The organism is Limosilactobacillus mucosae DSM 13345, assembly GCF_001436025.1.
Lineage (GTDB): Bacteria > Bacillota > Bacilli > Lactobacillales > Lactobacillaceae > Limosilactobacillus > Limosilactobacillus mucosae.
The window spans coordinates 1-55,059 of record NZ_AZEQ01000010.1; the positions used below are offsets into that span (position 1 = coordinate 1).

Genomic DNA, 55,059 nt, shown 5'->3' on the forward strand with positions numbered 1-55,059 from the left:
ACGGCTTGCTTCTTGGCATTCAGGTCAGCTTGAATGCTTGCCAGAGCGGACTTCGCATTTGCCAGTTCGTTTTGAGCCTGCGTCAAGGCGGCCTTTTCCGTGTCGTATTGTACTTGCGCCTTAGCAACATTAGCCTGCTTAGTCGATACGTCAGCTGAGTAGGAGTCAACGTTAGCCTGAGCGATGGCTTGAGCCGTCTTAGCGTTAGTCAATGCGGCTTGAGCATTAGCCAGAGCTGATTGAGCGTTGGTCAGGTTTTGAGCCGCGGTATTAGCGGCGGCCTGCTTTTCAGCAACATTAGCTTGAGCTTGAGTTACCGCAGATTGAGCGTTGGCCGTAGTCGTCTTGGCACTAGACAGAACACTGTTGGCACTTGCCAGCTTAGCGTTAGCTTGATCCAGCGTCGTCTTCTGAGAAGCCAATTGGGCGGTCAGTGCCTGCTTCTGGTTCGTCAGTTCAGTCAGCTGGTCTGGTACGGCAAAAGCAGTGTTCATCTCTTGTGCATACTTACCATTATTATCAGTAATATGACCGTCCGTAACAGCAATAACATGAACATTACCCATTGAATCAATCATAACACCTAAGGCTTCAGTTGTAGGATTATAAATCGAATTAGTTAAGCCAGCAATGCTTTTAGCGTGACCCCAATCACTTGTTGCTGATTCAGCAGTAATATCTTGAGAAGCATCTTGGAACAGCATACCGGTAATGGCCCCATATAGTTGGCTTTTTAGTTCATCTAAGGATTTAGTAAACGTCATCGGGGAAACGGGATTGCCATCAATCCAGTATCCGCTTTCCGCATCCTCATACATTTGAGGAAGATAATCCTTAAATGCACCATGGGCAAGACCATAATCCGCGGCGACTTCATTAATCGCTTTTGTATCATGCCAACCTTTCACAACAAGATGCCATCCGTCAGCATCGTATGCTTGAGAAATAGACTTTGCAAAATCCAAACTCCCTTGATTGATTGAAAGTGGAATCATACCGAAGCGAGCGCGAATCGGGTTTAACAGTTGAGCAACAAATTGAGTCAATTCTAGTTCTACATCAGTAGACAGCGGTTGGTTAGGTCCAAAGGTAACTTGAATTTGTTGATCGGCCTTATTGGACTTGTATTGATTTTCAGAGATAAGCTTTTCCGCCGCGTCTTCAACGGCCTGACTAGTTGTTGCATTTTGGTTCTTAAAGAAGGCTTGTAAAGCATTTACATATTCATCCGATACCGTAATCGTGTTCATGTTGTCCAGCTTATCCTGCACGTCGCTCAATTGACTGTTCGTCGTGTCGTAGGCACTCTGCGCCGTCTTTTGAGTGGCACTGGCTGAGTCAGCGTTAGCCTGCGCGGTGTTTTGTGCCTTTTGAGCATCAGCCAGAGCAGACTGTTTATTGGTCAAGTCCGTTTGGGCATTAGCCAGTGCTGAGTCAGCGTTGGTCTTGGCATTTTGCGCGTTTTGCACGTCTGAAGTCTTGGCGTTGACCGTTGCTTGAGCCGCATTGGTCTTTTCCTTGGCATCAGCCAGTGCCTTGTCAGCGTTAGCCTTGGCTGTTGAAGAGTTGTTCAAGATATCTTCAGCGTTCTTCAGATTGTCGGAAGCCGCGTCCGTTACCTTTTGCTGATTGTCAACCTTGGCTTGGGCGTCGTCTACAACTTTTTGAGCTGAGTCAGCCTTAGTTTGCGACTCGCTTTGCGCCTTTTGAGCCTCAGTCAGCTTAGCATCAGCGTTGGTCTTAGCGTTTTGAGCGTCAGACAGCGCCTTGTTGGCATCGCTGATCTTTGTCTGATCATTAGCAATCGTGTTGTTTTGCGAAGTGATCGCGCTTTGGTCTTGGCTGACCTTGGCTTGGGCATTGTCAACGGCTTTTTGAGCCTTGCCGGAATCGCTGTTGTTCAAGATATCTTCAGCGTTCTTCAGATTATCGGAAGCCGCGTCCGTTACCTTTTGCTGGTTGTCAACTTTGGCTTGGGTATCGTCTACAACCTTTTGGGCTGAGTCAGCCTTGGCTTGCGACTCGTTTTGTGCCGTTTGTGCATCGGCTACCTTTTGCTGATCATTTGCAAGCGTATTGTTTTGCTGATCAACAGCGGATTGAGCCTTTTCAATGTTTGCTGGCGTTGCTTCATCAGCCAGCTTTTGTGCATCGCTGACCGCGTTTTGTGCTTGGTCAACCGTTGATTGTGCTTGGTTGACGTTTTGCTGATCAGCGTCAACGACCTTTTGTTGATCATTAACGGCTGATTGCGCCTGATTATTGGTATTTTGGGCCTCGGTCAGTTTTTGGTTGGCATCGCTAGCAATCTGACTGGCTGAGTCGGCCTTGCTTTGTGCTTGGTCAACGGCGGATTGAGCCTTTTGAGCTGGCGTTACCGTAGCCGTACTTTGGACCGTTTCGCTGGTTGCAACGGTATCAGCGTGAACGGTTTGTGTCGTGGCAACGGCGCCCGTGGTCAGTGCAGCCACCCCGGCTGCGGTTAAAGCTACTTTTTTCCCCATAAATAACTCCTCGATTCTTGTTCAAAAATTGTATTTCCTAATTGATGATCTCATTATACAATCTTAAATCAATTTGTAAATGATTTTACGGTAAAATCATCGTTTCTTATTCCGCTTCGTCGTCACCCAGGTACTCAATTAAAACGTGCAATAGCTCCGAATCCTTTTTCTGGAGTAACATAATTAACACTTCAGTCACTTTTTCTGAGTATGAATCCAGTTGCGTTTCGTCCTTAGCGTCCTTGATCATATTGACAAGGCGCGCCTGCGTATCCTTAAAGCGCTGTTTGGCAATCGCTACCTGTAGCATCTGCCCAGCCACCGACTTGTGCAGTTCATCATAGTAGTAGGCCAGCTGTTCCGCTGAACGTTCCGACAATAGCGTTGGCTCGTCCATATATTTGTAAATCATGGGCCGTGAGATACTGGTCATCTTCGAGATCGTTGAGATCTGAAAGGAGTGACCGGCTTTTTTCCGGGCCTGATCCAGTACCCACTCGGCCTTTTGCGTCATTGTTAATCCGCTCATCAAGGACCCCTCTTTCTAAAATATATTTCTTACAATTAACACTATTATTATAAACTATTTTACAAGATTAAAAAAGACCAGCCATTAAGACTGGTCTAAGATTTGCTATTATTACTCCTGATCTGCGCGTCGTTCAAACTCTTCAGCGACACGTTCGATCTCAGCAAGGTTATCGGCTTTCAAGCGGTTGAGCCGGTCCGCTTCTTCGCGCTCCTCATCAGGCACGTTATCGCCAACAATCAGGTGTTTATAGTCCATCGCAATACTGTAGATCTCACCGACCTTGACGTCCGCTCCGTCCGGAATAATGGCTTCAAACTTGTTGTCCAGTCCAATAATCTGTACCGTGGCCATCGTGCCGTTAATTGCCTCAATGGTTACCAGATCCAGTGATGGCGTGTTTACGGGAGTGTTCATGCTACTACCTCTCTTTACCTTTTGGCTTGTTAATGTTTTGCTTAGGTGCGAGTGATGGTTTTTTCGCAATACGATTGTAAAACGTCTGGGTAGATTTTGTCGAGGACAAATAGATCCCCTTCATTTTTTCTGGCGACGTCTGCTTCAGCAATTCACGCTCTTCAGGCGTAAATTTAAACGGCGCTTGTTTTTTATTGGTCAAGGCATCGGTCAACTCGTGGCGAGTGATTCGAGCTACCATCCGTACTACCGGCTTGAGCGATTGATCATTTGGATCGGGAATACCGCTTTGCTCTAGCTTCTGACTTAGGACTTTTGAAGGCAGTTCAGCCAGTTCCTTTTGCCGATTATGGTCCTCAACGGTCTTTAAGCGCTGGTAGTCGCCAAGCGTATCGCGTTGCTTTGCCTGCTCCATTAGATTGTCGAGATTATACAGGCGCGTAGACTCCCAAGCCTGCAATGGCTCTTTAGCAAAGCCTTGAACCGTTTGTACTTCATATTTGGACACATTAACGCCTGCCTTGGATAGCTCATAACCCGATACCAATCGTGGCAAGCGGTCAGTCTGCCATTGATCAAATTCAATCACTCGATTTGGATTGTTTTCCAATAGGCGTGATCCCGTGGCATCAATCAGTTTTTCCAATCGTTCGGGAGTCTTGGTCCACTTTTCCAGGATATCAACGGCAAATTCTTTCAAGCGATCGTAGTTTTTCAGCTCTTCGCTGTTGTGGCGTGGATCGCTTGGCACAGCCTCTTTGGCTGCCGGTGCCTTAGGAGCAAACAGATCCAGCTGATCGGAATGGCCAGCTTCGGGCTTGACCGCATCGGTCTTGTTTTGCGCCTGGGCGGTTGGTTGCGGTGCCGCGTCGGCTGACTGTTCGCTTTCCTTAGCAGGCTTCTTTTCATCAGCCTTGGCTTTAGGTTTGGCTTCTGTAGACTTTCCTTCAGCTTCTTCTTGTGGTTCTGGTGCCTCTTTAGCTGCCGGTTGTGACGCTGGCTGTTTTTCTTCAGCTTTTTCCTTTGGCTTGACGGCTTCAGATTTAGCCTCAGCCATCTGCTTTGGTTCCGCCTCTGGTTTCAGATCCAGATCCCTTGTTATATCTTGATTCAAGTCCTTAGCCAGCGTCTCAAACCCAGGCAGTTTGTCAAAGTAGGCTTTTACCTCTTGGTAGGTAGCCATATCAAAGCACCGATACTCCAGGGCATGATAAGACTTGGACGTACCAATCAGGTTTGACTGTAAGCCAGCTTGATGGGTATAAAGTTCAAACGCCCGAGCAAAAACCTCAGTCGGCGTGGTGAAATAACTCTTCTTTTTAGCCAATGGCGTATCTTGGAACTTCTCATCAACGTTGCGCTGGTAGGCTTGCAGAATCTTGCGGAATTCTGGTTGCAGGGACAATGGCTTTTCGCCTGGCTTCAGGTGGCGATCCAGGTAGTGACCATACTCGTGGATAAACGAAGTATAGCCAGCCGAACCGGCATCTTTGGCCATACCTTGATAGATTTCACCTGGCCGCCGGAAATCAACGACCAGCGTGTTCTTAGACGGTACATACATACCCTGCGCCTTGTAGTTGCCCAGCTTACGAAGCCGTAAAATCGGCTTGTCATCGCCAGCTGGCAGAAGCTCAAGCAGGTTCATCATCTCCGGCGACAACTGCTTATATAATTCAAGGTCAACATCATTATCCAGCTCTACTGATGAAAAATATTTTTTCAGCTGCGTCTGATCCATCATCGCTTGCGTTTCTTTGTTGATCTGCTTCTTTTGTTCCCAGGCCCGCGCGTGAGTCTGTTTATCCAGGTCTCGTTCATAGCGCTGTTCAATAACCACGTTGTAGGTGTCATTCAGGTAGTCGTTTAAAAAGCTGATTGCTTGATTTGAGATGCGCGCATCGCGCCAACGGTCCTCTGATAATGAGTGCGTAATCTGCCCCAATGGTGTTTTTTGAACGTAAACACGACGATTCTTGTCATCAAAACGTGGGTCCTGCTCCGTCCGTGCCAGATATTCTTCATGCGTCCAGTCGCCAAATTTCGTAGTCTGAAACCATGAAGGAAATTCTTTCGCATATTGCGGTTTAGCCAGCATTGCCAGTCGTTTACCGACAAGTGCGCGTACCGTGGCTTTTTCCTTATCCGTAGCAAAATCATTGCGTTTGTCAAATTCAGCTAGAACATCATTGTGCAGTTTTGCATAGCCGATTGTCAGATTAGCATTGCCAAGTTTCCAAGAGCCGACACTTGGATCATTTCGAAAATGGTAGCTTTCCCCCTGTTTGGACGTCAAATGGTTGGCCTGATCAATCACAAAGTATTCTGGAGCGCCGTTACCTCGGAAGCCGACTTTATAGATCTCCATATCTTCAGGTGTTGACTTACCTTTTGTATCACGAGCTACCGTATTTTTAATCCGTTCAATATGGTCTTCAACAAAATGTAAATTACTACGCTCTCCCTGCTTATAAACATAGGGATCTCTATCTTCTACATATTCACCGGGAGCTGGGTGCTCTGCATAGTAGGTTAAGATAGCATCTTTATAGTCTTGATCCGACCAGTCGCCGTTTTTAAAGATAAACTGGGCCGTTTTGCGCCACTTGGTAATCAGCGTGTCTTTTTCCGTGAAGCGTAGCGTCGTGCTAGGCGACGAGATACCGTATTTATGCTTCAGCAGGCTGGTCAGCGGATTTGTCAGTTCTTCTGCCATTACTATCACCTCATCGTAATTTGTTGTCTTAACGATAAAGCGAGCTGACGAAATTCAATCTTTGGCCAACTTCGTCCCAAGTTTGGCACGAAGTTAAAAAAGCGCCAGTTGCAGCAATCAACTGACACTCAATATTTGCGATCTGACTTATTTATCTTTAAGTCGTTCCATCAATTCTCGATTCTCGTCAAAGAGCTGTTTGATCATCTCTTCGACCTCATCAGAAACTTTAACAACTTGCTTCAATTATCGCTCACGCCCCTTTTTCTTGGATAAAGAATGCCGATCTTGTTTCTTGGTAGTATATGGGTATTCAGGCTGTTTTACCCACAACACTCTAAAATTAGGTTGCCTTATCAAAGATGAAACCTGTTGTAATAATTTATCAAACGAAAGTCTTGACTCATGGCCGGTAAGCAATCCTGTTGTATTACGGGAAAAATCATCAGCATATTCTAACTTCTTATCTTGTAGGGCTAATTCAATTAATTTACCAACGTTATATTTAGGATCAGCTGAAATTGCTGTTTTCTGATCACCCAAAAATCGTTCACGACGTACAGCAGAGAATAGTTTTGGAAATTTTGACCAGTCATAATCAGTACTATCAAGATACTTATTAATTTGTGATATATCATAAAGATCCCTACTTCGTACTGCTGTTTTCGGAGCATCCGGATATAAACGATCATGAAGATAATCATCAGCAATAGCCATCAGCTTATCAGCCATGGTACGTTCTGGACGTTGGACTAGAACAGAAAAGCTCTTTAGTTCCGGATAGTTTTCGAGTACTTCGCTATATCCCTTTGTTTTTTCTTGAATAAACCTGCCCAAATAGGATTGCACTAGCCGTTTTTCAATTGGAAATGCTGGAGAAAATGTTTCTTCTTCAATCTTCACATAGTCCAACAAAGACGTTTGAGTGAGTTTAACGGGTAGTCTTAATGCGATAACATTCATATTCCGTCTTTCACTGATTCCAAAATTTGAATCTGCTGCTTCAAAATCTAATCCAGTTGCTGTTAAACCTCGTGAAACACTACGATACTTGTCTCTATTGAGCTTACTTTTAGATAGAGAATATTTTTCATTTAAACTAACCGCAATATCAACATCTTCAGAAAAACGTTTAATTATATTATAGGCCTTAGATAATGACGTTCCCCCTTTCATTACTAAATTAGGATCTTCTTTAACAACAGCTTTTAGCGCCATCATCATAAAATAATCTTTTATAATTTCGTCTGGCCACATATCATAGTATCTAGCTGTTCGCTTAACTAATCGGTTGAAAGATGGTTCCTCACTTAAATATTTCATCGTAGAATCCTTTTACCAAAAGTATTTTAATGGATTTTGGGGATAGGCTAAAAATTATCTCTTTAGCCTTTTCAACAGAAAATCCATCACTTAAAGCATACTTCGCCAACCGTTTAACTACATCTTCTGCCGTGTAACCTTCTACTGACAGCATTCCTGGTGTTAAAACTGTATCAACTGCTTGGAGAAAGCGCTTATTTTCTACGGTCACTTTTGTTAGCGCTGGCTTGACCATCAAATCTGCATTACAAATTTTCTTGAATTGTTTTCTACTAACATTGTTAGAAGCGATAGTCTTCATTCGTGATACCTGATCACTCAGGCCTAGATAAAGTAAGAGATCATTTCCATAGTAATATCCGTTATTATCATCGAGATATAGGAAATTTGTCACCTCTTCAGGTCCTGCCATTTCTTCAAGGGGAAAGCCCAAATCATAAGTCCATTGAATAAACTGATAAAGGCCAGCCACGCCAAAGTCAGCCAGCTTGTCTTGTTGTCGCAACCGGCTCAATATTGTCGTCATTTCGGCATCTGATACGCCATATTTGGCCGCCTGAATATTCTTGCGTTGAAACAGGTCGTAACCAAAATTCTTACGGAGACCGGCTTCAACCGTTTGTATTTTGCTGATCGTTTTTAACATTTGGCCTACTCCTTCTTAGTTTGTTATTTCTCGTATCATTTTAATACCAAAAATAACATATTTGCCAATAAAAAGCGCCAACTGGCTAATCCAGTCAACGCTCAAAGTTTTTGGGTATTTATGATTTTTACAACCATGCTTGGTCTATAACTATAATATCACATTAGATATTCAATAGCTATACTGAATATAGCTAATATCTATTTTTGTTAATAAAATAACGCCAACCAGTTATTTGGTCAGCGCTTGGGAGAATATCCATATTAGTGTGTGAAGTTATGGATATGACCTCGGTTTGGTTATTAACCATAATAACACATTCGATATCAAATAGCTATATAAAAGATATCGATAAGATATTTAGCGTTCCTTGGATTTCTTGATAAACGGCTTTAGTTCTGAGATTGGGCGCGGTTTCTCAAGCTTATGAAGCTTGACGTGTTCTGCATTTTCTAAAACCTTTGTGGCCAGTTTCAACCGTTTCTTAGGCGAATTGAGGTTTGGATTACGCAGGTAGTCAACCACTGTATCCATTGCCTGATCCGACTCATATTTTTGTTGAATGGTATTCAGTGCCCGACTGATCACGTCATGTTCTGACAGTACTTGCGGACGGCCATCAATGACTGCTTCAAATTTTGGCGTCAGCCGTTTTTGATCCAGTCGTTCCAATCCCGCCCGTTCCAGCTCCTTGTTCAACTGCTTGTAGTCAAGACTACGAGCCTCAGTATAAACATGTTGAGCGGTAATAAAGTCACTGATCGTCTCGCCTTCAAAGAGAACGCCCATATCAGCATTGCTATCCTCGACCAGCTTTTGATTCTTAACCTTCTCAATCTGTGGATCGTTGTAGAAACCGTCTAGCTGTGAGTGTTGTAAAGTGTGATAGTCATTTAAAAACGAGTCCTCAATTGAATCGCTCCAAGCAACCATATCATAGGTCCCGGCATCATAGCTCCCGTAATTCCCCTGGTCAAGCAACTCTTGCGCTATTTTGTTCAGATTTTTTTCAGTAATCGGAAACTCCAAATTTTCTAACAGCTCTTTGGTCTGAGTCATCAAGAGCTTTTTCGTTACATAATCAGCATTATCTGGTTTTACCTTGGCTACTAAAGTGAGATCTTCTTCAGAGCCTCCCGTTCCAAAAATATATGGAGTTGTAAATAGGGGCGCGTCATTAGGTAGACTTGCTAAGTAGTCGCTGGTCATATGCCCCAGTCGATAGGCTTTCCAATTGTCTGGCAAGCTTGAATCAGCATCATGCGAACCAATAACATACCATTTACCGTTAACCTTTTCCGCGTAGCTCATTCCATCACCTTGCAACAGCTCAGGATCTCTTTCGTCTAGGCGTGGCATTCCGGCCCCTTTCAAATCATCATCTAGGCCTCGATAATCCAGATCACGTATGACTGTACTAATCTCTGAATCGTCATCGCCATACACGGCCAAAATTAGTTTATTGAGTGTCCGGCCATCATTAATGTCAACTACTTTATGTTTATTGTCTTCAATCCGTGAGTCCTTATAAAAGCCGTCCAATTGTGTGTAAAACTTATCAACTACATTGTATTTTAACTGATCAGATATCTCGTTATTGGTATACGAAATATCTGACTCCATCTGATAATGACTGGCCCCAGCCCGTTCAATCATTTCTTTAGCGAGCCATTCTTGATTATGCGTTGTTGCTGGAAAATTGTTCTTTTCCAGTATCTTGGCAGCATCTTTAAGCACCTGATCCTTGGTGATAAAAATATTTTCAAAGTCCCATTGCTCCATATCACTGGCAGAGACCATGTAATTTCTATCAAAGGCAGTGGTACCGTCAGAAACGTATACAGGCACGTCCCCAGCCAGTTCGCTAAAATTATCCAGATCCTTAATCTTGTAGGCAACACTAGCGTAATCCTTAGCCTCAGGATCATCGATCACGTCTCTAGTGCCATGAACGACCCAGTTGTCGTTTTGCTTAACGGCATAGCTACCGCCCCGACCTTCAATTCTTTCTTGTAGTAACTCAGAATTTTTCTCCTTTAGCTGATCAGCAATTTCAGCATTGGTATATTCAATATCCGACTCTATGCCATAGTGACTGGCTCCTGCCCGTTCAATCATCTTTTTGGCAAGCCACTCTTGATTATGCTGGTTCAACGCAAAGCCATTCTTTTCCAGCATCTTTGCAGCATCTTTCAGCACCTGATCCTTAGTAATGAAAACACTCTTTAATTGTCGCTGATCCATATCACGGGCCGAGACCATATGATCTTTGTCAAAAATGTTCGTACCTTGTGAGAAGTCCAGTGAAGATGAGGAAACATATACAGGTACGTCCCCGGCTAGTTCACTGAAGTTATCCAAGTTCTTGATTTTGTAGGTAATGCTATCATGATCGGCTGCATCAGGATCATCAATCACGTCGTATGCGCCATACACCACCCAGTTGTCGTTTTGTTTGATGGCATAGCTATCGCCTCGGCCTTCAACTCTCTCAAAATCATCGTCGATAACGACTTTTTCTTCTTCAACCCGTTCATTTTCGCGCTTGTCACGCAGATGGGCCTGCTCAATCCCTAAGTTCGTGCTGACATAGTAGCTATCTGGCTGATTATCCCATGGCTGACAGGCAATTGACAGGTCAACGTCAAGATACTTGTGTAATCCAGGAACCTCAAACAGATACGGAACGGTAATCGTAAAGTCCTTCATATCATAACGGCTGGCTGGAATCTTGGCCAACCGAGCATCAATCTCGTGGACTAGATGACTATCTTCTAGCGCCAGTTCATAGCGTTTGCCGTCAATTTCAAAAAGGGCCGCGTCCTCAAACTCCACAACCTTTACTTCTGGCTCTTCTGCCATAATCTTCACTCCTTGCAAGTTTTTCTCAAGCTTAGTTGATCTTGGAAAATTTCAATCATCAGCCAACTTCGTCTCACGTTTGGCACGAAGTTGATTTTTAACGGGCCTGACGTTTTGGTGATCTGGTCAGCTGATTGACGCGAGCCTGTTGACGATAGATGATCTTGTTAGCCATGTTTAAGCGTTTAGCCAAGGGTAACTCATGATTTTTTAAGTAATTAAGTACCAGATCGCTATCTTGATCATACGCATACGCGGTTTTGATAATCTGCGCGGCCTGTTCCAAGCGACGGTCTTCAATCAGGTGCGTTTTAGCTTCTGGTAGACCCAATTCTTTGTGAAAACTCTTTAGCGTTGAAAAGCGATACTGCGGACTGAGCGGCTTGCCTTGCAGAACCTCTTGTTTATAGCCCTTGATATAGTTTTCAATCTTAGTTTGCAATTCATCTTGACGATACGAAAGATCGTTGTACTGGTCTCGGCCAATATAGCCCCGGTTGACCTTAAAATTAAGCTCATTGCTGACGACCACCAGCTTGGTCAGATCCAATCCGGCCTGCGGCTTATCATCAGTCGGCAATTTTAAGACCAGCTCCGGAAACTCGCCGGTCAGCTTCGGATTTAAATTACTGCGAAACGGTACAAAATAGGTGTTGTGTTCGTCAGCCACCAAAGTTCCTTCGACATAGGGCCGCTGACTTTTCTTTAAGGCTTCGGCAATTGGCTGTTCGATCACTAGACTATCGTCTTCATTGAAATACTCGTGATCCAACTGCACGATAATTGGACGTTGCATGATGGCTTTTCCTTTCTGTTTATGATATGATTTAACCCGTAAAGAGTTGGGGCTTGATACGGCTATAGCGAACCCACGTTAATCAAAAAAAGGTTAGCCCGTTGCGTGTTACTGGTAATCAGCCCTGCTGTACGTCACGCGTAAAGCCAAAACCTGTAATGCTTATTTTTGATTTAAAGACGTCCATCCGGGCGTCTTTTTTGTTGTCTGCATCTACCCTATTCACTTCTGACTAAAATCAATCTTTGACCAACTTCGTTCCAAACGTGGCACGAAGTAAAAAAAAAAGAACCATCACTCATTGAGCAATGGTTCTCGGCTATTAACGTGATCGGGTTGACTTATGCGTTTTGGTCATCGTTTTAGCTGGCTGTTGTGCCTGACGACCGGTCATAATGCTGGTGGCCATCTCCAAGCGCTTTGTCAATGGCTGTTTCTTGTCATGCAGATAATCCAGGGCCTGCTTGATGCTTTGATCCTGCGCATAGTCGGTCTTTAAGACCTGCGCCGCCCGATCCAGCTTTTGTTGTGCGTATGGATCCGAAAATGGTTCAATCCCCGTTTCTTTTAAGGCATCATTCAATTCTTTGAAATCAACGTCCAGCCGTTGACCAAAGACGGTCTGCATGAAATCTTCAGTCGTTTCGTCAGCATACGACTTACCGCCCGTATCGGTAGGATCGTCAGTCAGAATCTTGTCCTTTACTGCTTCAACCCGTTCATCATGATAGACGGTTTCCTTGGTCTGTTCCAGCTCCGTCAGGCCTTGCCGAACCATCGACTGCAACTGACGTGGCGTATACCGAGGCGTTCGCTGTTCACTTACCAGGTAGTCCGACATTTCCTTAAACATCGATAGGCTGGTACTGATCCCCATTGGGGCATTTTCGTACTGCGGCTTGTACTGGTGCAGATAGTTTAGATATTCTTTGACCATCTCTTTTGGCTGCGTTGGCTGTTTAGGATGCATCTGCTGATAGACAAAGGCCGTTGCCCGAGCATCAGCCAGACTATCATGCGCCTTGCCTGCTCCCCAGTCATGACCATAGAAGGCCGCGGCCTGTTCCAGCTTAAACCAGCGTAACTGCGTCTTGCCATTTTTCAGCTGTACTGGCTCACCAACTGCCTGCGCATACTCAAGCATCAGATCATGGTTTTCCTTGGCTGGATCGATTTTAATCCCGTTGGCCGCTAGGAAGCGATCATCAAAGTGGCGCTGGTTGTAACCGACAATTACGTCCGCTTGGTCAAAAATCTGCTGGACCTTTTCTTGCCAATCCTTGAATTCAGCATGATCCATTGCAATCTCCGGTGTGATACCGTGAACCTTTTCGGCTTCTGGCCATTCATCTTTTTTCGTAGGCTTAAAAAACTTGTTGAACAGTTCATTGCCATCACCATCAACAATTGACAGCTTTAGGATATCGTCTTGATCAGGGTGCAAACCGGTTGTTTCCATATCATAGCCGATCACCTTTAGTCCTGTTTGCTTTTCAAGGTTTTGCTGATCAGCCAGATCTTGTTGAATTTCGGCACTGATTTCCTGATACTTATTGGCAATTCTTTCCTCAAGATCTTCTTCGTACGCCCCAAATGTTTTGACTGAATCCGGCGTCATCTCTTCGGCATCTTTAGCTAGCTGTTTCATCGCCAGCTGTTCAAGTTTACCAGCCTTCGCGGCCTCGAGAACATTATTAAAAACAGTATAAGTAAAATGGCTTTCATTGCTTTCAACTGATGGTACTGCCAAACCAACATCAAACCAGACCTCTTGCGTATCATAATCGACTGCAATGTTGCCCATGTTGTTTAGAGTCAGACCGTATCGATCAGCGACAGAAGCGAACTGCTTGATATAATCTTCTAATGGTTTATTTTCAACGGGGCCATCCAATTTGAAATCTTCAGGATAACGGCTAATGTTAACCGCAATCCCTGCGGCTTTTTCCCCCGTGTGCTCCCAATTCGACTTGTCTAGGATCTCTTCGGCAATTTTATATAGATTGTGGTCAGTAGTTGGGTAACCATTCAGCTGTAAAACGTCTTCAGTTTGTTCCAACAACTCTTGCTTGGTTGTAATAAATCCAACAAAACCGTCAGGAGCCGTAGCTTTGTTCGTAAACGCATAAACTGGTGCGTCATCTGGCAGATCCTTCAGATTACCGGCGAACTTATAGCCCAGATTCTGCTCATCTGGTTCGTCAAACGCATTGTGTGACCCTTGGATCTGCCACTCGCCATCGCGCTTGTAGGCATAACTGCCTGCATATCCTAAGATCCGGTCTTTATCTGGCACCGGTTCATCGTTGATCATTTCCAAAACGTCCATGTAGCGTTCTGCTGAGTCATCGGTGACGTTTTCTAGTGTCAGCTCTTGATTTTGGATTTCTTGTTCAATTTCATCATGGTGTTCGTTCAAGTAGTACTCAATTGTCGGAACAATCGCATCTTCAGTGGTGTTGAAGCCCAGCCATTGATCAAAGGCCGCTAGTTTTTGCTCATCGGTTGCTGATGGATCAGTAATCCAATCCAGATCACCATTAGCAACGCTAAGATCGCCATCTTTGGTGTAGTCGTAAACCCAGTCATGGATAATTGCCCCAGTCAACTTACTGTAAACATCAACCTGTTCGTCATAGGAATTGGCCACTTGATCCCAGTATTGCAGGAATGGCCGTAAGTTTTTAAGTTCTGCCATTTGTTATTATCCGCCTTTCACATTTTTAGATAATCCTACACGCTTCTGATCAAAACCAATCTTTGACCAACTTCGTCCCAAACGTGGCACGAAGTAAATAAAAAGAACCATCACCGTTGAGTAATGGTTCTCAGTTTCTAACGTGATCGATCCTTTTTCTTAGGAACTGAATTAGGACTAAGTTTCTGAACATTAACAGGAGCTTTTTGATAGGTGATCTCTTTAATTTGTTTATCACTCATCAACGGCAAGTATGCCCAACCACGCTCTACTTTGCTTGGCACTTTTTTTGCCAGTCGGTTCATTGCTTGATCAAACTCAGGTGTTTGTAGGTCTCTAAAATCTCGTAGACTATCTAACGTCTCTTTGCTGTAGGGCATCAGTAAATGCACCCGATTATGACTTGGCAAAAACTCGTATCCAGTAATCTCAATGGCTTTATCAGCATTTCGATAGCCTGGTATCTCTGGATTGTTTTGCAGATCAACTACATTGATCAGAATCCCAGGAGTTTCATAGACTTTCTCTGTTCGTACGAGCGGATTTAGTCTATAGCTAAATCGACGGTGGCTAAACCGTGCATACGCTTTAACTTGTTCTGTAAGTGTAGGTGCATCAAACTCATTAAGTGCTGCCCACTCTGCTAATCTATCTTTTGTAAATCCGACTGGATTGACTGGAGTATTTCCGCCATCAAAAATATATTTAGTTTCACTATCAAATTTAACGTTGTTAGTATGCTCTTGGTTCTTTTGATAAACGTCCATAATCCGATCGGCAAGATCCCACCGCTTTTCAACTGGCACTTTAGAATTATCTAGGAATTGGATTGCCTGCTGACTAACGCGATCCTGTACATATTCATTTTTCAAGATTTGCTTAGCTTGTGTAATCTTCTGGTTTAGCTGATTTTGCGTAAACCCTGTTGTCCTTTCTGGCTCATAGACTACTTGGCTAACCTCATCAGCCGTGATTCTCGGCATTTCTAGATCCTCGCCAGACTTTGCTTTTGCAGGCGCCTTCTCGATAGCTTTATCAAAGGCCTTTTGCCAATCATCTTCTTGGAAATCATCAAAATCCTTGAGCATCTCCAGCGTATCTTGACCATAGTGCATCAATATATGCGAGTCGCCTGGCATACCAAATTCACCCATAATTTCAATGGCTTTATCCTCGCCTTCAAAACCTGGTAATTTTTGCCCCTTTAGGTCTACTAGATTAATCAACGTCCAATCGTCTTGGCCAATCTTTTCCAGACGGCGCAATGGTCGTAATTGATATGCGAACTTCATACTAGAATCACTAGTTACCAGTTGCCCAGCCCACGATAAAAATATATCACGAGAGGACATATAAGGACGAAGATCAACACCTTTAAGCCCATTCATCAATTCAACAGCGGTGTAGCCAATTGTATCAACACCATTACTGTAAACGTACTTAGTCTCTTCTGCCATGTTTAACGCTCCTTTGGTTTAGCCTGGACTGGCTGGTTTATCGTCCGTTGCTGATTTTTCATTTGATACAATTGCCGATTAGCCGTCCGGTTGATCTTGCTGGCCAGCCCCATGGACTTGGAAAACATTTCCTTCAGCTCATCAGGCTTCAAGTTGGCCATTACCTGCCGTTCAGTCTGGTTGAAATGGAATGGCGTATCAGTCAGTCCGACACTGGCAAAGGCCATATGACGCGATATATGCGTTTGAATGGCATGAATCTGATTTTTTGACCAGACCCACGCTGGTTTTGGTACCTGCAACTCGCGTAGGGAACCAACCATGGCACCTACCCGTTCATTTTGCGATGCCTGTTTCATCAGATTACGCTGGGACGCCATTGCCTGTACTTGCGGACTTTTAGCCGGATATTTCGCTGCCAGTTCATTAGCCGAATACATCTTGCCAACGCCAAACGTAACCGGTTGACCCTGCTGTTTAGGGTTTGGTACGAATACCTTGACCCCATTAAGCTGATCAAAATTAACGTCCTGCAAACCTTGATTACGCGTCCAGGCCTGTTTGGTCATAAAGTCCTGCTCACCATGCGCTTGGGAGAGTAAGAGACTATTGACCCGACCATAGCTGATTACAGGACTGACCTGATTAACCAATCGTTCCATGGAATCAATATCTTTCGTCCCGTCTTTTAAGATCTGTTGCGACTTGCGACTGGTTGCAAACCGTTCAATCTCGGCTGGCGACACCTTTTTTTCTTGTTGTTTTTCCATCGTCGTTCGCTCCCTTATTTTTGCAAAAGAATATGCTTCATCAAACGTTTCAAATTCAAATGGCTGTTGATCACTGTTATTCAATCGATCCAGTACGAAATACTGGTTGCTATCGAGATCGTGAGCCAGATAGATACCCTGGTCCATCGTTGCCGGACTGGCCATTACGCGTCCCATCTCCTGCATCGACAAGCCAATTGGATTAAGCATCTTCTCACCACCTTTTAGATTTATCTCTAATTTAAGGCGAGCTGGTGAAATTCAATCTTTGGCCAATAAAAAAAGCCCTGTTTTCGCAGAGCCTTTACCTTGATATCACTGATGGTTATCAAATTCAGGATAGCTAACTCCATCCATCATAATTTTAAGTAATTCTTGGGGCGTATGGTTAAGTGTATGAGCGATATCGTTAACCAAACCAGCAAGAGCTAAAATAGCTGCATAGCTGCTTAATGGCATTCCTTTGTCACATTGTTCATCAACCATTTCTTCAAAAGTATCTTGCAATCTAGACAAAAATTCTTGTGCTTGAGCTATATCACGATCATATTTGGCCATTTCAAATCTCCATTTGTTTTCGTTCTATTGATTCAATCAATGCGCTGACAAGCATCGTACCATGATCAGTACTGAGTACATTCAACCAATCATGTTTTTCGTTATCGAGAATATACCGAACAAGATCATCATAATTAGTTATCTTATTTTCCATTGTATAGATCACGATATTCTTCAAAATCTCTTCATTTTTTCTTTTCTCTGCACGCTTTTTAGCTCTAGGAGAAATGTAAAAGTATTTTTCTGAATCTGCGCCACCGTGGCAAATAATCTCATCGCGATTATAATGATGCTTTCCAGGATCATCTTCATGTACAAAGAAGCGGACCAGGCACTTAGTATCATTCACTACTCTGGGTGCTTCTTGATCAAGTGAATCAGTAATTGCCTTCATATGGGAATAGCTTCTGGCACCTTTATACATCATTATGATATGCAGGTATGGCTTAATCGGATCACCATTAGTAGTGATGTCTTTATCGTGTAGTGGGCTCTCTATCCAAGCAGTCTGTTCTTTATCAAGAGTCTCACGCCATTTTGCAGGTAATGTTTCTGAGTCGCAAGTAAACCACCAGTTGCGGGCATACGGTTCTTTTGTAGGCATAATCACATCTCCTTGTTGCACTAAGAATAATCTGTTAACAAGAATATCCGATTTATCAATCTACACAAGTTTGACCGCACCTAATCCCAATAACCATCGTCAATATCATTGAGATACAAGTTATAGCCATGAATTACGTCTTCAAGCGGTATGACATGATCCCCAGTATCCGGCGCACCATAAATAGTAATCCCTAAAAAAGCACCCTTTGGATCATCAGATAAGGACCTGCCAAGCAAGCGACTACATTCAGGAATCGTAAGGTTATTCCCGATATAGTCAGAGACGCCTTCTCCTAAGACTGCTTTGCGTGTTTGACCAATCTGCTTAAATTGAATCTTGTCACCAGCAATGCGCTTAACCGTATCTTCGGAAACATCAAAGGCTTTTGCCAACTCAGCAGAAGTAAAGTGGCCACGTAAGATTAACATTTGATCACCTCAATTCAATTGAACAACCGACTTCTTTGGCTGCTACCGCCTTAAAATCGTTTCTCAGCAGAGTTTTACTAAAGATGGATAATTGGTCAAAATGCGTGGTAAACTGGCGTTCCAACTCAGAATAAGCAATAAAAAATAAGATTTTGCTTTGATTTCTGAATTCAGACCTATTAATTTATGACAATAGATAGCTGAAATTATTGAGTACAACAAGAAACAACTGACTTTTCCCCAGTCATGAAACCGCGACTTCATTTAAAGCTCCTTTTCATGAATAATTTTTTTGATCAGTTCCAGATGGTTATAAATAGTATTATGGATATGCTGAATTAATATCTGTATTGTAATAGCCATAATCAAATAGCCTAGCACCAGCAAGATGGCATTCCCAATTAAACTATCCAGTTTATAAGGATATGTTTGCGAAACAGAACGAATTGAAAATATCAAAGTTGAAAGTAAGCCCACGGTTAAACTACCAATTACGCCCCAGTATATCTTTTGAGTGAGATCAATATTTCTTTTTTTAGACTCCGTTCTTAGTTTTAAGTCTAACAACTGTTCAGGCGTTAATGAGTTTAGACGTTTTAGATATAGATCAACTGGAACATCACCAGAAAATTCAAATCTTTTTCGGAGTTGTTCTTTCAAACCTGTTCACCTTCTTGTTGTCTGATAATACCCATAACTATATCAGCCGTGTCCTTATCCTTAAAGGAATAACTACTGCCATATGACGGATTAGTTTCCAATGCCGTTAGGAATTTTGCAACATCAAAAGAATTAGCCAGCGCTGTTAAAAAGATACTCAAATCTTTAATCCTACGACGCTTTACGCGTGTCTCTTTAATTAACGATATGATTTTTGAAGCATCTAGCATCTCAGTGTCGGTCAACTCTATCGTATGCAGAAGATCTTGCGTCACGCTCTTATCGTAGTAGTTTAGCAAATGATCGACCGAGGGTTTTTGTTGAAGACTATCTATCAACACGTCCAAGGCCGCCAGTATTTGTTCCAGATCCAGGTCAATAGTCGGTAAATTATGCTTAATCGCCGCCTTGTCATCAAGGCGTGGACTATTTGCCAAGTGTCTGGCAATCCGTCGCCGAACATTTCGGTATAAAGAATTAGCCTGTAGAGCATGCTGATCTGTAGTTGCAGGATCCCAGACAAAGGCGCCCATGGTTAAATCATAGATCCGTAGCGTTGACGGATCACATTTCTTCTGCTTGTTCCAGATTGTTTTAGTCTGGAGAATCTTTTCAGCCAGTTCAATTGGTGCATTCAGCTCTTCCCAGATTGAAGCATTTGCATTTGCACTTTTGACAAAAGTTTTCGTAGATTTACGGAAGTAGTACAGATCAGCCCCCTGTTTGACCGTAATTACGTAACGACTGGCCGCCTTCATCGGTTCTGGATCCTGATCTGGTTTAACTGATAACGGTAAGGTTTTCCGATCTTGCAGATTAAGAGCAAAGAAGCCATCTGCACGTTTAGCCCCAAACCGCGTTGGGTAGTCCTGTTTGAGATTATCAAAATCCTGATACAACCCAGTTAAGGATTGCCAGGTCATCAACTCTTGATCTTTTTTTGACGTGAATTTCTGGTCTGCCGTCCAAAACCATCGATTGTTATTACGGGCTTGATACAAGAGTACGTACGGCATTAAATCGCCCCCTACAGCTTCTCGCCAGTAAATTCTCGATAGCAGACCCGAGCGACCGTTTCTGGCGTTCCCAATAGCATTAACGGAATCATGTCCTTACAGCAGGTAAAAATCTTCATGGCCTGTTCACGAGTGACGTTACAGTTATCGTAGAATTCAAGCATCTTTGACTCAAAATATTCTTGACTGATCGGTTGCTTCTTAACGTTTGCTGACATTTTTATCTGCTCCTTTTCTAATCCTGATAGACAAAATCGGTATGATCATCATTAATGGCCACGACCATGTACATCGACAGCGACCCAGCCGCATTAGGCTTAATCTTGATGCTGAATGACTCCTGCGTGCCTAAGATGATCCCACTGGCCATACCATGCTCTAAGCTGGTAATCAGGCCCAGATCGTAATTTTCCATTTAACGGCCCCCAATTTAATTATGCCTAGCCGGAAATCCCGTGACTTTAGTCATAGGATGGATAGGCTTATTATGCTATGATATTTGTAGATAGTAATCAGCTTAGCAATTGCATTGCTGAGAACCAAAGTGAGTAATTGCAACATCATAAAGCTAACTATCTAGCAACTATTGATAATCGTCCCTATGGCAACCTGGGGACGTAAAAGGCATTGGTAATTAGACAGTCACTGCTCAAATAATCACGGCTGTTTGGGTAAACTGTCCGTATCTATGCAAATTGTGGTTCAGATACTCAATATAGGGGTATCTGCTCACAAGCCATCGACTTTAGCCGATGGTGGTTGACAAGCTATAGCCTAATCTTCTCTATATTTAGCAAACGTGCAACTTTTGCCATAAAAAAAGCGCCTTGAACGGGCGCTCAAAATTGTATGAACAAACTTGCAATTTTAGAAGAACAGGCAAAGGCATTCTAGACGAATAAAAGACCGGCATCATTTTTAGATACCGATCTTTTTTTGTTATAATGATTCAGCAAGGAAGTTTTATTGGACGGTAGCTGATTCCAAACGTTAGGTGGTGGTGCTTATGCAACACATAAATCCGAAGAAAGGATCAGTCACGATGAGCGTTTACGACGCTTTATCGCTAATGCTAGCTTTCGGTACGTTTCTGATCGCACTGTTAAGCTACATTAAAAAATAACAAAAGCCGTTCGTAAACTTTAGCAGAGGGTACGAACGGTTCTAAACTGTTTCATCATCCAAAGCTACCGCCTTTAAAGCGGCCTTGCTTTTTCTATTGGCATTATAACACAAATTTTCAATTAAGCATATTTAAAGGCATGGCTACCTAGTCAGCGCCTTTTTAGTTTGGCTTTTACCCCCAGCCATCATTCTCATCAACAACTGGCTCTTGTAAGGTTGTTTTGCCTCGAACTTCAAAGTCAGAGTACAGTTTTCGGTCTGGATTAGCCAGAACTGCCATTGCCTTCAATGCCAAAATATAATCAAAAAGCTCTTCGCTAGTATCTTTGACCATTATAGTCACAATCCTTTAGATTCCACGTGATTCACGTTCCTCTTCACGATCGGCACGATCAATCTCATCTTCTCCATCCAGGTGTTTTCGTATTGCGTTCATGTTGCGACGACCATCACGCTGTAAGCCGGTCAGCAGCTGATCAAACTTGCTCAAGATCCGGAAGCCGCCACGTTTAGTCTGGACTTTCCATTGCGCATCTTTTTGGGCTTGATCAAGATACTCTTTACGATGGACAGTCATTCTATCATGCTGGTCCCCTTTATCTAGGATTACATACTTATGTTTAAGTTCCTTAAAGAGCGGACGGTTAACAGCATTTCGCTTCTCAAAGTCTCGACCATATTGTCGATTGTTTAGGTAAATCTGTTGTTTCAGCTTCAAGATTTCCTGTTGTGTCTGATAATGGTTAATGGTGTCCTGTACGCTATCAGTATTATGGTGATCGAGGATCATCAACTGTACCGCAGGTGAATCCGGATATTTAGAAATAACATTTGCTTCTTGAGCAAGTTGGTAGATCCTGGCTTTGACAACAGCTGGAGTAGCTGATTGAATCGGGAGTTTTTTTGCATCAACGTAGCGTCTAGAAAGTTCACGATAACGGTTCGTCAAACCACGTCGCTCTCGCTCAGACTTAGGCATTTTTTTAAGCTTAACCAGTTCACGCTGTTCTTTTAAGACTTGGACAAAATACTCCTTAGCTGGTGACGTATCATCTAACTTTTCGATCTGAGCTAGCTGAGTGTTAATAGCATCGGCCCGAGCTGTTAAATTAACCTGACGCAGATAAAGCCGTCGTAATCCCAACCGTTTACGCAATGCTTGTGCTTCTTTTGACGCTGGATTTAATTTGGCCAATTGTTCCTTTTCTAACTCAAGCAGGCGCTTATTTTCGTCAACTCCTTGCGAGGCAATCTTCTCTAATACCTGATGGTTGTTTTTTTCCTGCTCTTGATCAACCTCACGCAGGTAATCATAGATCCGATTGGCCAAAAAATCACGTAAAGCTTTGTCGCGCCGTTTCTCAGTGTCTTTAATATGCTGACCATATTTTTTACGGCTTTGCACATCTTTTTCGTGAACAGCTTGTCTGAATTTCCGATAGTCATCAGCCAGCTGACTCTTGAGGAGATCATCAACCAGCTTATCCGTCAGCTCATGCGATTTTTTGAAGCCCTGGCTATGGTTGCTTGAGCGCCACTTACGTTTATCACGATACTGAGGCAATGACCAGTAGATATCGCGCAGCATCTTTTGCTGATAGTTATCATGACGGGCCAGCCATTGGACGTTTTCAACCATATCTTTACGGATATGAGCAATCTCTTTATCAAGTCCGATATCGTGCTCTCGATTGAGTGGATGGGTTAACTCTTGATGGATAATAGTTTTTAGTTTCCGAAGCGACTTAGCACGAAACATACCAACCGGCTCACCATTTTTCAATGGCCGAGTATTCTCGCGCTGACTGATCGCCAGGTGGACATGGACGTGATCCGTATTCAGATGCACATCGCCCCACCAGAAAGTCTGATCATTATCCAATTCTTCAGCCGCTAAAAAGTCAGGCATTGCTCTTTGGATTGCCAGCTTGATAGCCCGTTGATTAACCGTCTTGGTTTTCTCGTCATACAACCCAGTCTCACGAATAAATTCTGGACTAAAAGAGACCACGCCTGCCCAAAGCATGGTCTTATTTTTTTGCGCTAAATCTAGATCGTCAAGCAGGCGCTGGTGCTGTTTGTCGTCAATATTTAGGCTTTCGCGAGTAAATGTAGGATAACGATTATCATCAACGCCATACTCAAGTTTTGTTGCGGCTTTTCGGTCCATATAACCAATATAGCCAGCAAATTTTTCGTCTGGATCGATTTGAATTTGATCATTGCGCGGATTGTTTTCCAACTCAAAATCACGTTCTGGATTAATTGCATTCTTGCGCTCCGTATAGCCCAGATATTTTGCCTGCGCCACGTGAAACGTTTGCGTATAGATGATATCTGGCGATCGATTACCTTCTTTGGTCATCGGCATTCTGCTCACCGTCCTTGATTAATTTGATACGTGTCGGCCCCACTCATCTCGCAGCTCAACTCGGACGTCATTGCTGATTTTTTCACCTGGCTTAAACGGCAGATAGTTATGACGCAGAGTGCTGGCTGAGATATCAAGAATTTCTGAAATTTCCGCGGTACTCAGGCCAAAGTTTTTGTAGTAGGTCACTTGAAGTCGGACTGCTTCACGCTTGCTACCCGTTCGCCAAGCCTGAGGATTTACTCCCAGCTGTTTGCGAATTTCTTTTAAAGCTTTGCGATCCTTAATCACAGTCCTAACATCAGCTTCTGGATTGCCGTCATCCATATAAACATTCAGATCACTTTCTTGGCCAACATTGTTGTACCACTCTTCATCTTCTTCAAGTGCATGAAGCTTACGATAAAAATCCTTGTTGTTTTTGATCCGCATTTTAGGTCACCAACCTTTGATTATTTCTGTTTGTTTTTTTGACGTACCGAAGCAAAAAGTCGTTTGTTATCCTCATCGACCAGGTTCATCAGCTCATGATAAATTTTGTACTCAGGAGTCCCATATTCAAACATGGATCCAAGTTCTTTCAAGCCGCCATTTTCAGCTAAAACTTTGTTGCTGATCAATAGAAGATAAAACATTGCATTGATCCGATCTTCTAAGTGATATTGATTTCGTTTGAGTTCTTCTAGCTGAGTATTTTTTGGTGTCAGTAATTTTTTCTTCAGGTCCTCATAGGTAACTTTGTTATTGCCATCTTGATTTTTAATGATGATTGATAAGTAGTCAGTCAACAGCATATTGATAAATGCGTTACGCGTTCCTGGCATCTTATCAACCAGCATCGGATTGTTCTCCCAAAGTTTCTCAACATACGCAAGTTGTGCTGATGTTTTTTTGTAAAAACGAACCGTCATTTTATTCTCAGTCATCTTGATTACCTCTTAATGCTTTTTGTTTTTCTGTTTCGTTTTAATGAAGAGTCGTTTGTTATCTTCATCAACTTGTTGGCGTAATTTTATTACGCAGGTTGTACTGTACTCATCCGTACCGAATTCATACATTGACTCAAGCTCATACAAATGATCAACTGCACCCGATGATTTAAAAATTACCTTCTAAATCATCGGGATCATATGAACCGGTGATCTCTTGGTAAAACATCTCGATAATATTTTTGTTGATTGCAGAGTCAGCAACCAGTTTTTCTAAATCTGCTGCGATTGTTTCAATGTTTTCGTTCTGTTTTCGGACGATCGATTTTAGATCATCATTGCCATGTTCGATCTCTAAATCACGAAAATATTTTTCGGTAATCGACTCCAACATTTCAGTTTTGCTGACGTGTTTTCGTTTAGCCTCGGCCGAAATTTTTTCGTAGATCACGGCGTCGATTTTCATTGTCACTTTTGAAGATGCCATAAAAATCTCCTTTCATAATTATTTTGGGTTTAAAGAGCATAAGGGGGATCTACCACCAGCAAGCTGGCGGCCCACCAGTGGTGGGGATCCGGGCTGACACGTAAATTTTCTCGTCTGCGCCTATTTTGAGTCCGCAATGCGTCCTTTTACCTTTCCTGATCGCGTCTGCATCGCGCCCTCAAGCTTTTGCAGATACCTTACCCCATTTTTTAAATTTTCAAAGTTCTGCCACTCTGATTTTCTTGTTAAAAAATAGACCAGCCGTTGCCGACCGGCCCGTGAATTTTTAGCCCAAACCTCGAAACTCATTCATATCGATATTCAACACATCAGCAATCTTTTCCAGCAGATGCAAGAAAATCATCCATCACTCATCATCCTCACTCAATCGAACGTCATCATTTGGCTGAAAGTTCTTCAGCATAAATGGCGTAATCAGCAGATTTAAAATCTGCACGACGGCCTCATATTCAGTGTCGGCCAGCGTGACCTGACTCGAATATGGATTGACGAACTCGCCTAAAATTTGCCCAGCATATTCAAGGCGAATGGTTTTTGAATCGACTTCGCTAAACATAAACGTGTGATGGACCAGTTGGCTAATCAGTGTATGCAGATCAGTGTCCATTGCCAGAATTTCCGGCGAGATTTTCATCACCGTCATGACGACTTGAAGCTGTTCAATCGGATCAAAATCTTCAAGACAATCGCTCGCCATGAACTTAGAAATGATGATCCGGACCATCATCTTGCGAAGCAGACTGACTGCATAACTCTTGTTTAGAACACCGATTTTTTTGCCGTGCCAGCTGAGGCCACCACGATCATCAAAGACAATCCCTAAGGCCTTAAATTCTTCTAGCAGGGCCGAGTAATCGATCGTGTCTGCGATTGCTTCTGGGGTTTGATGCTTGATATAAAATCGGCTGCGAATTTCGTGAATCGTTGCAAAATCCATACTACTTCTCCTCCCATTCTGCTTTGATCTTGACTAAGGCCCTAGTCAAATCCTCTTCGGTTACCTTACCCTTATTGCCGTTCAGATAGGAACGAATACTCAGGTACATTGGCAAGCCTAATTGCGACACTGGCTGAGCATATTTCATCGTCTCATAGGCTCCATCTAGCGACGCATATTCAGCCATCTCGTCATTGTTCAGTACTTCAACAATTGAAACAGCTTCGTCGCCTAAATCCTCATCAGTCGGATCGTAAACATCGAAGAATCGTGCCAGCGTTACAACTGCATTTTCCATTGGCATCCGTGTATGATAAAGCTCAGTAAAAGTGGCACAGATACCATGAATCAGTAGAATCATCATATCCGGAGTGATTAGGTCCGATCCTAAGACGACCAGACCGGCACGCTTGTTTTTTCCATCAGTTAAAACTAGGTATTTTTGCATAATTAAAGCCCGACAGACTCAAAATCTGCCGAGCCTAACCCCCTTTCAAATATTCAAAATCTTACTTCAACTCGCCAGTACTCTTGGAAGCGATGAAACGGTAGTTGCCGTTTTGGATATCGCGGATCTGCTTTTGATAAAGCTTGATCTGTTCCTGATACTTGGCGATATTTTTGTTGGCCTGTTTGATGTTGGCCTGTTGCGTTGAGATATCAGCCTGCGCGTTGCGGATCGTATCAACATTGGAGCTGGCGTCCGCCTTGTACTGGCTATCCTTTTGCATCTGGTCAATCCCAACCTTGTCAGCCGCGATCTGAGCCTTGTAGGCCTTGATGGCTTTTTGTTGCTTTTTGATCCCTTTGTTCAGGTTCTTGATCGACTCATTCAGCGACTCAATCGCGTACTGTTTTTGCGTACGCTTGACCATCTTGTTGTCCACGAACTTATCACTTTCGTTGATGATGAACTTGTACTTGTTCTTTGATTGCGTGCTGTTCGTTGTGGACTCGGTAGCCGAAGAAGAGGAGCTTGAGCCATCAAAGTTTTCATCAGCCGTTGGCAACTGAGTCAGGTCAGGATTTTTGTTTTCAGCTACGATCTGAATGGCCTGATAGCCGGATTTAAGATTGCTGATCACCATCACGTAGTTGTTGTTGGCCAATGGCAGAACCTGATAGCTGGCATCTTGTTTTTCCAGCGTGCTGGCGCTCAACTTGATCGCCCGTGGATTGATCACCTGACTGCCACTGGCCTGCACTTGAAACTTAATGACCATGAAGTGCTTTTTGGCGTTGTATTTGCGTGACGTCATTGCAATCGTGGCGCTTGAATTTTGACCAAACGACTCTTGCGTACCAAGCGGCGTATTGGTAAATCGTGACTGTTTGGGTGCGGTCTGCGTACCGATCAGCAGGAGTGCCATAATCGCTACCAGTGACCCAGAAATGATCAGCTTGCGTTGCATCGTGTGTTCCGTGTGCCAGGCATAGATCTTGGCCAGTTGCTTTTGCCAGGCCGTCCGGAGTCGTTTCAGCTTGTCCAGCATTTAGTTAGCGTCTCCCTTCTTGGCTTCAAGCTCATCAGCCACCCAGCGCAGCATGTTGGCCAACTCGGCCCGTTCAATACTGCCCCTAGTCGTAATCTTCAACGCTTCAGGCTCTACAAAGTAGGCTGTTCCTTCTTCAGCTTGGATAGCCACTCTGTATAAAACGCTATTGAAGTCAGTACATTCGATAATGAAATCGGTGATCGCATCATCACCCTCATAACCATCGTTATGCACGCTGATTGAAAATGGCATGATGCTTTCAACGGTCTTGAATTCTTTGATTTCACCGCTGGCGCTGACCTGCTTGGTTTTAATGGATCCCATATCGTCAATCTCCTCTTCGTAGCTCTTCAAAATCTGTTCCGCAATCTCCTTGGCATCGTCGCCCAGCGTTACCTGGTTGCGTTGTGCAAACCATTCAACCGGCCACTCTGGCTTTTCATCAAGCGGTTGTGCGCTGAGTGAGATCCGCGTCCGCAGGTTCATGCGCCGTGGCGTGGCGTGGACCCCCTGACTGGTCAGCCAGCCGATCAGATGCAGAGCCAAAACGTCTGCCATCAAAGGCGTGCCATATTGGGCTTGGTCTGGGTAGTAGGTCTTGAGCAGGTCCGTCCCGTCCATTTGCGTCGTCCAATGGTGGCTGAGGTTGTTTGCTTCAACCACGTCTTTTTCCAGATCGGCTTTGATCTGATCCGTGAGCTTGAAAGCCAGTACGGCATCTTTTTTCGTGTTGTCCATGATTTAGTCTCCTTTGGTTAGCGTGGCTTAACTTCTTGTACGAAGATATCGAGCTGTTCTTGTGTGTAGCGTCGCCGGTGAATCTTTGGTACCAGCCGGACGTCATCGCGCAACTGCTTCATGATCTTGGCCGTGTAGGTCTGTTCCAGGATCCCGGTTTGGTTGATGTATTTGGCCGCCCTGCGGAAGCCGTATGTTTTTCGATTAAACATTGGTTACTCCTTTGAATTTAAAACGTTTTAACTTCTCGTTTCCGCGATTTTAAATCTGTATTTGATTAATTAATCGTTTTAGCTTTTTTGACCGCTGTTAATCCAAACTCAGCTTCTGATAGAGCTGTTGGATCTTGGCCTTGTTCGTACCGCTGTACTGGTAGACCGGCAGGCCGTTGACCGTTTGAATCGGCTGGGGCTGACCGTTTTTAAAGATCATGAACGTTGGCGTTGAGGTAACATGGTACTGCTCAAACAACTGCTTGTCATGGCGGTTTTGAAGCTCAATGTAGACGGCCGTGTGCCGGTAGTCAGAGGCGTTACCGATCCCGACCACGTTGTCAGCCAACTTGCTTTGATAGTCGTTTTTGTGAACCGTGGCCGCCACGTGTTTACAGTCCTTGCAGGTTTTCGAGTAGAACATCACGACCGCTGGCTCATTGGAATTCATCAGCTTGGTCTGATCTGCCGTACTGGTACGGCGATAGCTATGAAAAAAGTGAAAGCCAAACAGCGCACTGCCGATAATCAAAACCGCGATAACGCCTAACGTAATCCGGCGACGGCGCTGTTCCTTGGCTGGGTTGTCACTGTACATGAGTTGATCTCAAGTCCTTTCTGGGTTGATCTGGTGCCAGCCAGCCCGTTTCTTCAACCGGATCGTCCGGTAAAAAATTAAGCGACTGGGACCGTAGAAGAGTTCGACGTCATAATCCCTGCTGTTTTCGGTGATCTCACCGACCAGCAGACTTTCCTGACCATGGTTGCTGTAGCGGATTGTCTGACCGCTACGTACCAGGTACTGACCGTTGGTAATCGTCATTTTGGATCGCCTCGTTCCTTATCGACTTCTTCAAACGCCAATAACATCAAGCGCTTGGTTTCCTGCGCCCGTTTAAGCATCTCAGGCTTGGTCATCTTCTGATCGTCCAGCCAGAGGCAATGAACGGGCAGGATTCCGGTTTCTTCGTAGACCTGCTTGTAAACATCGGCCATTGTGTATTGTTTTTCACTGTTCATGAGACACGCCCCTTGATTGAATCCGGATCCAAGACGATCTGTTGAACGTCGTGGATAAACTTTGTGGTCCCCTCGTCGCTGGCCCGTTTGAATTGGCTGAAGGCCATTGGAATCTGCGGTGCGTAGTTGTATAGATTAGCGTGGGTAACTTCTGGATCAACCCAGATGTTGGTCACATTCTTGCGATCAACCTGATCGTTCAAGAGCAGTTTCTGCGTCCGCAGATAGGCAAAGCGGTTTGGTTTTTGATCCGCCTGCAATTTCTTCAGGTAATGCTCTGCATCGGCCTTGTGCAAGAAGCTATAGCTCCCGACCTTGGTGGTATCGCCCTGCTCATCGTAGAAGATTTCATAGACCACGTAGACGTAGGTGCGGTTCGAGCCGCCTCGGCTGGGAATCAGCTTGCGGATCTCGTCATCGTAGTAGTCAGCGAAGCGCTTGCCGTGGTTCTTCTGGTAGACGGCCTGTTCAAAGCCGCCGCATTCAACCAGATACCGGTTGGCCACTGCCAGAATCGTTGGAATGGCCTCGAGGCTGTAGCCAAAGGAGTACTCCAGAATCTGGCCGTCCATCGGTGTTTCGGGGTGATCCATGATATCAATGGCAATCGTACCCTTGGTCTCGGTAAACTCCAGCCAGGCGGCCACGTCCGGTAATTTAACGCCCAGGCAGTAGCCGTGCCGTTCGATCAAGTCGTATCCGTCCATGTTTTGCTCAATGTAGTCGGCCATCTTGGCCCATTTTTCACTGGAAATCCGTTGTGTCATGTTTTTCACACTCCTTTTCCTTAATCCATTTGGCTTGGAACCATATTCAACCTGGTCACTCCTTCAAAATTGCCTTGCCGATGCTGAGCTTAGCCCTGACCATCGCGGTCTTGGTAGCTTGATCAGCAACCTTCACCGGTACAAAGTCAACGACCCATCCTTGCTCAAGAAGAGCCTTATAGGCGTTGGATTGCCTCGCGACTTCAGGCTCCATGCCTTGTTGCGAAACGTACTTCAAGGCTGGCTTGAGCCGTTTGAAGACCGCGATCGGCTCCATATCTCCGCCTTCTTTGCGCGAGACTACGTAACAAAATTTCATAGCGACAGCCCCCTTAAAATTTCAAATGCAACCCAACCAGCTGCGAGCAGGATCAGGATCACAACCGGTAGCATTAACGCGTCGCCAGTTTTCTGCTGGTCTGAGCGTTTTTCTTCGGCAACCTCTTCATTGCCCCAGTTGCCCTTGATCGTGTCCTGAAGCCGTTTTTCACGGAGATATGCCCGGCTGTGACACTGATAGTCATCGTTTCTGATCATGCGGCACCTCACTTAGGCAGATGATGCCGTGGTTCCGGCAGATAGATGGCCATCAGCTTTGCCAGCTGGCGGTCTTTGATTGCTTTGGGAATCAGCACCGCCATGGCTTTCCTGGTCAGCGGTAGCTTGTCGTCGCCATTAAGCACGCCAAAGCAGTCGCCAACTGGTTTGGTGTTTTTGGGTAGTACCTTAACCGGCTTTCCCTGGACGACCATGACTCTGAGCCGGTTGGCCTGGTCAGTGGCCAGCACCATAAAGTCCTTTCTGCTGACCTGCATACCGGCGGCCTGAAAATCGCTCAAGCGATCGTCAGGAATCCGCAGATAAAAAAACTGATCCGAAACGCCATCGGCATTAAAGTACTGGCCTTTGGCATACATCATCAACCGTCACCCCTTAACTTTTAACTTCGTCATACTCGCCTTCGACGATCCGTTCAGAATCGCGCAACAACTCGCGAATCTGTTTAGCCTTGTCTTCAAGGACGTTAGCCAGCGCTGGCAGATCGGTCTGCTGTAACTCTTCAGCCGTCAGTTGTTCCGTGTCGTGGGCCAGTGCCATCACGTCAAGTGTCTTCGGTATGGCTGACAGCATATCCGTTGACCGTGACGAAACGGTTTTGAAGGCCGCCTGCTTGTTGTCAACTTTGGTGGCCTGCTGTTCCAACTTCTCGGTCAGTTCGCTGTTTTGCTCGGTCAGCTCCGCCAGCTGGCTTTGCAGATCGTCGATATCCTCTTGCGTGTATTTGCTATGAGCTTCAGCCGCAGTCTGCGCCTCGTGCAGTTCCTTTTTGACCGCGTTGAGCGTTTCGTTGGTGTCTTGCAGTTGGCTTTCCAGCTCTAACTTGCGCTCCTTTAGTTCAACGTAGTCCTCTGGCGGTACTTCAACGCGTTCTGGCTCTTGAGCCTGGGCTTCATCAAGCTGGATCTGCAAATGGCGTTTTTCCTGCATTTCCAGCGACAGCTGTTCGGTAGTATCTGCCCGTGACCGTTCCAGGTCCGAATTGCGTTGCGTCAGCTGGTTGATCTGCTCTCGCTGTTCCTTCAGCTTCTTGGCCTGTTCCGCCATTTCAGCCTTCTTTTCGTCCAGCTCCTTGAGCATATCTTGCCAAGCAGGACTGTTACGCGCGGCCGGATCAGCTTTGAGAACCATGCTGATGGTCTGCTGATCGACTTGCCCCTTAGCAATCGCCAGCTGATCGGCTTGACTCAGCGACAGGAAGTTGTCGATCATCAAGGCGGCATCATCGCCGTTTTCTAGCGCTTGCGCTTGAATCTTATCCACGGTGTTGGCCAACTCGATTAGTCGGTATGACGTGGACTTGGTATGACCGTGCGCCTTGAGCCATTTTTCAAACGTCATTTGCGTGTAGCCACGATCTGAGCGCATACCGCGCTTGGAAAACAGCTGTTGTGCCTCGCGAAAGACTTGGCCCAGCTGGATCCGTGCGCCCTGTACGATGTTGACGTACTCAGTTTCCAGCCGGACGAACGGCAACAGCTCCTCATTGTTCAAGCCTTGATAAAAGCCAGCCAACTCCGCGTCATTGGGAATCTGGAAGTTGCCGTAGCGCTCAAAAAGCGGACTTGGCGTTTGTTCTTCTGGTTTTTTGATTTCCTGCATCATCAGCGTACCCCCTTAGTACAGAGTGAAGACGTCAAAGATATCGGCATAGCGGTCAACCAGACTGGTCTTGGCCAGCGCCTGGGCCAGATCCTCTGCCTCGATCGCTTCGTTGAGATCGTCCAGCGGTGCCATTTGACTGGCTACGTGATCCTGATGGATATCGATCGCCCAGATCGTCACGTCGTTCTTTTTGAGTAAAACCAGCCCCAATTTGGCATCAACCGCCGTCGTGAAACCTTCGCGTTGTGCGGTTTGGTTGAAGTTTTGCATGGTCATCATAAATATCAATCTCCTGACTTGTTGTTGAATTTCTTGTGAAAATTTTCGGCCAAAAGCTTGATTTTACAGTCTATTTTAGATACGCTTAATGCACAAATCATAAAATCAAACTTTTTAACCTGGGTCCACGTTCATCGCGTGGGCCTTTTTCTATGCGCCTGCGCCCTGACCTTGTTGAGCGAGATATTGTTTAAACAGCTGTGGGGCATCGATAGACATGTAGCCGTGGCCATCTGGCTTGGATAAGTTCTCGCGAATCGTTTCCAGATCGCTGTAGAACAGCTGTTGGTGGAACTTGACCGCCCGTTTTAGCTGATTTTCACTGGTTCTCGCGTTGTCCTTTTTCACCTGGACAACTTCAGCACTTGGCTGATTGCTGTTAGCTACAAAGTCCTGTTCAGCCCAAGATGGCAGGGTCTCTTGGACGTTGGCCCGACCACCGCGGTTATATTGACCGCCACGGTAGTTTTGCGTTTGAGCCTGCTGTTTTTGAGCATCACGGGCTTCGTCAGCCGCTTGAACGTCTGCCAGGCTCTTATAGCCTGCCTTGTGATAGTCGCGCATCACCGCCGCAACATAGCCGTGTGGCCGTTTGGCATCGGCCGTTGCGGCTTTTTTGATTGCATGAATCACGACATCAACGCCGAATTCCTGCACCCATTGGTTCAGATCAGCAATCACGGCTTTGCTTGGCCAGTCCCAGAGGTCCGCCCACGCATTGAAGACTACGTTCATGCCGTTAGGATCATTCAGCGAATTAGGCCCAGCTGGATCAGCTGGCATCATCCGGCCACGCTGTTGAGTTGCCTGACCGACAGTTTGTTGATATTGAGCAACCGGAGCAGTAGCACCTGCGTTAGCCAAAGATTGACCAGTTGTATTTTGTCGTCCAGCATCATCAGCAGCCGTCCGCGAAGTTGCAGTTGTGCCTCTTTGTATATATTCATTTTGAGTTGCATAGTTGCTGTTGATGATGCTTGTAGTATTAAGACTTGTATTATTCTCTCTTGTATTATTATCTTTAGCATTTCGATCAATAGGTGCTTGATCGTTCTGCCAAGAGGTAGTTGATCCATTTGCTAAGAACCCCTTAGCATTTCGATCAAGTTGATCGTTTTGCGTATAGGTAGACGGCATTTCGTTCAATAGGTTCTTAGCAGTTGGATCAATAGGTGGTGTATTTCGATCAATAGGTAATGCATTAGGATCAATAGGAGTATTGTGCGAAACGGTAACTGTTGGATCCATGTTTAAGTAAATCCGCCGACTAGCTATCGCACGACCTTTTTTTAGCATCTCGGTTCGGAGATAGCCAAGACTCTTCAAGTGGTTGATCCAGCGTGAAATCGTGGTCTTGTCAACCTCATATAGGGCGGCAAAGTAACCGTTAGATGCGGTACAGTAGCCGTATTTGTTGCTCAATGCGGTAATTTCGCTAAACATCAAGCGCTCAGCAAATTTCAGCCGTTTATCATAGCGCACCGTGGCTGGAATGATTGAGTAATAGCTTGGCCGCTCAAATTGTTCGTTATCAGGATTCATGGTAGTAATACTCCTTTCCAGAAAAGTACTCGGAAACTAATTTTCGAATCGCCTTATCGGTTGCACTGATTGGTTGATCCGAGTCAAAGACGATTACAGACATATTTGGGTAGATCCGCCTGCGATTGCCTAATTTTGGATCGACATAGACTTCAGTTCGTACGTAGTCCAGTTCCTTTAAGTGATTAATCCAGCGTGAGACTGTTGCTTTGTTGACTTGGTATAAATCAGCAAAGTAGTTGTTTGCCGTCGTGCAGTAACCTGAGTCATTGCATAAAGCGGCAATTTCGCTAAACATTACTCGTTCAGCCATTTTCAACCGTTTGTCATAACGAATTGTCGCTGGCGTGATCGAGTAGTAACTTGGTCGTTCAATTTCGTTATTTGGATTCATGGTTATTACCCTCCGTATCACTAAACAAGAATGGATAGTCTTTCTTAAATTCTTTTAAGTAAACTAGACAGCTATCAATAACAATACTGTTGACTGATTTACCAGTCTTTTCGCTAACATTTTTCAGCAGGTCCGCTACTTCAACCGGTAACGTCACCGCCGTTCGATATTTAGTTTTCATATCCTCACCTTCATGACATTAATATGATGTCTATAATATTAAATGACATTAAAATAATGTCAATACTTTTTACTGCCTTTTTGGTATTGTTTTGTTGTCAAAAAATCACTAGGGAGCGATTAAATGCCAAAGCAAACCACTATCAGATTGCCAATCGAGCTTACCCAAAACGTAGATGAGTTAGCAGAACGTTTGGGTTTTAGTCGGTCAGACATAATTAAGACAGCAATTCTTAGATATCTGCTAACTGACCGTCTTAATGACTTCAACGAAACTACCGTTGGAAGTGGTAATTTTGTCAGGACGGTTATTTACCTAAACGACAACCTTAAAGGCTATTTAAAACAGTTATCCTCTGCTACGAATACATCGATAAATGCTCTAATCATTTATGCAACTTCAAAGACTTGTGACTACTATTCAAAATTGCTAACAGAATTAGGGCTCTAAGCGATAAAGTCGTTTTTAAAGAAATTTGTTGAAGCTCCGCTACTAGTTCTTCTGGTAGGCGGAGCGTTATTTGTTTCCGTTGCATTTTGCCACCTCATCGCGTCAGACGGATAATCCGGTAGTTTATGCCGTTCGTATCGGTACCGTATTGCGTCTTGATATAGCCTTTTTCTTTGAGCCTGCCGATAAATTCAGAGGCCCGACTCTTTGAAAGGCCCATAAATTCAGCAAAGTACGCATTGCTTTCCACACAGTCGCCATACTTGCCTAATCGTTCGATCTCAGTCAGCAGGACCGCTTCGGAGATGGTAAGGTCCCTGGCCTCCCACCAGTATTCTGAGATGGCAAGCGCCGTTCCTCGCTGGTGGTTACGGCCTGAAAATCGTTGTTTCATTGCTATCACCCCTTTTCCTGCATCAGCTGGTTGAGTGCTTGATAGTCCAGCGTGTACCAGTTTGTCTGATCAAAGCTATCCTCGTTGAAGTTGCCAACGATTACGATGCCCTGCTCAGCCAGATCCCTGAAGTAGCGCTGAATCGTCCGTTCTGAAAGCCAGACGAATTGTTCATGCCATTGACCAAGCGTCATGCTGGCCCACCAGCGGCCATCTCTAAACGACTTGGTATTCTTGCTCAGCCGATTAGCTTGCAGCCGGTTTTGAAGTTCCTGCAATAACAAGGCCTTCGCCGAGCTATGCAGTGCCTTAGCCAGTGTTGGTGGCATCTCCATTGGTAGCTCACCGCCCATCAATAGCGGCTCAAATTGACTTAAGTTATCCATTTTGTTCACTCCTTTAATTGCAAGTTATGAGGCCTTCCACCAGTATTCCGAGATAGGATCATTAGGCTTCAATTTTGTTCGTAATAGTTTTTGTTGACTGTTTGTCAACATTTGAGACAAAAAAATAAGCCGGTACTTCCCTAAGATCAATATCAAGGACCTTGGCAATCTTGGTAATCTGACGTTGGTTAAACTCGGTCCGGTTACGTAATTTAGCCCCGAGCAGACCTTTGTCCATGCCTACAGCCGCAGCTAAAGACGTAATGTTATAGCGATATTCAACCATACGTTTTCTCAGCAGAGAATAGTCAAAATTATTTGTCTGCTTTGTGTACATCATCATCACCTCTTTCTTGTTGTGAATTTCTCACTTTTTTATATTAAAGCATCACTGATCTTTGTCAATAAATAAATATGATTTTATTCCATGTATTTCTCATATCTGGTATATGCTAAAATATCAAAGAAATATAAAATAAATATATACAGAATTAAGCGATACTAAACACAATGGGGAAATTAGTAATGAATAAGTTTCAGATTAGATTAAGACAAGCCTTATCTGAATCCGGTATGACGCAATCTGAACTTGGGAGAAGAGCTGGAATCGATAGAACGGTAATTTCGGGTTACGTCCGCGGAAAGTTTAAGCCTAAGCAGGACAATCTACATTCTCTCGCCATGGTTCTCAACGTTAGTGAAGCCTGGTTGCTGGGACTCAGTATTGATAAGCATCCAGACAAATCCAACAGCAAGCCGTCGTCTGAACAGCAAGATAGAGCAACGCCAACTGACCAAAACAAGAGCCTTGACGAGCTAGTTGACGAGATGCACAGCTACCGCGGTCTTGAGATCTCCGATGCTCAGCGCGAATCAATCAAGGCCATCTTAAAGGCCTATTTGGACACCCAGCTTAAAGACGATGATCAAGACAAATAACGAATCAAACCACCGAGTCGGGAGTGATGACTATGGACGAAGTAATTGACTGGCTTCTGGCCTATTGCAAGCGTCACGGCATTATCGTTTTGACACGTGCTGAATGGCCGTCCAGCTACGTTTCAACCGCCCTGCCTGATCAGCGATTGATCCTGTACAATCCTAATTGGCAGCCAAGCAGTGAGCGGCCGTTTATTCTGGCCCATGAAATTGGCCACATCATTGATCAGGATCCGCCTGCCTATCCCTGCGAGTACATCAGTGTTGGCGAAAAGTACGAAAGCACGGGCAATCGGACGGGAATTCAATTGCTGTTGCAGTACAGTCAGACGCAGGACTGGCACTTCAAGACGCCAGAAAACCTGATGCAGACGTTTGGCATACCGCAGACGTTCCGTGCCGATGCGGAATGGGCCTTCAGGCATCAGCTTCAGCTAATGAAATAAAGTGTTTCCTTGCCACGACCGGTGGTTTATTTTTTAGCCTCAAAAGAACATATGTTTGTTTTTTAACTTTACCAGTCCCTGCTCGCAAAGACAAGTTCTGCCATCTAGAAGCAAGGTTGCTTCTCACGTAGACCAATCTTTAAAACCGTCGTGTTGTATCTCACATCTGTTAAATATTGATTTACTATTCTTAAACTATTTATTTGATATTCTCACCGAAAAATAAATATTGAAATTCTATTTTAAAAATAGCGTTTCAATATTAAAATGATATTCTTAGCTTAAATAAAATAGTAAAAGAATAGGTTTTAAATATTGTTTTACTATTCTTTTTTCGATTGACGATATTAAAAGAATATTCATTAACTATTTTTTCAATATTCTTTTAATAGTCAGCCGAATCGACTTGATTATTTATCTTTAGGCAGAATCTTTCCTATACCAATTAATATGATGGTCTCGCTTAGCGCAGGATCTTTCTCTATAGCACAATTGTGAAGGAAAGTTTCTGCGCATAGGCATCATGATCTGCGCAGATTTCTTCTCACATCATCACTGACTAGCGAGGAAGTCTTCTCACATTGCATCAAGCTGGTTATATAGCACATTTGTTAAATATTGCTTTTCTATTCTTTATCTATTTATTTGATATTCTTGCCTGAAAATAAATATTGAAAATCGATTTAAAAAATAGTATTTCAATATTAAAAGAATAGTTTCTCGTCGATTTAAATAGCAAAAGAATAGTATTTAAATATTGATTTACTATTCTTTTTTCAATTGAGCATATCAAAAGAATATTTTTTAACTATTTTTTGATATGCTTGTTTGACCACAAAAAAAGACCCCTGATCCAAAGACCAGGAGCCGTTGTAGTGATAGAATGTACCTTTCCTAATTCAGCAGTATATCATATTTAGTTATTTATCGGTATCATGTTTTGAGACCCACTCCGTCAGCTGCGTTGGCAAATCACCCACGCCATACTTGTTGGACGCCAGCTTGATCAAAAGGTCCAATGAGACGGTCCGGTTTTCCTGCGCGTTCAGCCACTTCACGGTTTGGCTGTCGCTGTCGAAGCGGAACGAGTAGCCGGTTTTTTCTTTTGCCATTCAAATATCCCCCTCTGGTTGTGAATTGATAGCTACAGTATAGCATTATTTACATAAAAATAGCAATTTGCTATTCAAATGCTAGTCATTGTTTTTAATTTTAACTTTTCAATATCATTTTATATCAATTTGCTATATAATTAATATATTATTAACATGAGGTAATAGCAATGAAATACGCAAACAAATTAACCGATGTTGAACTGAAATATCTGTACGCCAGGCGCTTAAAAACCGTCCCTAATCGAATTCATAATTTTAAATTCTACCAGTCTAGTGGTGATCGATGGATTGAACTGAGTGGCGACTACCGCACCAGCGATTTTTTGCTTCAAGACGTGATTTACATCGATGACTACACAGTTTATGATGAGTTTCGGATCTATATTGAGGCTACGCGTATGTACCGTCAGTTCATGCTGAATAAGTTTGGCCGCCAGTATCAAGACGATTGCTTCTGGTACGTGGATAATCCCGGCGTAACCCTACGACTCAAACGCTCAGGAAGGTAACATCATGCAGCCTACTACCCCTATCATTATCATTGCCGTCTTGGCCTTTGTCTTGGAAATACTAATTGCCTTTTGGACGGAGCGCGACCTCAGGCGGCTCAAGCACCGCAACTACTCCCAATTTAGTCGTTATCATCGCCTGCACGTTAATTTCAACCAGCTGAGCGTCATCTTACTTATCATTACCGGCTGGCAGTTGGCTAAAGGCCACTATGCCCTGATGCTGGGCACCTATTTAATCGTCTTACTGGGTGATACGTTCAAATGGCACCGCATCTGGCAGGCCGCCAAAAATTAATTACATCAATAAAAGAAGCGTCCCACGATCATTGACCGTGAGGCGCTTTTATTTTTTGACATAGTATGCTTATGCCTCTGAAACTAAAGTTATGATTTCTTTCTTCATCAGCTATTTGGCTAGTCAAAACAGCGTTCACAGCCTCTCTGCTCCGGGAACGCCAGGTGATAATGCGATAATTTAGCGTTACCGGAATGACTTCAAGCACACTTGGCTGGCGCATCAGCCGCATCCAAAGACACTTTCAGAACTGGAAGATCTGGTTAAACGGTAAGCACACCATAAAATTCGAGAAAACGAAAACACTTATCTTAAAATTTTTGCAATCAAAAGAATTTGAATAATATTTTTATATGTTTGATAAGAATTACAGCAATATTTATTTTCTCAATCATTGACTATTCCTAGTGAAATCTTTATTTTTATCTAATACATACTGCATCCACTTTAATGTATCGCTGATACTTATTTCTCTGACAACTACATTACAATAGTGATGCCCCCAACCTAAATTGTAAGGTTTATGATTATATTCCCCGTAAGTAACCGGTTGAATATGGAAAAGATTATTTTGAGTTACCGTTAAATCAGGAACTTCTCTGCCTTCTGGTATATCTAAATTAGTAATAAAGCCTTCAGCAGATAATTCTTCCAAGCACAGTGGGCAAATTGTAATGTGATCATAATTCATGATACGGGCATCTACTATTTTTTTATAATCGAGTAAACCCTTATTTTTAGCCTCATTAATTATAGCTTTTTTACGTATTTGTATATCTTCTTTTTTCATCTCTGCTTTTTCCATAACACTTTCAGCATCTCTACAATGCCAGAAAAAAGCCTCTAGCTGTAATTCACATAGTTTACTATTTTCGCGAGATGAATACTCATAAAGCCTGATTCCAGCTCCCTTATTTTGTTTACTAGTATATCCATAATAAATCTTATCACCTTTTTTACCGCGGGTTGTTATAGCTGGTATTCTAGCAACGTATTCCCCCCCTAATGGGTCCTGGCGATTGTTAGCAGGCTTAAATCCTTTTTTAATTAAACTATCATGGTACTGGTTCCATTCGTTACGCGTTCTAAAAAATATGAGAGCATTATGTCCCAAATTCAAATTATACTTTTTAAAATTGTCTTTTTCTTTAACATCAAAGTAATCAGCAGGATCAATTAAAACAATATACCCATTTTCAAAAAAATCCTTTTCTTTAATACTATTAGCAATTGTCTCCTTTGATTTTAGTTCTCTATAAGGTATCAAAACCGTATTATTTCGAGCAACGCGGTTTTGAAAAATCTGACTATCATCAGCACCTCTAGTGGTTCTTGTTTTATCTAATTTAGATTTTAATTTTCGTGGTAATTTAGGTAGTTTATTATTCATCGTTTAAACCCTTAAATAAATCATCTGCGCTAACTTGCAATACTTTTAAAAGTCTAGTTATATAAATAAGCGAAATACTCTTCTTCCCTCGCTCGACCATTCCAATATACGTTCGATCAACATTCACTAATTCAGCTAATCTTTCTTGAGAAAGCCCTCTCTTTAGGCGTATTTTTTTAAGATTATTACCAAAAGTAGTTAAGATTTCTTCTCTGTTCATAAACTAACCATAAAAAAAAGATGATCATAGTACCACGGACTATAATCATCTATATATAACTAAAATAAATTAAGTGAGACACTCTTAAGTCTTTCAGCAGATTCTTTAAACCATTTATCTTCAATTTCCATGGAAATTGACTTTCGTTTTAAGTGTAATGATGCTTCAGCTGTAGCTCCTGATCCAGAAAAAGTGTCAAGGATTATATCTCCAGGATAAGATGAAGCCTTTATAGCATTTTCTAATAAATCAACCGGTTTCTCTGCAGGATGCTTACCTCGATGTTGGCGCACATTTTCAAAATCCCATACATCCGTATATGCCATTGTTTTATCAACATTAAAAGGTCTAATAATGTCTTCGTAATCTGGAAAATCAATAATTCCTTTTTTATCTGCATCACTTAAGGCCTTAACTATTTTTTGATATTGTTCGCGGCTAGGAATGTTTCGACCAGCTTCCCAATTGGAAACTGCACCACCATGATTTACCTTGCCATATTCTCCTGTTATTTCTGTCAAGCCATGAGCTGTAACCCTTAACATCTTTCTCCATGATCTCAATTGAGCACCAAAATATGAATTAAATAAATTATCACCATATTTAGGTGTCATAAAAATTATTCTCTCAGAGGATGGATACCACTGGCGAAGGTTTTCCTTTTTCATTTTGTTATGCCAACCATCATAACCTGGCTTATTTGGCTTTGTCCAGGTAATTGTTGATAATATATTAAACTGTTTACTAAATCTATTGATTAATTTATATTCCATTTGCGATGAGCAAAAACAATAGATAGAACCATTATATTTTAAAACCCTTTTCCACTCATTAGCTAGTTGTTCCATCCAATTTAAGAAATCTTCATCAGTCTTAAAACTAGTATCACCTGTAATATTCTTCTTTTTTGTTGAATGATATGGGGGATCTGTAACAATTAAAGCAATTTTATGATCTGGTATTTTTTTTATTAATTCAAGAGAGTCACCTTTAATAACAGCAGCGTCACTATTTGGCCTTAATATAATATCAGAATTAAAATTACTTAAAATATTTTCATAAACTTTTTTTACTTCCATAATGTCACCTTAAAGCATAATTTAATGTCTTTTAATACATTTCAGGTTTTAATTTCCTACAAACTTGCAATATTACCAATATAGCAAATATAAAGTTGATGTAAAAGAATAACTTATTACGCCAATTGATAGTTTATAACATTCCCATGGTTTTCAATTGTGAATCAGTATAATCACCCAATAGTAATCCACTGATGCTGAACCCTGCTTATACGTTGCCTTGTACCAGATGATCTCTTGTTGCTTACTGATAGTACAGCTTATCACCGTCAAGATAGTAGCGATATGGCTTCACAGTTTCTTGATGGGCAATTTGTTTTAGATAAAAATTTGTGTTTGATTTTACAGGGTGATGGTCAATCACACCAGATTCTGTTATTGCCATTGCAATAGAAGGAAGCGCAATAACAAAATGAATTATCGATATGCTTATGAACACATTCAATATGCCTTTGTGTTTAACTTTATCTTCTAGCATAGATCCAGCTAAAGCCCAAACAGTCCCCGGTAATAGCTATTACCAGCCAATCTGAAGCATTAAGCATGTGCCAATATGCAGTTAGATTATCTATCTCATCACCCCCCTAATGAATCATCGCATAGACAAACATTACCATTATCAGTCCCGTCATACAGGCAACGCAGACCTCAATTGACCGCTTGTCTTCGTGTTCAATCGACCACTCCAGCGCCAGCAGATTAACGAATAAACCGATGATCAGCAACATGGCGCCAAAGGTTAAGCTAGTTGACATAGTTTTCACTCCTTTAAAAAAACGGCAATCGGCATCAGCCGACCGCCGTATGCTTAAACGATAATCGTTGGTTCTGGCATCGAATCCGGATGAATGGCGTTGGCCAAAAACTCGGAAGCACGATGAGTAAACTGCGTTTGATTTTGGTTGAGATAGTCAACCACCAGCTTAATTGCATCAATTTCGTTTTTGGCAACAACGACATGACTTGGGCCAACAAACGTCGTTGGGATTACTTCATAGATTTCCATCTCAATCATTTCGATCTCTCCTTTTTTCTAGTCCTTTGATTCTATTACAATTGCTACGGTCACCGGTGCTATCACACCATTTCCCCAAAGATCAGCCTTACTCTAATCCGAGGAAGGCGCCGGTAAAAATTATAACCGCACCCAGCACAATCAATCCGGCTGACATTTTGATCAGCTGTTTGTCGCCTTGCGCCAGTTGTCCCAGAATTGACGCCAGCAAGGCAATGATCATACCGGCAAAAATCATGGCCAGGGCCGCCTGCCTTCTCATGAATCGCGCTCCGTTGACAGCATGCTGATATCAATCCCCGGCTTTGAATCTGGCCTTGGCTGAGCCTTCGGTGGCTGGTACGTTGTCGTCATTTCCTCGGGCCTCGTTTTTGGCGTTTCTGGGGCCGTTTGATCAATGGTTAATGATTTATCCAAACCGGCTTTTAACAGCGCTCCAGCGTCCTGATTTTGGCTGAAATTATCCAAGATAATGGTGGTGAAGTCGTTATCACCATACAGTCGATCGATAAACTCAATCGCCAGCCGCATCGAAAGCGTCTTATTTTGCTGATGTTCCAGCCAGCGCGTGGCCACCGAGTCCTTTTCAAAGTTGAACGAGTATAGTTTTCTCTGACTCATTGCAAATCACCTCTTACTTAATCGCGCTCAGGATCAGCTCCAGACCCTTTTCGTTTAAGACCTGCGCATATTCTGGCGTAATCCAGATTACGGGAACCTCATCGCCGCCAGTGAAGCGCCGAAGCTTTTCGGCTAATTTGGTCCGCAGGCTAGATTGTGATGCCATTGGAATCGAGCCGCCCCCGTAGACGAAGATCAGTTCTGCCCGGGCATTGGCCGCGCGCATCGTTTTTGAGACCGCCGTAACGATCTCATCGGCAAATGGTTCCAGCTGATCATAGACGACCTGTTGGACGCGTTTTTGGTGCTTTTGTGCAAACGGACTGACCTTTTGGGCTAGATAGCTTTGCAGTTGTGCCCGATTGTCAAAGCCCATCTGCTGTTCTTGCAGAACATCATTGGCCAGCTGTAAGACGTTGCCGTAACCCTTGGCCAAAGAAGTTGAAGCCTTGGAGTTGACCATTCCGTTGACGATCATAACCAGATCCGTGGTGCCTTCGCCGATATCAATACCCAAGACGTTTTGCGTTTGGACGATATCGTCAGCCGTAACGTCAGACAATTCTGGGTAGTTGGCCTTCAGATCAGCGACCATTGTTGCCTTGAACTTATCGTCAGAATTTTTGATAAACAGCTGAGCCGTCTCGCCTTCAAGTGCTACGTACACGGCCTGGAATTTGATGGCTACCGTAATTGGGTCCTTGAAGTTATGGAACGTGACGGTGTGGGTCTTGTCCATAAACTTGGCTTTGTAGCGAGCAATTACGCCCGTATTCTTGCCTTCAGCAACCGGCAGGGCCGTGGCCATGTTGACCGTGACTTTCAAGGTTTCGCTCAGGTCCTCGCCATTAAAGAAGCCGTCCTTGACACGCTTGCCAGCGATCATGCTCAAAGTCAGAACCATTGCCAGATCATCATCGCTCTTACCGGCAAAGTCGTTGACGTCAAAGGCCTTAATTGGCAGGTTGCTTAAAACCGCGGCCTGACCAACCAGATACCGGCCCTGACTGGTAACCGCCGAGCTGGAGACCGACACGTCCATTTCGTTTAGGAAGTTTTTCATGTAGCTGGCCTGCTGATCCTGATTGTCAAAGGCAACTGGCTCCGTAATATCCTGCGGCTTCTCACTGGCAATTACGGAAGGCATCTTGATTTTTTCATCGTTTAAGGCTGCCTTGATCGAGCCGTAGCCCAGATCGTTGGCAAAGTTCAATACATATTCACTCATGCTAAAATCTCCTTTGAGAATACTAAATCAATATCAAGAAAAATATTTTATATATTTATTATATATATTTAATATATTTTTTCAATAGTTAAATAGCGAAAAAATATTGAAATACTATTTAAAAACTATTCTTTTGCTATTTTTGATCATAAAAAAAACAACTTCGTGCCAAACGTGGGACGAAGTTGGATCAAAAAAAGCCCAACATGTGGTAGATAAATCAAAAATAGCGCTATACCAATTAAGTACTGATATAACGCTATTTTTTTATATGAACAGCAAGGCAATCAGCGTTGCCAGATTAAAGGTGACGTGGGCCGCCATGTTGACGCGCAGATCACCATAGTGCCGATATAAGACCTGCAACAGCAGACTGATTAAAACATACTCCAAGCTAGACGTATCACCGTGCATCATACCAAAGAACAAGGCGACGATCATAGCTGCTACCAGAAACTGCGCTTTTGGCAGCATACCTGGCCAGTGTCTGGTCATCCAATTATCAAGCCGTCGATATAGGCATTGCCGAAAGACGATCTCTTCAATCAACGGGGCCACAATCACGATATAGCCGATATATGGCCAGTGTTTGCGCATCATGGTTAAAATCAGGCCGGTATTGCTACTGCCCAGCGTTGCGTCCTTGGTCAGCAGGCTCACGCCTAGCATCGTCATTAAGACCGCTCCCCACGCGATTAGGCCCCAACCAATCCCTTTTAAGATATTTATATTCAACGGCTGTTTAAGGGCCTCAAAACGCCAAAATATGGCAATCAGCATGACTGTATACAAACCTGCCAGCACATAGGAGCTGAGATATGGCGTCTTGGTTGCAATAAAGGCTGAACCCAGCCAGATCAGATAGTAAAGGCCGATAATCAGCCAATCTTTTCTGGCGTTGTCTTGCCCGGCCATCAGTTAAAAGCTCCTAAAGACCAGGCCGTAATTGCACCGGCAAAAGTTGCCATCGTAGCCACCAGTAAGATACCAAAGATATGGCGTCCCAGCCAGGAAGGCGTCTCATATCCGGTAATCGGTTGCCTTTGAATCTGCGTCAGTTTCTTGTTGATCATAAGAATCCCCCAATTCTACTGGTTATTTGTGGCGTCAACCATCGTTGAGCCAAGCTTCTGTAATTTCGTGAACTTGTGTTGTGTTAAGTCATACGTGCTGGCGTAGACCATCGTTGTCGTAGCGGAACGTTCGGAGCCGTATTGAGCCGCATATTTAACGACCGATACACAGTCTACGGTATTGTTGCTCTCGTTGATCAGGCTGACTCCGGTATTGGCGCTGATAAAGCCGGACTGCAGCTGCATGGTATCGATAATGCTTTCACCGGTATCGTCCTTACCATCGTTGAAGTAGGCCTTGTTGTTTAAGATATCATCAGATACCAATTGCTTAGCCTTGTCAGTCCGTGCCGTCCAATCGGCTTGCGAACTGTAGGTGAATAAGATCCGGAACAGCTGATCGGCCGAACTGCTGGCTTCGGTTTCAGCCTTGGCCTGTTTTGAGGTGTCCTGCTGAGCCTCAGTCCCCGTGGCGGCCTTTGCCTGTAGTTTTTGTCGTTCTGCTTTTTGGGCCGCTTTGAGCGCTTTTTTCTGCGTGGCCAATTCAGTTTGTGCCTTTGCCAGTTTTTGATTGTAGCTGTTTTCCTGAAACTTGAAGATCCCCAATAGTCCCAGGCTGACCGCAATTACCGAAACGGCGGCAAAAATTGATTTTCTATTCTCCATCAGTCGTACCCCCGTTCGTCATGCTGGTTGTCATCACATGAACCTCGTAATCGTTGACGGTCAGATTATCCAGATCGTAATCCAGCTTAATCAGATAATCGTGCTTGGATCCGTCTTTTTCTTCAAACTCCGTCGTAATGTAGACCGGTACCTTGGTAATATCGTCCGCATTGCCAAACGTTACCGTTGTGGCATCGTTCTTGGTAATCACCCACTTGTTGGTGTTAGGATCCGTGTTTAATCGAACCAATTCTTTGGTTAGCTTCTGGCCCAATGCGGCTTGAAGCTTTTTCTGGTTCGCCTGGTAATCCTTTTTCGAGTGCAGGTCACCCAGTTCTTTGACAATCGCGTTTTTCAGTGTAGCTTCAGCGTGCTGTTCGGCACTCTTTAGATCAAACTCGTTGGAATATGGCGAGTTGACCGCCGTCTGCGTGGCCACCTCTTTTTTCTTGAGTTGAGTCTGCTTAATTTGTGCATTGACGCTCTTAAGCTTGGTGGTGTTGGGAATGCTGATCACCGCCAGAATCCCACAGATAATTGCCACCGCCCAGAGTAGTATTTCGTTTTTCTTCATAAAAAATCCCCTACTTTTTCGATTGACCGCCCTTAATCAGTTGCACCGGATCGAGCCACGTACCATCATTGCTGAATGCTGAGAGTTCAGCAGCACTAAGTTCTTTTTTAGAAACGCCAATATGCACGTGATTAACTAGTGGACTTGTTTCTGAACCATTCTTAGGTAGTATCCCGATAACATCGCCGGTCTTGACCGTATCACCTTCTTTGACCTTGATGTACTTGGACGCTTGTGCTTCTGAGAAGGCAAATTCTTGATAAACCTCATAATAGCCGTCATCGGACTTAATAAAGATATAGTACCCCAGGTCACTTTGCGTATAGCCCTTGTGGCCGATCTTGTAGACCTTACCGCCATGAATGGCTTTAATTTCTTGACCGCCATAACGCGCATCACCAAGGTCAATCCCATCGTGGAAGTTACCCATTCGGGAAGCACTATAGCCAAACTGCTGCTCAGCGCTGAGGCCAGGATCGTTGTTCTTGATCGAAGCAAAAGGCCAGCCCCAGTCACCGCCAGCACCGTCACCAGATGAGGTACTGCATTGATTTTCGTCATTTTGCGTGTTGGAACCAGAATCAGCTGTACCGGTTGCATCACCCAGAATTGAGTCCGAGCCACTGATGTTGGCACCACCAAACAATTCATAGGCCTTACGAGCGGCCGCCCGACGAGCGCTATTGGTATTGGCCCGTGCTGATGGCGATGGCCGTTCATAACCGTTCATCCAAGCGGTTGCCGCATCTTCTGGCGTTCCACCCTTGGTTTCCTTGAAGTAGGCTTTAACCGTTTGTGGTTCAAGCGCCATTACGACGTCTCGCTGGTTTTCGACCGACCAGGATTTATCCGATTTTGGACTGGTCAGATACTTGCTCTTTGGTGTGAACTGGTACAAACCACCCCCACCTTCAGCCCCAGCACCAATTTCCGCTTGATCCAATACAAACCCAGGATCTTCAGCCCCACCAATGTTGCCAACGATCCCAGCGGCTTGCGCCCCACTCATGCCTATGCTGGTCCAGGATTTAAAGGTGGCTTCGGCATTTTTGTAAGCTTCAGTCCCTTGTTGTGTCCATGAACCGGTAGCACTTGTACCAGTACTGCCAGAATCAACGGTCCCACCAGACTTACAAGACTTAGAAGAGAACAGTGTGAGAATTGCCATTATCACAATTAGAAAGGTAATGATCCCAGCGCCGATCCCTCCGATAATCCAATACTTTTTCTTGCCCATCGCTCAGCCCCCTTACACCAAAATGGTAAAGATGGTCAATACGGCCATGACGCCCAAGACAATCAGCATAAATTTTAGTTTTTCGCCTTGATAGTCAGGGACCTGCTCATTGTCTAAGAGTTGTTGCTTGCGTTTTTGAATCGCCGCATTGGTGTCATCACGAATCTGGCGATAGCGATTAACGGGGTGCAGACCTTTTTGTCTGTTCTGCGCCGCCTTGGCCATGGCTTGTTCCGTCTTTTGGGCTTGCCGGTGCCGTTCATTGTCTTTGCGCAGTTGTACGCGTGATCGGATTGCCATTTAAATGCCACCCCCATACCGCTTTTCTTCTTTAGCCGTGATCTCGACTTTAAATTGGATATTGCGATCACCGTTAATGTTCATCAGACACTCGGTCTTCTCCAACCGTGTGAGACTTTGCAACTCATCAGTCGTTGTCGAGCCGCCTAAAGCCGTTTGCAGACGTGGTAGGTCATCATCTGAAATCTGGAAAAAGAAGCGAATTTGGAACAGCGAGAAGATCTTTTGAACGGCCAAAACGTATGGATCATGCGAGCTACCATTCATAATCAGATCCTTGATTGTTGGTGCGGCCATCGTAATGGCACAGAAGTTTTTCCGCATCTGCTCCATCATGGACGCCAGGAACTCAACCCCAAAGGTAAACTTAGGATTGATAATGTTTTCAACCTCATCAATATTCAGGTAGTACCAAGGAATCGAGTACATATCCAAAGTACCGTTTTTCAGCTGTTTTCGGAGCTTCATACCATTCTTGATAATATCTGCGGACAATAATGTTAGAACGGAGTAGATCTGCGCATTGAAGATCGGCTTACCTTGAGCCAGCAGACCTTGAATGTTGAACGTAACTACCTGCTCATTGGTCAAATCTGGGAAACGGGTAATCCCGTCAAACATATCGCCTTTCGACTCTTCAATGTTGGCAAACGTTGAGGTAATCCGATTCATTGACGTGACCATATTGCTGGTCAGTCGTATTCTTGGATCACGTTCCGCCTTTCGTTGCCGTTCATTCGCGTACAGGACAAAATCACGCAAAGTTGGGTACATATCGTGATCCAAGCCGGTAATCTTAATTGACTGCGCGTTCTGCTGCGGATTGCGCACCCAGAGATTTTGATCGATGTAAAAATCCTGAATCCAGCTATCCAGCATCGTCATATCATCGCTGTTAGCATCTTCGCTCAAAAACTTGAAGAAGTTCTTGAGCTTGGTGACGTGCTGGGCAAATGAGTTGATCTCATCAACCGAGCCGTCGTCATTGACGACCGTTGGGAAGATCTCAAATGGATTGATCATGTTTTCCGGCTGGTCAAGCTTGATAATGACCCCATTCTGATCACGCGTTTGATCCGTGTATTCAGAGGAAACGTCAAAATTACGGATATAAGCACCGCGACTAAAGACATCATCGTTCATCTTTTTCAGCAGGGTTGACTTGCCCATACCAGCATTTCCGGTTACGAAGAAGAAGGAACGTGTCCGGTGCTTATCACGCTGAAATGGATCGAACATAACCTCGCCTGACGTCCGCGTATAGCCGTAGTAAGAGCCGTTGGGGTCTTCAAGCTTAACGTGGTTGAAAGGATATGATCCGGCGATTGAACGCGCTTGAATTGGCAGACCGCCTTGAGGCTTGTTGAGCATATCTTGTTCGTGCATTGTTGGAATAAAGATACTTTCAAAATCAGACAACTGTTCATCAGCATATCGTGCCATGCCAAACTGGCCATTGTCGCGAATAATCATCTTGACGCGCTTTTCCAGCTCTGGAAGCGTTGGTGCATAGACAAAGATCCGCATATAAACGCGTTTCATAACTTCGTTGGCTTGCGAAAGCTGACTCATCAGCCTTAATTGATCCATGTAGGTGCCACCCGACTGGACGTTTTCTAACTCCTTAGCCTTACCGGAAATCCGTGTCTTTTGCTCCGTAGCTGATCGAGACAGCTGTTTTAAAATTTCAGCCCGATCTTCAGTCCCCAGACTGATCACGGCCATGGTGGAATCGTTATTGGTCAAAGGAACACCCCAAAAATGCAGCAGGCCATGTTGCGGATATTTGTTCAAACGCAGACAGGTAACGTAGCCGTCACCCATTTCCAGATAGCGCGAGTAGCGTTTTAGATTGCCTTGTGGCTGAACGCTGGCCAGAAAATCGAGATCGTAGCCAGCCTGCGTCAGCTCTAGAATTTCTCTCTTTTTCATACAAAAACTCCTTACTTAATCTTGGTGTTTAGGTTGTTGATCCGAAACAGCGTCTCTTTTTTGCGTTCCAACGATAGAGGCTCCATTACCAAGGCATCACCGCCCCAGCTGATCACGGCATCGCGCAGATTGCGCAATTCAACAGGCCGCTTGCCAAAAATCAGCAGAATAAACTCTTCAGAGACCAGCTTCTTTTCGACCTGATCGTTTTCCCATTGTTTGTTTTCGATATAGTGCAATTGTGTCTGTAATTGTCGCTTGCGTCGCACGTCAGTCTCCCGTTTCAAGGCGTCCATTACCTTAATGTAGCGGCTTTGCCAGTATGACTTTTGTCGCGAGGCATCGACCGGAAAGGGACTGATGATGATCTTCATATCATCAATGGCGGTCTGAAGAAAATGATGAAAGCCGTCAATGATCTGGTCCTGTTCGCGAATCGACATCGTACGCACCCCTTGCCCTCGAATTGACAGCATATCGGCATAGCCGTCCGCCTTTTCACGCAAGACGATAAAGTGATCGCGATCTTTCGTAATCCCTTTATAGGCCAGTAGTTCCAACATGCTTGATGATGGCGTTGCTTCTGAGCCGCGGTAGTGTTCCAGTTGTTCTAAGCGTTGTTGCTTGCGCTGTTTTCTTGAAGTCAACCACGGCTGTTTTTTCTGCTGGCTGGTCTCTTTAACTGCTCCTCTAATTGCCAAAGTTATGGTCTCCTTTCCGCACTGAATCAATGGTCTTGAATTCGTAGTAGCCAAACGACTTAAACAGCTTTGGCTGTCGGTTGATGATCAGCATCCAGATCACCTCAAAGTTGCGTTTGCCAGGGTTCGTCCGTGGCCGTAAATCCAGGTAGACGGCCAAGATCCCACCCACAATGAAAAACAAGGTCTGTTGTGGAGCCTGCGTCGGTGGAAACAGATTGCTTAATGCAAGTGCAATCCCCCCAACGACCCCAAAACAGCCAACATCTTTTAAGAAAATCCCCAGTCCCAGCTTAATTTCTGATTTGACGTCAGGAACTACTCCAAAATCTTCCATAGAGAGATATCCCCTTTCTCAAAAAAGTTATTTGTACTAACTGCTAACCTTACTGATAAATGAGATTCACTCAACTTTCGCCACAAACTAAAAAAAGCCAGTCTTACGACTGACCTTTTAATTAGCTATTCTTCATCTTCAAATCGTGCTGATTCACGACCGTTTGCGTGACCTCGTTGCGCCATGTTGAAACGACGACTCGTCAGGTAGTTTGAGCTGGATTTTTCCAGCGTCTTGCCAGCCTGATTTAAGCGTTCACTCATGCTTGGCCGTTCCGGAGCTGTTGGCTGACTGGATACGTTAGGTACACTGCCAGCACCGCTGTTAACAGATGGATTAGGGTTATCACCAGCCCCACCAATTACTTGGTTGTCGGCGCTAGGTGCCTCACCACTCCCAGCAATGCCAGTATTGCCTGGCTCACTGCTAGTTGTGCTACCACCATCAACTTCAGGATTGTTAATCCCGTTGCTACCAGTGTTATTGTCATATGGCGTACCTAAGCCATCACCAGTTGCCGGTTCCGTGCCTGGGTCAGAGATCCCGTTGCCAGCTTCAGAATTGTTGTATGGATCACTGGCACTGCCAGCATCATCAAATGGATCTTGAACATCTGGATTATCGCTGATCCCGTGACCGTTTTCCGCATCGTATGGTGAATCGGAAGCATTGCCAGTTTCAGAAGCGTCATAAGGATTATCAGTGTATGGATTGTCAGCGCCCTGATCGAACTGATCTTGTGCGCCTGGATCCGTTTCAATCCCGTGACCAGACTCAGCATTTGGATCACCAACGACACTGCCGTTTTCACCTGGCTGACCATCTGCACCAGCACCACCGCCAATGCCATGGCCTTCGTCACCGATCCCAGTAGCGGTATCGCCAGGCTGATCGTTTTGCTGATTGTTCTGCTGGTTGTTGTCAACCTGCGCATTGTTCTCGTTGGTATCACCAGCGTTGTTGGTGTCTTGCGAGTTGTTATTGATCCCGGTACTGGATCCATTAGCCTCAGAATTGTGACTGGAGTTGTCACTGTTAATCCCAGTGCCGGAGCCACCGCCACCATCAGCATTGATCCCATGACCTTCGCCTGGACCGCCAATTGCGGTACCACGGCTGGAGTTGTTGGAATTGGAGCTAGAAGAGTTCTTGCTCCCAAAAATCCCGTTGCTCTTGCTGTTACCCCAGTTAGAGACTTTGGACAGACCGCCACCAACGGCCCGAGTACCCATACCGGCCATCATACCACCCATGGCACCAGCTGCCATCGCGTGGCCACCTTCATCAGCAAAGCCTTGTGAAACCCCGGTAACCCGTTCAAAGTAACCGATCCCGGCCATCATGGCATAGCCAGCCCCGGCATAGATCACGATAATGGCCAACGCGTGCGTCGTCCAATTCATCTTTGGCAGTTTATCCGGTGCCGTGGCAATAAAGATAAAGAACATCTTGATCATCAAGACGATCAGCACCATCGACAGGTACAGCCCGATAATTGAGTTAACCAAGTCGCGGAGTTTCTTTGGATCACGAACCGATTGGAATGCTAGAATCGGTGCAACCAGATTCATTGCCGTCAGTTCGAAAATATCCTTAACTACTCGGATTGAGGCGATCAGGAGAATGACCCCCAAAATGATCGACTGACCCAACAGGCCGATCCAGTCCACATCATACCGCGCGTAGACATCATCGTTGTTGGAGCCAGCGCCAACGCCCGTTGCGTTCTTGACGATAATATAGCCACCATCGTCTTGACCGGACTCGTCCATCAAGTGATACTTCAACGGTGCCGTATAGTCCTTGAATTTATCCTTATCCAGCCCCAGATCCTTGAGCGTAGTTGAGTCCAGGTACTCGCCCAGATCCAAGTTGTCAACATCGTTATCAGTGTTAATCCGGTTAAGCTTTGCGGACTCAGCCCGATCTGGATTGACGTTCCACTTCTTTCTGACGACCGTACTCAGATCGATAATGTTGTTTTTAAGCGGCTGAATGGCTAGATCATCACTCATTCCTACGCCGCTAGCTGAGTTTAAATCATCACGCGCCGTTTCGGCAACATTGCCGATCCCAGGCATACCGCTACCGACTGAGCCGACTTTTTGCATCATCAGTGGTAAAACCGTCAGCGTCAACGCCACCATCACAACGTTTGGCAAGATCTTACCCCACCGAACGGAATGGCCGATTGATTGTAGGACGATCACGATTAGTGCGGCCCCCAGCAGTGCCCAGCCAATCGTATACATCGTCAGATATAACGGGTGCAACGGTGAACCCTTCGCAGCCAGGCTCCCGTCCCAACCCAGCAGGTTGAACATGGCATTGAAGATCGATTCAAAACCCTTGTTAAAGTCATAGATCCAGTGTACCGGCACGTTCTGAAACCAACCGGCCATCTTGCGAAACATACCCCAAGACAAATGCAGATGCGATCCCCATGCTTGGTAGAATTCCACAATCTTATCGCTTTTAGTGAAGGGACTATCCGTAACGGCCTTGTTCAAGGCGTCTTCAGTTGGTGCGCTTACGGCCATCACCGCTAGGCGCGTTACCAGCCCCTGCAACATTGTCAGCATCAATTGCTCCCCCCTTGTTTCAAATTAATCAAATTGCTCTTGAGTTGCTCAAACGCCTGCTCATTGCCGCTAAAGCGGTCCTTCAGCGTCTCCCAGCTATTGTTATCCGGCCGTGACCAGTAGGTGTTGGTGTCCTTAAAAAAGCTCATGCGCAACTCGGCAGGCTGGACTTGCGTCATTGCCTGATAGATCAATCGAAAAGCTCCATTGGTAATCTTTTCGTTTTTCAGCTCCGCATCGGTAAAAATCTGATCATCAGCTTGCTTTTCAGTTGAGTCATTCAGCATTGAATTGGTCCCAAAGACATCATTCTCTTGGAAAAACTCCTGCATGAATGGCTCATCAGCCAGGTGTGGCTTTTCGCCATGACTGGCCGTTGGGGCCTCATCACCAAATGGATCAGCCTGCTTCTCTTGACCATCGTCCATCAGCTCCAACAGCTGGTTGTACGCATTGTCATAGTTGATCCGCAAAGCCTTCAAATCCAGTGCACGGTGTGGCGACTTGATCCCGATATTGGAAAGCGTCATTTGATCGTTGAATTCACGTTGCAAGAACGTATTTCTAAACGGCATCTCCGTTTGGCCATGGTCAAAAATCGGCATGGCTGAAACGGGCCGTCCTTTTTGATCCATACGGTAAACCGACCGTAAGACGACCATTTCGCCACCCATCAGCTTCATCAAGTCGTTCATCGACAAGATATCCTGACTGATCAGCTGGTTTGAAATACTGGTCCCGTGTACATCGCCCATCTTGCCGGAGCTGGTCTGAACGTTGACCGTCCGTTTCCCAATCTTGGCCGAGATCGTTTCGGCCGTCTTCTTGGATTCAGTTAAGATATATAGCAGGTTCGCACAGTTGGACTCGATCGTTTCGGCCTGCTGTTGCGAGTAGTTGATCTGAAGTTGTTCCAGG

Annotated in this window: 69 protein-coding genes (1 of these 69 only partly in view); 6 read left to right on the top strand and 63 right to left on the bottom strand. The window is 44.4% G+C overall.

Annotation, left to right across the window (positions count from 1 at the left end; translation table 11 throughout):
* From FC47_RS05370 to FC47_RS05455, 18 genes are all read right to left on the bottom strand, one after another.
* The coding region (locus tag FC47_RS05370; RefSeq protein WP_056968311.1) for an SEC10/PgrA surface exclusion domain-containing protein at positions 1-2,504 on the bottom strand (2,504 nt) is incomplete at its 3' end.
* A gap of 106 nt (positions 2,505-2,610) precedes the next feature.
* Positions 2,611-3,033 carry a hypothetical protein gene (locus FC47_RS05375; protein ID WP_039945309.1) on the bottom strand — a complete coding sequence of 141 codons (423 nt, stop codon included), beginning with the start codon at positions 3,031-3,033 and terminating at the stop codon, positions 2,611-2,613.
* A 111-nt stretch (positions 3,034-3,144) separates the two neighbouring features.
* Complete coding sequence (locus FC47_RS05380; protein ID WP_056968313.1) at positions 3,145-3,450, bottom strand: hypothetical protein; 306 nt, start codon at positions 3,448-3,450, stop codon at positions 3,145-3,147.
* Positions 3,451-3,454: 4 nt separating this feature from the next.
* The gene (locus tag FC47_RS05385; RefSeq protein WP_056968315.1) at positions 3,455-6,166 is read right to left on the bottom strand and encodes a hypothetical protein; all 2,712 of its coding nucleotides are present in this window, start codon (positions 6,164-6,166) and stop codon (positions 3,455-3,457) included.
* Positions 6,167-6,412: 246 nt separating this feature from the next.
* Positions 6,413-7,489, bottom strand: a complete 1,077-nt coding sequence (locus tag FC47_RS05390; RefSeq protein ID WP_056968317.1) for a nucleotidyl transferase AbiEii/AbiGii toxin family protein — start codon at positions 7,487-7,489, stop codon at positions 6,413-6,415.
* Positions 7,473-8,135, bottom strand: a complete 663-nt coding sequence (locus FC47_RS05395; RefSeq protein ID WP_006499459.1) for a hypothetical protein — start codon at positions 8,133-8,135, stop codon at positions 7,473-7,475. Before FC47_RS05395 ends, FC47_RS05390 begins: the two co-directional genes overlap by 17 nt.
* 360 nt (positions 8,136-8,495) lie before the next feature.
* A complete protein-coding gene (locus tag FC47_RS05400; RefSeq protein WP_056968319.1) occupies positions 8,496-10,997 on the bottom strand; it encodes a hypothetical protein in 2,502 nt (833 codons plus the stop codon).
* A 97-nt stretch (positions 10,998-11,094) separates the two neighbouring features.
* The gene (locus tag FC47_RS05405; protein ID WP_056968321.1) at positions 11,095-11,793 is read right to left on the bottom strand and encodes a hypothetical protein; all 699 of its coding nucleotides are present in this window, start codon (positions 11,791-11,793) and stop codon (positions 11,095-11,097) included.
* Between the two features lie 322 nt (positions 11,794-12,115).
* Positions 12,116-14,491, bottom strand: coding sequence for a 3'-5' exonuclease (locus FC47_RS05410; protein ID WP_056968322.1), 2,376 nt, complete (start codon positions 14,489-14,491; stop codon positions 12,116-12,118).
* Positions 14,492-14,628: 137 nt separating this feature from the next.
* On the bottom strand, positions 14,629-15,948 hold the full coding sequence (locus tag FC47_RS05415; RefSeq protein WP_056968324.1) for a hypothetical protein: 1,320 nt from the start codon (positions 15,946-15,948) through the stop codon (positions 14,629-14,631).
* Positions 15,949-15,950: 2 nt separating this feature from the next.
* The gene (locus FC47_RS05420) at positions 15,951-16,928 is read right to left on the bottom strand and encodes a hypothetical protein (RefSeq protein ID WP_056968326.1); all 978 of its coding nucleotides are present in this window, start codon (positions 16,926-16,928) and stop codon (positions 15,951-15,953) included.
* A 105-nt stretch (positions 16,929-17,033) separates the two neighbouring features.
* Positions 17,034-17,276 carry a hypothetical protein gene (locus FC47_RS05425; RefSeq protein WP_056968328.1) on the bottom strand — a complete coding sequence of 81 codons (243 nt, stop codon included), beginning with the start codon at positions 17,274-17,276 and terminating at the stop codon, positions 17,034-17,036.
* Position 17,277: 1 nt separating this feature from the next.
* Positions 17,278-17,880 (bottom strand): Rep family protein, encoded by a 603-nt coding sequence (locus tag FC47_RS05430; RefSeq protein WP_056968329.1) that lies wholly within the window; start codon positions 17,878-17,880, stop codon positions 17,278-17,280.
* Positions 17,881-17,960: 80 nt separating this feature from the next.
* Complete coding sequence (locus FC47_RS05435; RefSeq protein ID WP_056968332.1) at positions 17,961-18,311, bottom strand: hypothetical protein; 351 nt, start codon at positions 18,309-18,311, stop codon at positions 17,961-17,963.
* A gap of 264 nt (positions 18,312-18,575) precedes the next feature.
* Entirely contained in the window at positions 18,576-18,971 is a 396-nt protein-coding gene (locus FC47_RS05440; protein WP_039945320.1) for a hypothetical protein, read from the bottom strand.
* Positions 18,968-19,987 (bottom strand): hypothetical protein, encoded by a 1,020-nt coding sequence (locus FC47_RS05445; RefSeq protein ID WP_006499470.1) that lies wholly within the window; start codon positions 19,985-19,987, stop codon positions 18,968-18,970. The genes FC47_RS05440 and FC47_RS05445 overlap by 4 nt, the downstream gene beginning before the upstream one ends.
* A gap of 11 nt (positions 19,988-19,998) precedes the next feature.
* Positions 19,999-20,205, bottom strand: coding sequence for a hypothetical protein (locus FC47_RS05450; RefSeq protein WP_006499471.1), 207 nt, complete (start codon positions 20,203-20,205; stop codon positions 19,999-20,001).
* 17 nt (positions 20,206-20,222) lie between these two features.
* A complete protein-coding gene (locus FC47_RS05455; protein WP_006499472.1) occupies positions 20,223-20,402 on the bottom strand; it encodes a hypothetical protein in 180 nt (59 codons plus the stop codon).
* Positions 20,403-21,029: 627 nt separating this feature from the next.
* On the opposite strand from FC47_RS05455, the gene FC47_RS10900 reads away from it, so the two are divergent.
* Complete coding sequence (locus tag FC47_RS10900; protein WP_258442844.1) at positions 21,030-21,110, top strand: putative holin-like toxin; 81 nt, start codon at positions 21,030-21,032, stop codon at positions 21,108-21,110.
* Between the two features lie 174 nt (positions 21,111-21,284).
* Here the strand turns inward: FC47_RS10900 and FC47_RS10580 are convergent, their stop codons facing one another.
* The 22 genes from FC47_RS10580 to FC47_RS05560 form a co-directional block, all read right to left on the bottom strand.
* On the bottom strand, positions 21,285-21,446 hold the full coding sequence (locus tag FC47_RS10580; protein ID WP_006499473.1) for a hypothetical protein: 162 nt from the start codon (positions 21,444-21,446) through the stop codon (positions 21,285-21,287).
* A 15-nt stretch (positions 21,447-21,461) separates the two neighbouring features.
* Positions 21,462-23,483: a relaxase MobL gene (mobL, locus tag FC47_RS05460; RefSeq protein ID WP_006499474.1), complete on the bottom strand. Its 2,022-nt coding sequence runs from the start codon at positions 23,481-23,483 to the stop codon at positions 21,462-21,464.
* Positions 23,484-23,501: 18 nt separating this feature from the next.
* Positions 23,502-23,915, bottom strand: a complete 414-nt coding sequence (locus FC47_RS05465) for a hypothetical protein (RefSeq protein ID WP_006499475.1) — start codon at positions 23,913-23,915, stop codon at positions 23,502-23,504.
* Between the two features lie 20 nt (positions 23,916-23,935).
* On the bottom strand, positions 23,936-24,409 hold the full coding sequence (locus FC47_RS05470; RefSeq protein ID WP_056968334.1) for a hypothetical protein: 474 nt from the start codon (positions 24,407-24,409) through the stop codon (positions 23,936-23,938).
* A 172-nt stretch (positions 24,410-24,581) separates the two neighbouring features.
* The gene (locus tag FC47_RS05475; protein WP_056968336.1) at positions 24,582-24,899 is read right to left on the bottom strand and encodes a hypothetical protein; all 318 of its coding nucleotides are present in this window, start codon (positions 24,897-24,899) and stop codon (positions 24,582-24,584) included.
* A gap of 367 nt (positions 24,900-25,266) precedes the next feature.
* On the bottom strand, positions 25,267-25,857 hold the full coding sequence (locus FC47_RS05480; protein ID WP_056968337.1) for a hypothetical protein: 591 nt from the start codon (positions 25,855-25,857) through the stop codon (positions 25,267-25,269).
* Between the two features lies 1 nt (position 25,858).
* On the bottom strand, positions 25,859-26,305 hold the full coding sequence (locus FC47_RS05485; RefSeq protein ID WP_056968339.1) for a hypothetical protein: 447 nt from the start codon (positions 26,303-26,305) through the stop codon (positions 25,859-25,861).
* A 61-nt stretch (positions 26,306-26,366) separates the two neighbouring features.
* Positions 26,367-27,350 carry a hypothetical protein gene (locus tag FC47_RS05490; protein ID WP_235803994.1) on the bottom strand — a complete coding sequence of 328 codons (984 nt, stop codon included), beginning with the start codon at positions 27,348-27,350 and terminating at the stop codon, positions 26,367-26,369.
* Positions 27,351-28,091, bottom strand: a complete 741-nt coding sequence (locus tag FC47_RS05495) for a hypothetical protein (protein WP_006499481.1) — start codon at positions 28,089-28,091, stop codon at positions 27,351-27,353. It abuts the gene before it with no gap.
* Between the two features lie 17 nt (positions 28,092-28,108).
* Positions 28,109-28,303 carry a hypothetical protein gene (locus FC47_RS05500; RefSeq protein WP_006499482.1) on the bottom strand — a complete coding sequence of 65 codons (195 nt, stop codon included), beginning with the start codon at positions 28,301-28,303 and terminating at the stop codon, positions 28,109-28,111.
* 97 nt (positions 28,304-28,400) lie between these two features.
* Positions 28,401-28,901: a thioredoxin family protein gene (locus FC47_RS05505; protein WP_006499483.1), complete on the bottom strand. Its 501-nt coding sequence runs from the start codon at positions 28,899-28,901 to the stop codon at positions 28,401-28,403.
* A 9-nt stretch (positions 28,902-28,910) separates the two neighbouring features.
* Entirely contained in the window at positions 28,911-29,126 is a 216-nt protein-coding gene (locus tag FC47_RS05510; protein WP_056968341.1) for a hypothetical protein, read from the bottom strand.
* Positions 29,123-29,323 (bottom strand): hypothetical protein, encoded by a 201-nt coding sequence (locus tag FC47_RS05515; RefSeq protein ID WP_056968343.1) that lies wholly within the window; start codon positions 29,321-29,323, stop codon positions 29,123-29,125. The genes FC47_RS05510 and FC47_RS05515 overlap by 4 nt, the downstream gene beginning before the upstream one ends.
* The gene (locus FC47_RS05520; RefSeq protein WP_056968345.1) at positions 29,320-30,090 is read right to left on the bottom strand and encodes a hypothetical protein; all 771 of its coding nucleotides are present in this window, start codon (positions 30,088-30,090) and stop codon (positions 29,320-29,322) included. The genes FC47_RS05515 and FC47_RS05520 overlap by 4 nt, the downstream gene beginning before the upstream one ends.
* Before the next feature lie 55 nt (positions 30,091-30,145).
* Positions 30,146-30,409 (bottom strand): hypothetical protein, encoded by a 264-nt coding sequence (locus tag FC47_RS05525; RefSeq protein ID WP_056968346.1) that lies wholly within the window; start codon positions 30,407-30,409, stop codon positions 30,146-30,148.
* A complete protein-coding gene (locus tag FC47_RS05530) occupies positions 30,406-30,627 on the bottom strand; it encodes a hypothetical protein (RefSeq protein ID WP_006499488.1) in 222 nt (73 codons plus the stop codon). The genes FC47_RS05525 and FC47_RS05530 overlap by 4 nt, the downstream gene beginning before the upstream one ends.
* 8 nt (positions 30,628-30,635) lie before the next feature.
* Entirely contained in the window at positions 30,636-31,010 is a 375-nt protein-coding gene (locus tag FC47_RS05535; RefSeq protein WP_039945340.1) for a hypothetical protein, read from the bottom strand.
* A gap of 13 nt (positions 31,011-31,023) precedes the next feature.
* Positions 31,024-32,253 carry a coiled-coil domain-containing protein gene (locus FC47_RS05540; RefSeq protein ID WP_056968348.1) on the bottom strand — a complete coding sequence of 410 codons (1,230 nt, stop codon included), beginning with the start codon at positions 32,251-32,253 and terminating at the stop codon, positions 31,024-31,026.
* A gap of 12 nt (positions 32,254-32,265) precedes the next feature.
* Positions 32,266-32,532, bottom strand: a complete 267-nt coding sequence (locus tag FC47_RS05545; protein WP_006499491.1) for a hypothetical protein — start codon at positions 32,530-32,532, stop codon at positions 32,266-32,268.
* A gap of 150 nt (positions 32,533-32,682) precedes the next feature.
* Complete coding sequence (locus FC47_RS11070; RefSeq protein ID WP_056968350.1) at positions 32,683-34,074, bottom strand: DnaD domain protein; 1,392 nt, start codon at positions 34,072-34,074, stop codon at positions 32,683-32,685.
* On the bottom strand, positions 34,064-34,468 hold the full coding sequence (locus FC47_RS05555; RefSeq protein WP_052669254.1) for a helix-turn-helix domain-containing protein: 405 nt from the start codon (positions 34,466-34,468) through the stop codon (positions 34,064-34,066). Before FC47_RS05555 ends, FC47_RS11070 begins: the two co-directional genes overlap by 11 nt.
* Positions 34,455-34,649, bottom strand: a complete 195-nt coding sequence (locus FC47_RS05560) for an Arc family DNA-binding protein (RefSeq protein WP_056968352.1) — start codon at positions 34,647-34,649, stop codon at positions 34,455-34,457. Before FC47_RS05560 ends, FC47_RS05555 begins: the two co-directional genes overlap by 14 nt.
* A 123-nt stretch (positions 34,650-34,772) precedes the next feature.
* Between FC47_RS05560 and FC47_RS11120 the strand changes: the two genes are divergently transcribed.
* Positions 34,773-35,099: a ribbon-helix-helix protein, CopG family gene (locus tag FC47_RS11120; RefSeq protein WP_056968355.1), complete on the top strand. Its 327-nt coding sequence runs from the start codon at positions 34,773-34,775 to the stop codon at positions 35,097-35,099.
* 94 nt (positions 35,100-35,193) lie between these two features.
* Here FC47_RS11120 and FC47_RS05570 read toward each other — a convergent pair whose 3' ends face one another.
* The 3 genes from FC47_RS05570 to FC47_RS05580 all read right to left on the bottom strand — a co-directional run bounded on the left by FC47_RS05570 (position 35,194) and on the right by FC47_RS05580 (position 36,216).
* Positions 35,194-35,493, bottom strand: a complete 300-nt coding sequence (locus tag FC47_RS05570) for a helix-turn-helix domain-containing protein (protein ID WP_056968356.1) — start codon at positions 35,491-35,493, stop codon at positions 35,194-35,196.
* Positions 35,494-35,498: 5 nt separating this feature from the next.
* Entirely contained in the window at positions 35,499-35,879 is a 381-nt protein-coding gene (locus FC47_RS05575; RefSeq protein ID WP_056968358.1) for a hypothetical protein, read from the bottom strand.
* A 61-nt stretch (positions 35,880-35,940) separates the two neighbouring features.
* The gene (locus FC47_RS05580; protein WP_052669261.1) at positions 35,941-36,216 is read right to left on the bottom strand and encodes a DUF739 family protein; all 276 of its coding nucleotides are present in this window, start codon (positions 36,214-36,216) and stop codon (positions 35,941-35,943) included.
* 188 nt (positions 36,217-36,404) lie between these two features.
* On the opposite strand from FC47_RS05580, the gene FC47_RS05585 reads away from it, so the two are divergent.
* Positions 36,405-36,818: a helix-turn-helix domain-containing protein gene (locus FC47_RS05585; protein WP_052669265.1), complete on the top strand. Its 414-nt coding sequence runs from the start codon at positions 36,405-36,407 to the stop codon at positions 36,816-36,818.
* A gap of 32 nt (positions 36,819-36,850) precedes the next feature.
* On the top strand, positions 36,851-37,264 hold the full coding sequence (locus tag FC47_RS05590; RefSeq protein ID WP_006499499.1) for an ImmA/IrrE family metallo-endopeptidase: 414 nt from the start codon (positions 36,851-36,853) through the stop codon (positions 37,262-37,264).
* 920 nt (positions 37,265-38,184) lie between these two features.
* Here FC47_RS05590 and FC47_RS05595 read toward each other — a convergent pair.
* The gene (locus tag FC47_RS05595; RefSeq protein WP_006499500.1) at positions 38,185-38,376 is read right to left on the bottom strand and encodes a hypothetical protein; all 192 of its coding nucleotides are present in this window, start codon (positions 38,374-38,376) and stop codon (positions 38,185-38,187) included.
* 170 nt (positions 38,377-38,546) lie between these two features.
* Here FC47_RS05595 and FC47_RS05600 point away from each other — a divergent pair, with 170 nt between their 5' ends.
* Positions 38,547-38,888, top strand: coding sequence for a hypothetical protein (locus tag FC47_RS05600; RefSeq protein WP_056968360.1), 342 nt, complete (start codon positions 38,547-38,549; stop codon positions 38,886-38,888).
* A 4-nt stretch (positions 38,889-38,892) separates the two neighbouring features.
* Positions 38,893-39,186, top strand: a complete 294-nt coding sequence (locus FC47_RS05605) for a hypothetical protein (RefSeq protein WP_056968361.1) — start codon at positions 38,893-38,895, stop codon at positions 39,184-39,186.
* Between the two features lie 391 nt (positions 39,187-39,577).
* Here FC47_RS05605 and FC47_RS05610 read toward each other — a convergent pair whose 3' ends face one another.
* The 19 genes from FC47_RS05610 to FC47_RS05690 form a co-directional block, all read right to left on the bottom strand.
* Positions 39,578-40,576 (bottom strand): BstXI family restriction endonuclease, encoded by a 999-nt coding sequence (locus FC47_RS05610; protein WP_056968362.1) that lies wholly within the window; start codon positions 40,574-40,576, stop codon positions 39,578-39,580.
* Complete coding sequence (locus tag FC47_RS05615) at positions 40,569-40,796, bottom strand: helix-turn-helix domain-containing protein (protein WP_056968363.1); 228 nt, start codon at positions 40,794-40,796, stop codon at positions 40,569-40,571. Before FC47_RS05615 ends, FC47_RS05610 begins: the two co-directional genes overlap by 8 nt.
* 59 nt (positions 40,797-40,855) lie before the next feature.
* Positions 40,856-41,875, bottom strand: coding sequence for a DNA-methyltransferase (locus FC47_RS05620; RefSeq protein ID WP_235803995.1), 1,020 nt, complete (start codon positions 41,873-41,875; stop codon positions 40,856-40,858).
* A 584-nt stretch (positions 41,876-42,459) separates the two neighbouring features.
* Positions 42,460-42,630, bottom strand: a complete 171-nt coding sequence (locus FC47_RS10585) for a hypothetical protein (protein ID WP_155519148.1) — start codon at positions 42,628-42,630, stop codon at positions 42,460-42,462.
* A 53-nt stretch (positions 42,631-42,683) separates the two neighbouring features.
* Complete coding sequence (locus FC47_RS05630; RefSeq protein ID WP_056968366.1) at positions 42,684-42,890, bottom strand: hypothetical protein; 207 nt, start codon at positions 42,888-42,890, stop codon at positions 42,684-42,686.
* Between the two features lie 88 nt (positions 42,891-42,978).
* A complete protein-coding gene (locus tag FC47_RS10590; RefSeq protein WP_155519149.1) occupies positions 42,979-43,128 on the bottom strand; it encodes a hypothetical protein in 150 nt (49 codons plus the stop codon).
* A gap of 20 nt (positions 43,129-43,148) precedes the next feature.
* Entirely contained in the window at positions 43,149-43,511 is a 363-nt protein-coding gene (locus tag FC47_RS05635; RefSeq protein ID WP_056968367.1) for a hypothetical protein, read from the bottom strand.
* Between the two features lie 13 nt (positions 43,512-43,524).
* Complete coding sequence (locus tag FC47_RS05640) at positions 43,525-44,739, bottom strand: ParM/StbA family protein (protein WP_056968368.1); 1,215 nt, start codon at positions 44,737-44,739, stop codon at positions 43,525-43,527.
* Positions 44,740-45,006: 267 nt separating this feature from the next.
* Positions 45,007-45,654 (bottom strand): CPBP family intramembrane glutamic endopeptidase, encoded by a 648-nt coding sequence (locus FC47_RS05645; RefSeq protein ID WP_056968369.1) that lies wholly within the window; start codon positions 45,652-45,654, stop codon positions 45,007-45,009.
* Positions 45,654-45,812 carry a hypothetical protein gene (locus FC47_RS10595; RefSeq protein ID WP_155519150.1) on the bottom strand — a complete coding sequence of 53 codons (159 nt, stop codon included), beginning with the start codon at positions 45,810-45,812 and terminating at the stop codon, positions 45,654-45,656. The genes FC47_RS05645 and FC47_RS10595 overlap by 1 nt, the downstream gene beginning before the upstream one ends.
* A gap of 15 nt (positions 45,813-45,827) precedes the next feature.
* On the bottom strand, positions 45,828-46,478 hold the full coding sequence (locus FC47_RS05650) for a hypothetical protein (protein WP_056968370.1): 651 nt from the start codon (positions 46,476-46,478) through the stop codon (positions 45,828-45,830).
* Positions 46,468-47,052 (bottom strand): hypothetical protein, encoded by a 585-nt coding sequence (locus FC47_RS05655; protein WP_056968371.1) that lies wholly within the window; start codon positions 47,050-47,052, stop codon positions 46,468-46,470. Before FC47_RS05655 ends, FC47_RS05650 begins: the two co-directional genes overlap by 11 nt.
* A gap of 10 nt (positions 47,053-47,062) precedes the next feature.
* Entirely contained in the window at positions 47,063-48,289 is a 1,227-nt protein-coding gene (locus FC47_RS05660) for a phage tail tip lysozyme (protein ID WP_056968372.1), read from the bottom strand.
* Between the two features lie 12 nt (positions 48,290-48,301).
* Positions 48,302-48,589, bottom strand: a complete 288-nt coding sequence (locus FC47_RS05665; protein ID WP_056968373.1) for a hypothetical protein — start codon at positions 48,587-48,589, stop codon at positions 48,302-48,304.
* Positions 48,590-50,521 carry a conjugal transfer protein gene (locus FC47_RS05670; protein WP_056968374.1) on the bottom strand — a complete coding sequence of 644 codons (1,932 nt, stop codon included), beginning with the start codon at positions 50,519-50,521 and terminating at the stop codon, positions 48,590-48,592.
* Between the two features lie 11 nt (positions 50,522-50,532).
* Positions 50,533-51,222, bottom strand: coding sequence for a hypothetical protein (locus FC47_RS05675; RefSeq protein WP_056968375.1), 690 nt, complete (start codon positions 51,220-51,222; stop codon positions 50,533-50,535).
* A complete protein-coding gene (locus tag FC47_RS05680; protein WP_056968376.1) occupies positions 51,212-51,559 on the bottom strand; it encodes a DUF5592 family protein in 348 nt (115 codons plus the stop codon). The genes FC47_RS05675 and FC47_RS05680 overlap by 11 nt, the downstream gene beginning before the upstream one ends.
* A gap of 125 nt (positions 51,560-51,684) precedes the next feature.
* Entirely contained in the window at positions 51,685-54,141 is a 2,457-nt protein-coding gene (locus FC47_RS05685; protein ID WP_056968377.1) for a pLS20_p028 family conjugation system transmembrane protein, read from the bottom strand.
* Positions 54,141-55,059, bottom strand: the end of a protein-coding gene (locus FC47_RS05690) for a VirD4-like conjugal transfer protein, CD1115 family (protein ID WP_162258418.1). It continues 2,072 nt past the right edge of the window; only the last 919 of its 2,991 coding nucleotides appear in the window; the start codon falls outside the window, past its right edge — the gene reads right to left on this strand; the stop codon is at positions 54,141-54,143. The genes FC47_RS05685 and FC47_RS05690 overlap by 1 nt, the downstream gene beginning before the upstream one ends.

What these genes read in the sequence shown, in the direction of transcription:
- FC47_RS05470 (WP_056968334.1), bottom strand. Translation starts at nt 24,409, where the DNA reads ATGACTGAGAATAAAATGACGGTTCGTTTTTACAAAAAAACATCAGCA.
- FC47_RS10580 (WP_006499473.1), bottom strand. Translation starts at nt 21,446, where the DNA reads ATGGTCAAAGATACTAGCGAAGAGCTTTTTGATTATATTTTGGCATTG.
- FC47_RS05685 (WP_056968377.1), bottom strand. Translation starts at nt 54,141, where the DNA reads ATGCTGACAATGTTGCAGGGGCTGGTAACGCGCCTAGCGGTGATGGCC.
- FC47_RS05490 (WP_235803994.1), bottom strand. Translation starts at nt 27,350, where the DNA reads ATGCTGGACAAGCTGAAACGACTCCGGACGGCCTGGCAAAAGCAACTG.
- FC47_RS05375 (WP_039945309.1), bottom strand. Translation starts at nt 3,033, where the DNA reads ATGAGCGGATTAACAATGACGCAAAAGGCCGAGTGGGTACTGGATCAG.
- FC47_RS05665 (WP_056968373.1), bottom strand. Translation starts at nt 48,589, where the DNA reads ATGGCAATCCGATCACGCGTACAACTGCGCAAAGACAATGAACGGCAC.
- FC47_RS05500 (WP_006499482.1), bottom strand. Translation starts at nt 28,303, where the DNA reads ATGTTTAATCGAAAAACATACGGCTTCCGCAGGGCGGCCAAATACATC.
- FC47_RS05630 (WP_056968366.1), bottom strand. Translation starts at nt 42,890, where the DNA reads ATGATTGAGATGGAAATCTATGAAGTAATCCCAACGACGTTTGTTGGC.
- FC47_RS05680 (WP_056968376.1), bottom strand. Translation starts at nt 51,559, where the DNA reads ATGGAAGATTTTGGAGTAGTTCCTGACGTCAAATCAGAAATTAAGCTG.
- FC47_RS05585 (WP_052669265.1), top strand. Translation starts at nt 36,405, where the DNA reads ATGAATAAGTTTCAGATTAGATTAAGACAAGCCTTATCTGAATCCGGT.
- FC47_RS05575 (WP_056968358.1), bottom strand. Translation starts at nt 35,879, where the DNA reads ATGGATAACTTAAGTCAATTTGAGCCGCTATTGATGGGCGGTGAGCTA.
- FC47_RS05635 (WP_056968367.1), bottom strand. Translation starts at nt 43,511, where the DNA reads ATGAGTCAGAGAAAACTATACTCGTTCAACTTTGAAAAGGACTCGGTG.
- FC47_RS05545 (WP_006499491.1), bottom strand. Translation starts at nt 32,532, where the DNA reads ATGATGACCATGCAAAACTTCAACCAAACCGCACAACGCGAAGGTTTC.
- FC47_RS10590 (WP_155519149.1), bottom strand. Translation starts at nt 43,128, where the DNA reads ATGATTTTTGCCGGTATGATCATTGCCTTGCTGGCGTCAATTCTGGGA.
- FC47_RS05380 (WP_056968313.1), bottom strand. Translation starts at nt 3,450, where the DNA reads ATGAACACTCCCGTAAACACGCCATCACTGGATCTGGTAACCATTGAG.
- FC47_RS05475 (WP_056968336.1), bottom strand. Translation starts at nt 24,899, where the DNA reads ATGGCATCTTCAAAAGTGACAATGAAAATCGACGCCGTGATCTACGAA.
- FC47_RS05620 (WP_235803995.1), bottom strand. Translation starts at nt 41,875, where the DNA reads ATGGAAGTAAAAAAAGTTTATGAAAATATTTTAAGTAATTTTAATTCT.
- FC47_RS05410 (WP_056968322.1), bottom strand. Translation starts at nt 14,491, where the DNA reads ATGGCAGAACTTAAAAACTTACGGCCATTCCTGCAATACTGGGATCAA.
- FC47_RS05580 (WP_052669261.1), bottom strand. Translation starts at nt 36,216, where the DNA reads ATGTACACAAAGCAGACAAATAATTTTGACTATTCTCTGCTGAGAAAA.
- FC47_RS05640 (WP_056968368.1), bottom strand. Translation starts at nt 44,739, where the DNA reads ATGAGTGAATATGTATTGAACTTTGCCAACGATCTGGGCTACGGCTCG.
- FC47_RS11120 (WP_056968355.1), top strand. Translation starts at nt 34,773, where the DNA reads ATGCCAAAGCAAACCACTATCAGATTGCCAATCGAGCTTACCCAAAAC.
- FC47_RS10595 (WP_155519150.1), bottom strand. Translation starts at nt 45,812, where the DNA reads ATGATCAACAAGAAACTGACGCAGATTCAAAGGCAACCGATTACCGGA.
- FC47_RS05560 (WP_056968352.1), bottom strand. Translation starts at nt 34,649, where the DNA reads ATGAAAACTAAATATCGAACGGCGGTGACGTTACCGGTTGAAGTAGCG.
- mobL (WP_006499474.1), bottom strand. Translation starts at nt 23,483, where the DNA reads ATGCCGATGACCAAAGAAGGTAATCGATCGCCAGATATCATCTATACG.
- FC47_RS05555 (WP_052669254.1), bottom strand. Translation starts at nt 34,468, where the DNA reads ATGAATCCAAATAACGAAATTGAACGACCAAGTTACTACTCGATCACG.
- FC47_RS05450 (WP_006499471.1), bottom strand. Translation starts at nt 20,205, where the DNA reads ATGTCAGCAAACGTTAAGAAGCAACCGATCAGTCAAGAATATTTTGAG.
- FC47_RS05525 (WP_056968346.1), bottom strand. Translation starts at nt 30,409, where the DNA reads ATGAAATTTTGTTACGTAGTCTCGCGCAAAGAAGGCGGAGATATGGAG.
- FC47_RS05405 (WP_056968321.1), bottom strand. Translation starts at nt 11,793, where the DNA reads ATGCAACGTCCAATTATCGTGCAGTTGGATCACGAGTATTTCAATGAA.
- FC47_RS05605 (WP_056968361.1), top strand. Translation starts at nt 38,893, where the DNA reads ATGCAGCCTACTACCCCTATCATTATCATTGCCGTCTTGGCCTTTGTC.
- FC47_RS05520 (WP_056968345.1), bottom strand. Translation starts at nt 30,090, where the DNA reads ATGACACAACGGATTTCCAGTGAAAAATGGGCCAAGATGGCCGACTAC.
- FC47_RS05455 (WP_006499472.1), bottom strand. Translation starts at nt 20,402, where the DNA reads ATGGAAAATTACGATCTGGGCCTGATTACCAGCTTAGAGCATGGTATG.
- FC47_RS05660 (WP_056968372.1), bottom strand. Translation starts at nt 48,289, where the DNA reads ATGGGCAAGAAAAAGTATTGGATTATCGGAGGGATCGGCGCTGGGATC.
- FC47_RS05570 (WP_056968356.1), bottom strand. Translation starts at nt 35,493, where the DNA reads ATGAAACAACGATTTTCAGGCCGTAACCACCAGCGAGGAACGGCGCTT.
- FC47_RS05530 (WP_006499488.1), bottom strand. Translation starts at nt 30,627, where the DNA reads ATGATCAGAAACGATGACTATCAGTGTCACAGCCGGGCATATCTCCGT.
- FC47_RS05535 (WP_039945340.1), bottom strand. Translation starts at nt 31,010, where the DNA reads ATGATGTATGCCAAAGGCCAGTACTTTAATGCCGATGGCGTTTCGGAT.
- FC47_RS05655 (WP_056968371.1), bottom strand. Translation starts at nt 47,052, where the DNA reads ATGAAGAAAAACGAAATACTACTCTGGGCGGTGGCAATTATCTGTGGG.
- FC47_RS05445 (WP_006499470.1), bottom strand. Translation starts at nt 19,987, where the DNA reads ATGCCGTACGTACTCTTGTATCAAGCCCGTAATAACAATCGATGGTTT.
- FC47_RS05595 (WP_006499500.1), bottom strand. Translation starts at nt 38,376, where the DNA reads ATGGCAAAAGAAAAAACCGGCTACTCGTTCCGCTTCGACAGCGACAGC.
- FC47_RS05600 (WP_056968360.1), top strand. Translation starts at nt 38,547, where the DNA reads ATGAAATACGCAAACAAATTAACCGATGTTGAACTGAAATATCTGTAC.
- FC47_RS05485 (WP_056968339.1), bottom strand. Translation starts at nt 26,305, where the DNA reads ATGCAAAAATACCTAGTTTTAACTGATGGAAAAAACAAGCGTGCCGGT.
- FC47_RS05515 (WP_056968343.1), bottom strand. Translation starts at nt 29,323, where the DNA reads ATGAACAGTGAAAAACAATACACAATGGCCGATGTTTACAAGCAGGTC.
- FC47_RS05540 (WP_056968348.1), bottom strand. Translation starts at nt 32,253, where the DNA reads ATGATGCAGGAAATCAAAAAACCAGAAGAACAAACGCCAAGTCCGCTT.
- FC47_RS05480 (WP_056968337.1), bottom strand. Translation starts at nt 25,857, where the DNA reads ATGGATTTTGCAACGATTCACGAAATTCGCAGCCGATTTTATATCAAG.
- FC47_RS11070 (WP_056968350.1), bottom strand. Translation starts at nt 34,074, where the DNA reads ATGAATCCTGATAACGAACAATTTGAGCGGCCAAGCTATTACTCAATC.
- FC47_RS10900 (WP_258442844.1), top strand. Translation starts at nt 21,030, where the DNA reads ATGAGCGTTTACGACGCTTTATCGCTAATGCTAGCTTTCGGTACGTTT.
- FC47_RS05385 (WP_056968315.1), bottom strand. Translation starts at nt 6,166, where the DNA reads ATGGCAGAAGAACTGACAAATCCGCTGACCAGCCTGCTGAAGCATAAA.
- FC47_RS05435 (WP_056968332.1), bottom strand. Translation starts at nt 18,311, where the DNA reads ATGTTAATCTTACGTGGCCACTTTACTTCTGCTGAGTTGGCAAAAGCC.
- FC47_RS05390 (WP_056968317.1), bottom strand. Translation starts at nt 7,489, where the DNA reads ATGAAATATTTAAGTGAGGAACCATCTTTCAACCGATTAGTTAAGCGA.
- FC47_RS05425 (WP_056968328.1), bottom strand. Translation starts at nt 17,276, where the DNA reads ATGGCCAAATATGATCGTGATATAGCTCAAGCACAAGAATTTTTGTCT.
- FC47_RS05610 (WP_056968362.1), bottom strand. Translation starts at nt 40,576, where the DNA reads ATGAATAATAAACTACCTAAATTACCACGAAAATTAAAATCTAAATTA.
- FC47_RS05400 (WP_056968319.1), bottom strand. Translation starts at nt 10,997, where the DNA reads ATGGCAGAAGAGCCAGAAGTAAAGGTTGTGGAGTTTGAGGACGCGGCC.
- FC47_RS05670 (WP_056968374.1), bottom strand. Translation starts at nt 50,521, where the DNA reads ATGAAAAAGAGAGAAATTCTAGAGCTGACGCAGGCTGGCTACGATCTC.
- FC47_RS05495 (WP_006499481.1), bottom strand. Translation starts at nt 28,091, where the DNA reads ATGGACAACACGAAAAAAGATGCCGTACTGGCTTTCAAGCTCACGGAT.
- FC47_RS05590 (WP_006499499.1), top strand. Translation starts at nt 36,851, where the DNA reads ATGGACGAAGTAATTGACTGGCTTCTGGCCTATTGCAAGCGTCACGGC.
- FC47_RS10585 (WP_155519148.1), bottom strand. Translation starts at nt 42,630, where the DNA reads ATGTCAACTAGCTTAACCTTTGGCGCCATGTTGCTGATCATCGGTTTA.
- FC47_RS05465 (WP_006499475.1), bottom strand. Translation starts at nt 23,915, where the DNA reads ATGCGGATCAAAAACAACAAGGATTTTTATCGTAAGCTTCATGCACTT.
- FC47_RS05505 (WP_006499483.1), bottom strand. Translation starts at nt 28,901, where the DNA reads ATGTACAGTGACAACCCAGCCAAGGAACAGCGCCGTCGCCGGATTACG.
- FC47_RS05430 (WP_056968329.1), bottom strand. Translation starts at nt 17,880, where the DNA reads ATGCCTACAAAAGAACCGTATGCCCGCAACTGGTGGTTTACTTGCGAC.
- FC47_RS05615 (WP_056968363.1), bottom strand. Translation starts at nt 40,796, where the DNA reads ATGAACAGAGAAGAAATCTTAACTACTTTTGGTAATAATCTTAAAAAA.
- FC47_RS05420 (WP_056968326.1), bottom strand. Translation starts at nt 16,928, where the DNA reads ATGCTTAATCCAATTGGCTTGTCGATGCAGGAGATGGGACGCGTAATG.
- FC47_RS05650 (WP_056968370.1), bottom strand. Translation starts at nt 46,478, where the DNA reads ATGGAGAATAGAAAATCAATTTTTGCCGCCGTTTCGGTAATTGCGGTC.
- FC47_RS05395 (WP_006499459.1), bottom strand. Translation starts at nt 8,135, where the DNA reads ATGTTAAAAACGATCAGCAAAATACAAACGGTTGAAGCCGGTCTCCGT.
- FC47_RS05645 (WP_056968369.1), bottom strand. Translation starts at nt 45,654, where the DNA reads ATGGCCGGGCAAGACAACGCCAGAAAAGATTGGCTGATTATCGGCCTT.
- FC47_RS05510 (WP_056968341.1), bottom strand. Translation starts at nt 29,126, where the DNA reads ATGACGATTACCAACGGTCAGTACCTGGTACGTAGCGGTCAGACAATC.
- FC47_RS05415 (WP_056968324.1), bottom strand. Translation starts at nt 15,948, where the DNA reads ATGGCAGAAGAGACTAAGTACGTTTACAGTAATGGTGTTGATACAATT.